This is a genomic window from Microtetraspora niveoalba, from assembly GCF_001570405.1.
GTDB lineage: Bacteria > Actinomycetota > Actinomycetes > Streptosporangiales > Streptosporangiaceae > Microtetraspora > Microtetraspora niveoalba.
In genome coordinates, this window is the sequence record NZ_BBYM01000019.1 from 177,640 (window position 1) to 235,310 (window position 57,671).

Here is a 57,671-nt window from a genome sequence, read left to right on the forward strand (position 1 = left end):
CGCTTCTGCGGCGCCGTGGTGGCCTGTGACAAGGAGGCCGTCACCCTGGAGGACCGGTTCGGCAGGCGGCGGGTCTTCCCGCTCGCGCCCGCCGGGTTCCTCCTGGAGGGCAGGCCGGTGACCCTCGTGCGGCCGTCCGAGGACGCGGGCGGGCCGCGGCGCAGCGCCTCCGGGTCGATCGCGGTCGAGGGCCTGCGCGCCCGCGTGGCCAGGGAGAGCCGCATCTACGTGGAGGGCGTCCACGACGCCTCCCTCGTGGAGAAGATCTGGGGACACGACCTGCGGGTCGAGGGAGTGGTCGTCGAGTTCCTCGAAGGCGTCGACGACCTGCCCGCGATCGTGGAGGAGTTCGCCCCCGGCCCCGGGCGGCGGCTCGGCGTGCTGGTCGACCACCTCGTCCCCGGGTCCAAGGAGAGCCGCATCGCCTCCCAGGTGTCCGGTTCGGACGTGCTGATCGTGGGCCACCCGTACGTGGACATCTGGCAGGCGGTCAAACCGTCCGTCCTCGGCATACCGTCGTGGCCCGCGGTGCCGCGCGGCGTCCCGTGGAAGGAGGGGGTGATCGCGGCGCTCGGCTGGCGGATGGACCCCTCCGAGGCCTGGCGGCACATCCTGGGCCGCGTGACGGCGTACACGGACCTGGAGCCGGAGCTTCTCGGCCGGGTCGAGGAGCTGATCGACTTCGTCACGGAGCCCTGCGAGGACGGCTGACCGGCCCCGGGGAGAACCGGCGCGGCCGTCATGCGGGACATGAAACATGATCCACCCGGCCGCGTCCGCGGCCGTTATCTTGAGTCAAGACGACGTAAAGGAGAGGTCGCATGGCTGGCGATCCACGGGGACCGTACGAAGGCGACGCCGGGTACGGAACACCCGGTCAGGGGGATCCGGGCTACGGCGGACACGGGTACGCGGGGCCGGGCCACGGGGCCCCGGGCCACGGCTCACAGGGGTACGGGTCACAGGGCTACGGGTCACAGGGCTACGGCTCACAGGGGCACGGGTCACAGGGGTACGGCACCTCGGGGCACAGCGCCCCCGGCTATGGGACACCGGGCTACGGCACCCCCGGCTACGGACCGGATCAGGGCGCGCCCGGCTACGGGCAGCCGGGGTATGCCCAGGGCTACGGCGCCGGTGGTCACGGCACTCCCGGCTACGGCCTGGCGGCGCCGCACGTGCCGGGGCAGTACGGCCCCCGGCCCGGCACCGACGACACCAACATGGCGATGCTCTCCCACCTGTCCGGCCTGGCGAACCTCATCGCCTGGCCGCTCGGCTCGGTCGGCTCGCTCGTGATCTACATGACGCGCAAGGACCGCTCGCCGTACGTGCGGGACCAGGCGGCGGAGGCGCTGAACTTCTGGATCACCAACACGATCGCCTTCATCACGGTGATCGTGCTTTCGACCATCCTGTCCTTCGTCCTGGTCGGGATCATCGGGTTCCTGCTGCTGCCGGTCATCTGGCTGTACACGCTCGTGGTGGGGATCATGGGCACGATGGCCGCCAACCGCGGGGAGAGCTACCGCTATCCGATGACCATCCGGATGATCACCTGATCACCGCCCCCTGGTGACCGGCTCCCGCCCGATCAGGCGTCACCGCCCTCGGGCCGGGTCGCGTGGTCAGGCCAGGTCGCGGATCAGGGCGTCCGCGAGGAGCCGGCCGCGCAGCGTCAGCACGGCGCGGCCGCTCTTGAACGGCTCGACCTCCAGCAGCCCGTCGGCCAGCGCCTTGGCGCAGGCCGGACGCGCGGACGGCCGCACGTCGGCGAGCGGGAACCCGGTCGCGAGCCGGAGCTCCAGCATCAGGCGCTCGACCGCCCGGTCGTCCGCCGTCAGCACCTCGCGCGCGTGGCCGGGCGACTCGCCCGACGCGAGACGCGCGGCGTACGGCGCCGGGTGCTTGACGTTCCACCAGCGTGTGCCGCCGACGTGGCTGTGCGCGCCCGGACCGACCCCCCACCAGTCGCCGCCGGTCCAGTAGAGGAGGTTGTGGCGGCACCGCGCCTCGTCGGAGACCGCCCAGTTGGAGACCTCGTACCAGCGGAACCCGGCGGAGGCGAGCATCTCCTCCGCGATGAGGTAGCGGTCGGCGGCCACGTCGTCGTCCGGCATCGGCAGCTCGCCGCGCCGGATCCTGGCCGCCAGGCGGGTGCCCTCCTCGACGATCAGCGAGTACGCCGAGACGTGGTCGGGACCGGCGGCCAGCGCGGCGTCGAGCGATGCCCTCCAGTCGTCGTCGGTCTCACCCGGCGTCGAATAGATCAGGTCCAGGTTGACGTGGTCGAACCCGGCCTTCCTGGCCTCCTGTACGGCCGTGCCGGCCCGGCCCGGGGTGTGACGGCGGTCGAGCACGGTGAGGACGTGCTCGCTGGCGCTCTGCATGCCGAAACTCACCCGGGTGAACCCGCCGTCGCGCAGGACCTCCAGGGAGTGCTGGGTGACGGACTCGGGATTGGCCTCCGTGGTGACCTCGGCTCCGGGCGCCAGTCCGAACTCCTCGTCCACGGCGCCGAGGATGCGGACCAGGTCCTCGGGCGGGAGCAGGGTCGGCGTCCCCCCGCCGAAGAACACGGTCTCCACGGGCGGCGCGGCGTCGCCGAGGACGCGCCGGGCGAGCCGCACCTCCTCGATCGCCGTCGAGGCGTAGTCCCGCTGGGAGGCACCCGGCCCGAGCTCGGCCGCCGTGTACGTGTTGAAGTCGCAGTATCCGCACCGGGTGAGGCAGAACGGCACATGTACGTAGAAGCCGAACGGGCGGGAGCCGAGGCCGTCGAGAGCGCTGGGGGGCAACTCGCCGGACGCGGGAACCGGGTCGCCGTCGGGAAGAACGGAAGGCACCCCTCCAGTCTGCCGGTACCCGCCCGGTGCCCTTGACCGTCCTCCACAACCACCGCCTCCCGGCCCGGTTCCTGTCCCGCATGAACCGGGCCCGGCCGTCGAGCGGTGCCCTTGACCGCCCTCCACAACCACCGCCTCCCGGCCCGGCTCCCGCTGCCGCATGAACCGGGCCCGGCCGTCGTGCGGTGCCCTTGACCGCCCTCCACAACCGAGGCCGCTCGGGGTCGTCCGCTTCGGGGCCCAGGTTCGGGCCGCGTACCGGCCGGGCCACGAGGGGCGAGGAGCGCGGATCCGGGCGGGTTCCGAGCATTGACCGCCGCGTTCCCCGGAGCTACGATCCAGCAAACTTTAAGGAAACTTTCCTAAGAGTAGGGGATAGCGTGCGTCGACTCCTTCTCGCCGTGGCTCTGGCCACGGGAATCGCGGCCGCGGCCGCCTCCTCGCCCGCGCAGGCCGCGCAGGCCCGATCAGCACTCGACGAACCGGCGGCAGAGGTCACGGCGGGAGCGTCCGCGGACGCGGCGCGGAGCGGCGCGCAGGCCGAGGCGGCGCGCGGCCGGACCGGCGGGCACGACCGCTACAAGCGCGTCGGCTACTTCATCCAATGGGGCGTCTACGGCCGGAACTTCCACGTCAAGGATCTGGAGACCAGCGGCGCCGCCGCGAAACTGACCCACATCAACTACGCCTTCGGCTTCGTCGGCGCCGAGGGGACGTGTTACTCGGCGGACCCGTGGGCCGACTGGCAGCGCGGCGTGCCCGCCGAACAGAGCGTGGACGGGATCGCGGACGGCGACGACCAGGCGCTCAAGGGAAACCTCAACCAGCTCAGGAAGCTCAAGGCCAAGCACCCGAACCTGAAGGTGCTGATCTCGCTCGGCGGATGGTCCGGCTCCACGTACTTCTCCGACGCGGTGCTCACCCCGGAGTCGCGGGCGAAGCTGGCCGCGTCCTGCGTGGACCTGTGGCTCAAGGGCAACCTGCCGGACCTCCCGCAGGGCGCGGCGGCCGGGATCTTCGACGGCATCGATCTCGACTGGGAATGGCCCGGCTCCGCCGGGAACGACGGGAACGTCATCCGGCCGGAGGACAAGCAGAACTTCACGCTGTTCCTGGCAGAGCTCCGGCGGCAGATGACGGCGGCCGACCGGCACTCCGAGCTCACCGCCTTCCTGCCCGCGGCGGCGGCGAAGATCGACGCCGGGTTCGAGGTCGCCCCGGTCTTCCGCCTGCTCGACTTCGCCACGGTCCAGGGCTATGACCTGCACGGCTCCTGGGAGCTCAGGACCGGCCACAACGGCAACCTGCTGTCCGACCGCAAGGACCCGAACCCGGTGCGGTTCAGCGTGGACCAGACCGTCAAGGACTACGTGTCGCGCGGCGCGCCCAAGAGCAAGATCGTCGTGGGCGTCCCGGCGTACGGGCAGGGCTGGACCGGCGTGCGGTCCGGCGGCAACGGGCTGTACGCGCCGGCGACCGGTCCCGCCCCGGGTACCTTCGCCGCGGGCACCGAGGACTACAAGATCCTCGCCGGCAAGCCGGGCAAGCGGTACCGGGACCTGCTGACCGGCACCATGTGGCTCTACGACGGCAACGAGTTCTGGTCGTACGACGACCCCGCGGTCCTGGTACAGAAGGCGGCCTACATCCGCCTCAAGGGCCTCGGCGGCTCGATGATGTGGTCACTCGATCAGGACGACGCCAAGGCGTCGCTGACCTCGGCACTCTATTCCGTGCTGCGCTGACCGCCCCCGCGCGGCGGGGGCCGGTGTGCCTGGGTTCACATCGGCCCCCGCTCTCCCCCGGCGACGATCCGATGCCGGGACGCACCACCTCGGGGACACCGCTCCTACGCCACCGTCCCCAGGGAACCTCGTCACACGCACCGCATCGCGGACAGGACTCTCCCGCCGGCCCGGCTCAGGCGGGCGGGCCGGGAGACTTCGCGAGGGTCGCCAGTTCGAGCAGCGGAGCGAGAACCGCCTGCCGGGGATCCTCCGCCGGGTCGCCCGGCGGCTGGAAACAGCCGGCGGCCGCGTCGAGCACCGCCGTGATCACGGTCGAGTCCGGAAAGGGGATCTCGACCCCGACGGTGCCGTCCCGGTCGGGCGGGGAGTCTCCGGCATGGAGCCGAAGTATCCGTTGCGTCTCCACGGCCATGGCCACGCCGAGCATCGCGGCGCGCATGAACCGCTCGGCGGCGCGGGCGTCTGCGATCATTTCCGACCTCCGAATCGCACAGGCGTTCGATCCGAAGGTATGCCAGAGGACCGACATTTTCCGGGCTATCGAGGTTTCCGCCGGCCCGCCCCTCGCGTAACCGCCGTTCGATGCGCGTCCGGGCGAGCGCCCCCACGTGCCCGGCACATCGGCCGCCGGGTCCCGGGGGGCGGCGCGGCCGGGAAAAGCCGCCACCGAACGCTGACGCGGCGCGGAACACGCCGCATCAGCGTCAGCGGCTCACTTCTTCGGCTTGTCGGCCGAGGACGTCTCGGTGGAGAGGGCGGCCACGAACGCCTCCTGCGGAACCTCGACGCGGCCGACCATCTTCATCCGCTTCTTGCCTTCCTTCTGCTTCTCCAGCAGCTTGCGCTTACGGCTGATGTCGCCGCCGTAGCACTTGGCGAGGACGTCCTTGCGGATGGCGCGGATGTTCTCACGGGCGATGACGCGGGCCCCGATGGCCGCCTGGATGGGCACCTCGAACTGCTGCCTCGGGATGAGGTCCTTGAGCTTCTTGGCCATCTCGACGCCGTACGCGTACGCCTTCTCGCGGTGGACGATCGCGCTGAAGGCGTCGACGGCCTCGCCCTGCAGGAGGATGTCGACCTTGACGAGGTCGGCGGACTGCTCGCCGGAGGGCTCGTAGTCGAGCGAGGCGTAGCCGCGCGTCTTCGACTTGAGCTGGTCGAAGAAGTCGAAGATGATCTCGCCGAGCGGCAGGGTGTAGCGGATCTCGACCCGGTCCTCCGACAGGTAGTCCATGCCCTCGAGGCTGCCGCGCCGTCCCTGGCAGAGCTCCATGATGGCGCCGATGAACTCGGCGGGGGCGAGCAGCGTGGCCTTGACCATCGGCTCGTAGATCTCGGCGATCTTGCCTTCGGGGAACTCGGACGGGTTGGTGACGATCAGCTCGCGGCCGTCCTCCATGATCACCCGGTAGATCACGTTGGGCGCGGTGGAGATGAGCGAGAGGTTGAACTCGCGCTCCAGCCGCTCCCGCACGATCTCCATGTGGAGCAGGCCGAGGAAGCCGCAGCGGAAGCCGAAGCCGAGCGCGGCCGAGGTCTCGGGCTCGTAGACGAGCGCGGCGTCGTTGAGCCGCAGCTTGTCGAGGGCCTCGCGCAGCTCGGGGTAGTCGTCGCCGTCGATCGGATAGAGCCCGGAGTAGACCATGGGCTTGGGGTGCTCGTACCCGCCGAGCGGGTCCTGCGCCGACCGGGACGCGCTGGTGACCGTGTCGCCGACCCGCGACTGGCGGACGTCCTTCACGCCGGTGATGAGGTAGCCCACCTCGCCGACGCCGAGTCCGGCGGACGGCATGGGCTCGGGCGAGATGACGCCGATCTCCAGGAGCTCGTGCTGCGCGCCGGTGGACATCATGAGCAGCCGCTCGCGCTTGGAGAGCTGCCCGTCCACGACCCGGACGTACGTGACGACGCCCCGGTAGGTGTCGTAGACCGAGTCGAAGATCAGCGCGCGGGCGGGCGCGTCCGCGTCGCCGACGGGCGCGGGGATGGTCGCGACCACGTGGTCGAGCAGCTCCGTGACGCCGACGCCGGTCTTGCCGGAGACGCGCAGCACGTCGGACGGGTCGCACCCGATGAGCCCGGCCAGCTCCTCGGCGTACTTCTCGGGCTGGGCCGCGGGCAGGTCGATCTTGTTGAGGACCGGGATGATGTGCAGGTCGGCGCTCATGGCCAGATAGAGGTTGGCCAGCGTCTGGGCCTCGATGCCCTGGGCCGCGTCGACGAGCAGGATCGCACCCTCGCACGCCTCGAGCGAGCGGGACACCTCGTAGGAGAAGTCCACGTGACCGGGCGTGTCGATCATGTTGAGCACGTGGCCGTTCCACGGGAGCCGCACGGCCTGCGACTTGATCGTGATGCCGCGCTCTCGCTCGATGTCCATGCGGTCGAGGTACTGCGCGCGCATGGAGCGGTCGTCGACCACACCGGTGAGCTGCAGCATCCGGTCGGCGAGAGTTGACTTGCCATGGTCGATATGCGCGATGATGCAGAAGTTGCGGATCAACGCGGGGTCGGTCTGGCCAGGCTGAGTGCGCACCGAGGTCCGTTTCAACAGGGTTTGTGACTGCGAGCGACGGATCGGGCCGTGCCGTCTCCGGAGCGGCCCTCTCTCCCGTCGTCGGCTGGCGAACCAGCCAACCTCCATGGTGGCATGTCCGGATGCTTGCCTTGACCATCACCAAGCGGGTGATCAGGTGGAGCGCGATCGTCCTGGCCGTGCTGCTCGCCGCCGGACTGATCGCGCTCGCGGCGTTGCGCCTCCAGTTCACCGGCTCCCCGGCCGCCTGGGCGAGGAGCACGGGCCACGACGCGCTGTGGATGGGACACGCGTGGGTCGACGGCCGCCGCACAGCCGCCGACGTCGACGCCCTCGCCGCACGGCTGGGCTCCGTCAGGGACGTGTACGTGCACAGCGGCCCCTACTCGTACGACGGCACACTTCCCCCCGACAAATATCCCAATGCCAAAAATTTTTTGAAATGGTGGAAGGAGCGGCTTCCCGGGGTGCGGGTGTCCGCGTGGCTGGGGCAGCGCCTCGATCCGGGATTTCTCGACCTGAGCGACCCCGCGACCAGGAAACGCGTCGTCGCCGGCGCCAAGGCCCTCGTCGATCTCGGCTACGACGGCATCCATTACGACTTCGAACCGGTGCCCGACGGCGACCCCGACTTCCTGGACGTGCTCCGCGAGACCCGGCGGGTCATCGGCTCGCGCCCCTTGTCCGTCGCCACCCAGCAGATCGAGCCGCTGCCCGGCGCCGCCCTCCCCGCCCGGCTCGTCATCGGCCACGAGAAGTACTGGAGCCGCGGCTACTTCCGCGAGGTGACCGGCCTCACCGACCAGGTCGCGATCATGACGTACGACTCCTGGACCTTCCTCCCCTCGCTCTACGGCGGCCACGTCGTACGGCAGGCGGACATCGCGTTGGACCTCGTACCCGAGGACAAGACCCTGCTCATCGGGGCCCCGGCGTACCACGACCACGTCGGGGACCACGCGGAGAGCGTGGCGACGGCGGCGGAGGGCGCCCGCCTGGCCCTGACCGGCCGCGGCCGCCGCGCCAACGTGGGCCTCGCGATGTACGTCGACTTCGCGGCGACGGAGGACGACTGGCGGGAGTACGAGGATTCCTGGGTCAGGCCGCACCCCTGACGGCGTCCGTCCGGGTTAGGATTGCGACGCAGGTGACCACCCGTTCGCTCGATTTGAGCGACATCGCGGGCTGTTGGTACCCTGTTCAACTGCGTGTGGCGCGCCCTCTCTCGAGCCCGCGCGCCCCATCCGACCAAGACTCACACCGAGGCTTTCTTCGTGGCGAACATCAAGTCCCAGATCAAGCGCAACCGGCAGAACGAGAAGGCCCGGGTGCGCAACAAGGCCGTCAAGTCCTCCCTGAAGACGGCGGTCCGCAAGTTCCGCGAGGTCGCCGACCAGGGCGACGTCGAGGCGACCCTGGCCGCCCTGCGCTCCGCGAGCCGTCAGCTCGACAAGGCCGTCAGCAAGGGCGTCATCCACAAGAACCAGGCCGCCAACCGCAAGTCGGCGATCGCCAAGCGCGCCGCCGCCCTGCAGGCCGCCAAGTAGTCCCCGCTGTCGCCCGCCTCGGCGCGGGCCGCGGAGGTACGCCACGCCGCATCCCCCCGGGGGTGCGGCGTTTCGGCGTTCTCCTCCCGTTTTCGGCCTGTTTCCGGGCTGTCCCCCAGGTCCCCGCTTTTCCCGGGATCCCGCCTGCCGAGCGGTTCCCCGGCGCGCGATCCGCGGAGCGGCCGCGGTTTCGCCGACGCTGGACACCGGCTTTATTGTGATTTAGCGGATTCGATTACAGGGACCGTGCCGGGAATTCAATCCCGATCAAGTCAGAAAATGTCACGGTTTCGATATCACGTCCGGGTCGCCGCCCCGCATCGACTCCGTCACCTAACTACCTGACCGATCGTCAAGCGTCTTATGGTGAGGCGATCGAGAGGTCAATCGGGCGAACACGAGGACGGCACATGCGGGGGCGGGCACCGCTGGTATTCCGGCGCGCGTTGAGCGAGCCGCTCCTCCTGGCGGCGGCGTTCGGATCCATTCTTCTGGCCACGACCACACTGGTCGCACTCATGACGTACGCCGCCTCGGTCACCGATCGGGGCGTGCGGCAGGCGGTGGAGACCGCGTCGCTCACCGTCACCTCCACCACCGTCACCTCCTCGGTCCGGGCGAACGACTACGCCCGCATCGACACGATGGTCCGCGACGAGATCGACCGCGGGTACGCCTCGGTCCCCCACCGCGTGGTGAGCGGCGCCAAGTCCGACTCGTACGCGATGCCCGGCCAGGAGGGGCGCGAGCGGCCCGACCTGACCCGGTTCGCCACGTACGACGACCTCCAGGAGCACGCCGACCTGGTCGCCGGCGCGTGGCCGTCCGAGAGCGCCGCGAGCACGGGCACGGGTGACGGCGCCACGGTGAAGGCCGCCCTCTCGGAGCCCGCCGCCGAGGCCATGCGGGTCGCGGCGGGCGGCGCCTTCGAGGTCGTCGGACGGCTGGACGGCCGCACGGTCAAGGTCGAGGTCACCGGCGTCTTCCGGCTGCGCGCCTCGGACCGCGACCGGTGGGCGGGTGACGAACTGCTCCGCGACGGGACCCAGGTCGGCGACTACACGACGTACGGGCCGCTCGTGGTCCCCGCGAAGACGTTCCTCGGCCGGTTCGCCACCGGCGTCTCGGCGAGCTGGATGGCCGTGCCCGACCTGGGCGGTCTGACCCGTGAGGACCTGCGTCCCCTGGCCGCGTCGGTCACCGGCATCGCGGGCGCGCTCAAGGGCGGATGCACGGGATGCACGGTCTCCACCGGGCTCCCCGGAATGCTCACCCAGCTCGACCGGGCCGCGCTCGTCGCCCGCTCGACGATGCTGATCCCGGTGCTCCAGCTCCTGGTGCTCGCCGCGTACGCGCTGACCCTGACCGCCCGGCTGCTGACCGACCACCGCAGGATGGAGATCGCGCTGCTGCGCTCGCGCGGCGCGGGATCGGTCCGCCTGGCCGCCCTCGCGGGCGGCGAGGCGCTGCTGGTCGCGCTGCCCTGCGCGATCGCCGCGCCGTACCTGGCGCCGCTCCTGCTCGCGCTCATCGGCGGGTCCGGGACGCCGCTGTGGCAGGCGCCCGGCGTTGCCACCTTCGCCGTCGCGGTCGGCGTGGCGCTCGCCTGCGCCGTGCTCCTCGCGCTTCCCGCCGTCCGCGGCGCCCGCAGGACGTACGTCGAGGAGCAGGGGGCGCGCGGGCGCGGCGAGCGGCAGGGCCTGATCCAGCGGGCCGGTGCCGACCTCGCGCTGCTCGTGGTGGCGGCGCTGGCGATCTGGCAGCTCCAGCGTTACGGCGCGCCGGTGACCGAGACGACGAGCGGCGATCTGGGCATCGACCCGCTCATCGTGACGGGGCCGGCGCTCGCGCTGCTGTGCGGCGGCCTGCTGGGCCTGCGGCTGGTCCCCCTCATCTCCCGGCTCCTGGAGCGGGTGACGGCGCGGCGGCCCGGGTTCGCCGCCGCCGTCGGAGTGCGGCAGGTGAGCAGGCGGTCCGCCCGCTATTCGGGCCCGGCGCTGCTGCTGACCATGGCCGTCGCGATCGGCGCGCTGTCCCTCGCCACCACGGCCACCTGGCGGCAGTCGCAGGACGACCAGGCCAGGCATCTCTCCGGTGCCGACCTGCGGGTGACCGCCGCGCAGGGCGACACGGCGGACGGCTACGCGTCGCTGCCCGGGGTCACCTCGATCATGCCGGTCCACCGGGTGCGGGCGGCCATGGGAGGCGGCGACGTCGACCTCGTCGCGGCGGACGCGGCCAAGCTGCCCGAGGTCATGCTGATGCGTCCGGATCTGTCCGACCTGCCGCTCGCCACGCTGGCCGCCCGTCTCGTCCCGAACGGCCCGGCGCTGCCGGTCGTGGTCACCGACGACCTGGCCAAGGAGCGCACGCTGACCGTCGGCACGTCGCCCGTCCCGATCGAGGTGGTGGGCACCGTACGGGCCATGCCGGGCACGCCCGCGGGTTCCTCGGCGGTCCTCGCCGACCTGTCCGCGCTGCGTACGGCGGGCAAGGTCCCGGCCGCGGCGACGGAGTGGTGGCTGGCCGTCTCCGGCGACGACACCTCTGCCGCGGCGGCGGCCCTGGCGAAGCGGGACACGGACGTGATCGAGATCGGCGCCCTGACCCGGCAGCTCAGGGACGACCCGCTGGCGGGCGGCCTGCGGGGGGCGCTGCTTCTCGGGTTCGTCGCCGCGCTCGCGTTCGCCGTGCTGGGCTTCCTGGTGAACGCGGCCGTGTCCGCGAGGGAGCGGCGGTCGGAGTTCGCGCTGCTCGGGGCGCTCGGCGTCGGTTTCCGGCAGATGCTCGGCCTGCTCGCCGTCGAGCAGTCGTTCGTCATCGCGCTGTCGCTGGTCGCCGGAGTGCTGCTCGCGGTGATCGTGGCCATGGCGGTGGTGCCGTCCATCGTGCTGACCGGGCAGGCGACGGCGGTGACGCCGTCGGTGATGCTGGACATCCCGTGGCCGGGCATCGCCGCGCTCGGCCTCGCGGTCGCGGCGGTGCTCGTGGTGGTCGTGTACGGGCTGGCCCGCTCGCTGCACCGGCGCGGGCCGGGCGGCGTGCTGCGTTCGGGGGAGGACCGATGATCCGGCTGCTCGCGGCCCACAGAGGCACGGCGGCCCTGCTCGCGCTGCTCACGCTGGCCGGGTCGCTGCTGCTGGCCGGGCTCCCCCGGGCCCTGGAGACGTCCCTGGACGAGAGCGCGGCAACCACGCTGCGCACCTCGCCTCCGCTGACGACCGCGCTGACCGTCAACTTGAACGGCTCCTACAGCTTCACCCCGCCGAAGAGCATCGATGAGATTGCGCGGGCGAACGAGTCCTGGCGGTCCTCGATGCCGCCGACCATACGCGGCGTCCTGGACGGCGTCCCCAGGTTCGGCCACGTCATAGAGCACAAGATGCAGATCGGGCGGCACCGCTACCTGCTCCTCGGCTGGGCCAACGACATGGCCTCCCGGATCAGGTACGTCGCGGGCGAGGCCCCCGGGCCGGGTGACGGGCCCAAGCGGCTCGAGATCTCCCTCCCGGCCAAGCCCGCCGCCGAGTTCGGGATCAAGCTCGGCGACACGATCTCGTTCGAGGGCTACCAGGCCGTCGTCACCGGCATCTGGGAGCCGCTGGCCCCTGAGGACCCGTACTGGAGCACCTACCAGAACGGGAGGACGGAGGTCGTCAAGACCCGTCCGCCGCTCGCCGACGAGGACGACCTGCAGATCTTCGGCCTGGCCAACGGAGACGCGCTGGCGAGCGGGGCCCTCCGGGTGCTCTATAGCTGGACGTTCCAGGTGAACCCGGCGGCCGTCACCGCCCGCAACGCGCGGGACGTGCTCGACGCGGTGGCCGAGGCGGACCGCATGGTGACGTCCGGCCCGCAGACCGTCTCCGTCACCACGGGAATCCCCGTCCAAGGAGGGGGCAGCACCCTCTTCACCGGGCTCGACCGGATTCTCACGGAGTTCCTCGACCGGCTCGCCACCACACGCGCGCTGATGGTGGTCCTCCTCGGCGGGTTCGCCGTGGCCTGCCTCGGCACGATCGCCCTCACCGTACGGCTCCTCGGCGCGCGGATGCACGGCAGCCTCTCGCTGATGCGGGCGCGCGGCGCGGCATTGCCGAAGGTCACGACCGTGGGCGGCGGGGTCGTCGCGCTCGCCGTCGCGCCCGCGGCCCTGGTCGGCGCCGCGCTCTCCCTGCTGGTGCCCGGGCCGTCCCTGCCGATCCTGCTGCTCGGCCCCGTGGCGCTGGCCGCCGCCGCCATCGCGTACGCGTGCGGGGCGACGGCGCACACCCACCGGCAGCCCCTCAACGAGCGCAGGGACGACGTGGTGGCGCGCCGGCCGTCCCCCCGGCGGATCGCCCTGGAGGTCCTGGTCGTCCTGCTCGGGGCCGGAGGCGTCCAGCTCCTGCGCAGCCGCGGCCTCGGCGACGACCCGTTCATGATGGCGGTGCCCGCGCTGCTCACGGTGGCCGCCGCGCTGGTCGCGCTGCGCGTCTACCCGTTCCCGCTCCGGCTGCTGCTGCGCCTCGCCGCCCGCCGCCGGGACGCCGCGCCGTACCTGGGGCTGGCCATGGCGGCGCGGGCCGCGACCGGCGCGACCCTGCCGGTGCTGACGTTGCTGCCCGCGCTCGCGATCTGCGCGTACGGCGCGGTGACCGCCGACGGCCTCGCCACGGCGCAGCGTCTGGCCGCCTGGCAGCGGGTCGGCGCCGAGGTCCGGGTCGAGCGGTCGGAGGGCATCCCGGCGGACCTCGTCGAGCGGATCAGGAAGACGCCCGGGGTGGACCAGGTCGTGCCCGCCGCGGTCGGCCGGACCCACGCCGAGGTGGGGTGGCAGGGCCGTGACACCGCCGTCGTGGCGGTCGACCTGAACGCCTACCGGAAGCTGGTGGCGGGCAGCCCGCTGGACATCCCCGCGGCGCCCGCGAGCGGGGCCCTCGTGTCGTCCGACATGGCCGCGATGGCGAGCTTCGACGTCACCTGGCCCGAGCGGCTGGCCGTACAGCCCAAGGGGAAGATCGCGTCGCTGCCGGGGGTGGACACCACCGGCCTGGGGCTCATCGTCCTCCCCGCCCTGCCGCAGCACACGAACACCCTGCTGATCAGCGGCGACGCCGAGGCCGTCAAGGCGGCCATGCCGGCCGGCACGGTGATCCGCACCGTGGACGGCACGCTCACGGAGATCACCTCGGTGCCGCTCACGTCCAGCCTGATGACCGGGCTGCGCGTCGTCACGCTGGCCCTGGCCGCGTACGCGCTGGCGGCGGTGGCGATCATGCTGGTGTCGGGGGCGGCGGAGCGGTCCCGCGCCCTGACCCTGCTGCACGCGATCGGCCTGACCCGCCGCCAGGCGAAGGGCATGACGGTGCTCGAAGTCGGCCCGGTGCTCGTTCTCGCCGTTCTCGCCGGGCTCGCGCTCGGGCTCGGCCTGCCCACGCTGCTCGGGAAGGGCATCGACCTGTCCGCGTACGCCGGGCTGCGGTTCGGCGACTATCCGATCGACCCGGTCATGCCCGCCCTGCTGGCCGGCGGCGTGGCCGTCGTCGCCCTGGCGGGCGTCTACCTTGGAGGCAGCCGTGCAAAGTCTCGCTGATCTGGAGGCGCGGGCCGGAGCGGCGAAGCCCGCGTTCGGCGCGGCCGCCCACATCCTGTGCGACAACCTCGTCCGCATCTACAAGACCGAGGGCGTCGAGGTGGTCGCCCTGCAGGGACTCGACCTGCTGATCGACAAGGGCGAGCTGATCGCCATCGTCGGCGCGTCCGGGTCGGGCAAGTCGACGCTGCTCAACGTGCTGTCCGGGCTCGACGTGCCGACCGCCGGGCTCGCCCGGGTCGCCGGCATGGACCTGCTGTCGATGACCGCCAAGGACCGGCTGCGGTTCCGCCGCTTCGTCGTCGGGTTCATCTGGCAGCAGACGGCCCGCAACCTGCTGCCCTATCTCACCGCGCAGGAGAACGTGCTGCTGCCGATGCGGCTGGCCGCCGGGAAGGCGGACCGAGTGCGGGCGGCCGAGCTGCTCGACCTGCTCGGCGTGGCCGACTGCTCCGGACGGCGTCCCGGCGAGATGTCGGGCGGCCAGCAGCAGCGCGTCGCCATCGCGGTGGCGCTGGCCAACTCGCCCGAGGTGATCCTCGCGGACGAGCCGACCGGCGAGCTCGACAGCGACACCTCCGAGGAGGTGTTCGGCGCGCTGCGCCGGGCCAACCGGGAGCTCGGCGTCACCACCGTCATCGTGACGCACGACCCCATGGTCGCCGACCAGGTGGACCGTACGATCGGCATCCGGGACGGCCGCACCTCCAGCGAGACGCTGCGCCGCACGTCCGAGGACGGCGGCCTGATCGCCGAGGAGTACGCCGTGCTCGACCGGGCCGGCCGGCTGCAGCTCCCGCGCGACTTCATGACCGCGCTGGACATGGAACGCCGGGTGCGGCTGGAGCTCGAACGCGACCACATCGGGGTGTGGCCCGCCAACCAGGGAGACGAGCAGTCATGACGGATCCGACACAGCCGCTGGTCGTCGTCGAGGGTGTGCGCAAGGTGTACCCCAAGGGGGTCGAGGCCCTGCGCGGGGTGTCGTTCGAGGCGTACCCGGGCGAACTGGTCGCGATCCGCGGCCGGTCCGGGTCGGGCAAGACGACGTTGCTCAACATGGTCGGCGGCCTGGACCGGCCGGACGAGGGCCGGGTCGAGGTCGCCGGGCGGCCCGTGACCGAGCTGCCCGAGGCCGCCCTGCTGGAGCTGCGCCGGGACGTGATCGGGTTCGTGTTCCAGACGTTCGGGCTGATCCCGGTGTTGTCCGCGGCCGAGAACGTCGGGGTGCCGCTCCGCCTGGCCCGCGCCGCGGTCGCCGAGCGGGACGAGCGGGTCAGGGTGCTGCTCACCCTGGTCGGGCTCGGGGATCACATGAACCAGCGGCCGTACGAGTTGTCCGGCGGGCAGCAGCAGCGGGTGGCCATCGCCCGGTCGCTGGCGAACCGGCCGCGCCTGCTCATCGCGGACGAGCCGACCGGGCAGCTCGACTCGCACACCGCGCTCCAGATCATGCAGCTCATCCAGACGCTCGTCCGCAGCGAAGGGGTGACGGCGCTGGTCGCCACCCACGATCCCAAGCTGATCACGCTCGCCGACCGCGTGCTGGAGCTGCGCGACGGCGCCATCCTGCAGGAAGCCGCCGCCTGAGCCGCCCCCGCCCGGCGACCGTGACACCGGAGAAGCCCGGCTGAACGCCGCTGCCGGTTCGCCGGCTCGGACAGGCAGGGGCCGTACAGCGCGGCGGACGACCCCGAACCGAGATCGGCTGAAGACCGAGTCGGGGTCGAGGGCGGGTACGGATCAGCGACCGGTGCGGCTCGCGACGATGACCTGCACCGCCCGCTCCAGCGCGTACGCCGGGTCGGTGCCCCCTCCCTTCACCTGCTCGTCGGCGACGGCGACGGCCTGCATGGCTCGGGAGATGCCGTCCTGGCCCCACCCCGTGAGCTGGCGCTTCACCCGGTCGATCTTCCAGGGAGGCATGCCGACATGGCTTGCGAGCTGGCCGCCCCGGAGGTTGCGGGGGGCGCCCCCGATCTTGGCGAGCGATCGGAGGCCACCCGCGAGGGCGCTGACGATCAGTACGGGCGCCACGCCGGTCGCCAGCGCCCACCGGAGCTGTTCGAGCGCCTCGCCGAGCTTGCCCTCGATCGCCAGGTCCGCGATGGTGAAGCCGCTGACCTCGGCCCGGCCGCGGTGATACCTGGCCACCGCGGCCTCGTCGATGCCCTTGCCGGGGGTGTCGAAGGCGAGCTGACCGCAGGCGGCCGCGAGCTCGCGTAGATCGCTCCCCACCGCGTCGAGAAGCGCCTGCGCGGCGGACGGCGTGATCGACCGGCCGGCTCGCTTGATCTCCCCCTTGATGAAGTCCAACCGCTCGGCCGGCTTCGTGAGTTTGGAGACGGTGACGACGTCCGCCCCGGCCTTCTTCACGCCGTCGACGAGCGCCTTGCCCTTCACACCACCCGGATGCGCGAGCACGAGGACCGTGTCCTCCGCCGGATGCGCCGTGTACTTGACGATCTCGGCGATGACGTCCTTGGAGAGGTCCTGGGCGGACCGGATCACGATCACCGACCTGTCGCCGAAGAGCGAGGGGGAGGCCAGGCCGGTGAGTTCGCCCGGCTCGACCTTCCCGCCCACGAGGTCGTGGACCTCCGCACCGGCATCGTCGGCGCGCACGGCCGCCACGACGGACGAGACCGCCCGGTCGGCCAGGAGCTCCTCGTCGCCGACGACCAGGGTCACGGGTGCTGGATTGGCCATGTCTGGCAGCATGCCACGCCCGGCCCCGACTCCGGGAATCGGATCGAAGCCCCCTTCCCTCCGTGTTGCCGTTCGATGCGAAGGGGACTTAGGGTTTCGATCTGTGACTGCCGGGTCGGCCATGGGCCAAGAGCGAGTGAGGCACCCGGCCACGGCGTGATCGGCCGGCGGGCGAGAGGCCCGCCTTGCGCACTGCCACGGATCGCACGGTCGTTTCCCCTGTTCGCGGGCTGTCCGCCGGTCGCCGGGTTCCCGTTCCGGGTGTCCCCCGTTTCCGACGCCCCGGGCCGGTTCGTTCAGGCTCCCGGGTCCGCGGCCCATCCGTTCCCTGCTGCGGTACGCCCAGCCGTCCCGGTGCGAGAGGCCGAGCCACGTGCGCCCGGTCACCTCGATCACAGCCGGAGAACGTGGGCAGTCCGGAAACGCCTGTATACGAGCGAACGACTTGTGCGTGGTACGTCGGCGCAGCCGGGAAAACCAGCCCGGCCGGAGACGACGGCGTATGAGCGAAGAGCCCGTGTGCGGTCACGTCGGCGCAGACCGGTAAACACGGCACAGCCCGACGACGCCCGCGTACGGGTGAATGGTCCGAGCGAGGTCGCTTCGGCCGGAGCGGGGACGCGTGGAATTCCCACGCACAGACGATGGCCGCATCAGGATGCCCGCAGACGCATGGTGACGCCTTGTGCGTATTCCCATCACCCATTGAGCAGCCTTCGCCATTTCGGTGAAAGGCAAATGAATTCGGAGAGGAAAGCGGAGAATGCCCAACGATTTCAACCAGAAGATCATCGAGGAGTTTCGCGCCAACGGCGGCCGGGTCGGCGGCCCGTTCGAAGGGGGCCGGTTACTCCTGTTGACCACGACGGGAGCACGATCCGGTGTTCCTCACACGACGCCGGTCGGTTACCTGCATGACGGCGGCGACCGACTTCTCGTGATCGCGTCCGCCGGCGGCGGGCCGAAGCACCCGGACTGGTTCCACAACCTGGTCGCCAACCAGCGGGTGACCGTCGAGGACGGCGTGTTCACCTATGAGGCGGAGGCCGTCGTGTTGGACGGCCCCGAACGCGACGAGGTCTTCGCGCGCGCCGTCGAGGCCGATCCGGGCTGGGGCGACTACCAGGCCAAGACGGCGCGTGTCATCCCCGTGGTCGCCCTCACGCCCGTCACCGTCGGACCGCCGCAGGCGTCGTCACCGGGTGCGGCGCTCAAGGCGGTCCACGACGCCTTCCGACGGGAACTCGCTCTGATCCGCAAGGAGGTCACCCGGTCCGGGGTCGGCATCGGCGCCCAGCTCCGGGTGAACTGCCTGACCCTCTGCCAGGGGCTGCACGTCCATCACACCCATGAGGACGAGGGGATGTTCCCCTTCTTCGCCGAGCACAACCCCGAGCTGCGCCCCGCCCTGGACCGGATGCGGCAGGAACACGAGAGGGTGGCGGTCCTTCTCGACGCCTTGCGGAATGTCGTGTCGGCCGAAGGCGGAGATCCCCTGTCGGTGCTCCGTGAGGTCGAGCGGCTCACGGACGAACTCGAAAGCCACCTGGCCTACGAGGAAGAGCAACTGATCCCCCTCCTCGACGCCTCGGCCCACTGACACGGTCGAGGTCCGCATCCCGGTTGACGTGAACGGCCGGCCGCCCCACCTCCGAGATGCGAACCCGCCGGGCAGGGAGTCGGCTGGTATGTACACGCGGTGTCGGCCTGGAACAGGCTCCAGGCCGACACCGCGACTGCCGGCGCCGATCATCCGGCGGCCCGCCACGTGACCGGACCGGTGGTTCACGGCTTCCGGCCGGCAGCCCCGGGAACGAGTCCGGGGCGAGACGCGGACACGCCCCACCAGCGCGGCGACGGTCATCTGCCGCGCGGGACGACGGCGAGGCGACCCCCACGTTCGACAACGGCGATATCTCCGGACACGTCCGTGCGATAAGTGCGCATTCCGAGCAGGTGCAGGCGGGTCATCGTCAGCGGGGCGGGATGGCCGTAGTCGTTGCCGGCGCCGACGCTGATCAGCGCAGCACCCGCTCTCGTGTCGGCCAGGAAAGCCGGATCCTGTCGCAGAGACCCATGATGCGGCACCTTCAGCAGATCGACCCGCGGGATGCCCTGACGCCGCAGCCTGGCCTGCGCCTCGGTCTCCAGGTCGCCCGCGAGCAACGCCGACCCCATCGGCGAACCCCTCGGGTCGAGCCACCGCACCAGCAGCACCACGCTCGCGTTGTTCGCGATCGCCCCCTCCCCAGAGCCTTCCCCGGGAGTGTCGGGATCGGGAGCGATCACGGTGAGCTCGACCGGTCCGAACCGCCACCGGCCACCGGGGGGCACCACCCATTCGGGGATCCGCCGGGCCCGAAGCTCCGCCGACACACGCGCGCTCTCACTCGCGGGGACCCGTCCCGGGCTGACCACGGCGGCGCCCACGCTCCGCCCACGCAGCACACCTGTCAGTCCACCGACGTGATCGAGATGTGGATGGCTGAGGAACAGGAGCGGGACCCGCGTGACGCCGAGATCACGCAGGCATCGGTTCGCCAGCCCCGGTTTCGGCCCAGTGTCGATCACCACGGCGCTGCCGGGGCCGGTGGAAAGGGCCAGCCCGTCCCCCTGCCCCACGTCACACGCGACGAGCAACCATCCCGGGGGCGGCCACGGCGACGTCGCCGGGCCGATGACCAGGACGACGACGAGGGCTCCGGCGAGCAGCACCGCGAGGACGTACCGGCGAAGCCTGCGCCACAGGAGCAGCCGGCCCACTACGACCGCCACCGCCAGAAGCGCGAGCCCGGGCACACCGCCGGGCCAGTCGATCGTCGCCGCCGGTAGCGCCGCCGCGCGTTCCGCGACCGCGATGATCCAATCGGCGGCGAGCCCCGCCGGACGGACGAGGAGCTGGGCGGCCGCCATGCTGACGGGGGCGACGATCGCCGCGCCGAACCCCAGCAGGGTCGCCGGGGCCACCGCCGGGCCGGCCAGCAGGTTCGCGGGGATCGCCACCAGGCCGAGTTGACCCGACATCAGCACCAGGAGCGGTGTGACGGCGACCTGCGCCGCCGCCGGTACGGCTATCGCCTCGGCCATCCATCGGGGCATGCGCGACGCCATCCGGTCCCGCCATCGGGGAGCCAGGACGAGGATGCCGCCGGTGGCGAAGACCGACAGCGCGAAGCCGTACTGCCTGGCGAGACCCGGGTTGAAGAGGATGAGGCCGAGCACCGTCGCGGAGAGCGCGGCCACGCCGTCACGGGTCCGCCCCGTCCCCAGGGCGAGTGCCGCCACGATGCCCATGGCGAGCGCTCGGATAACGCTGGGCGAGGGCCGGGCGACGACGGCGAACCCCGCCATGGCGACGACCGCGACGATCGCCCGCACGGGGAGTGGCAGCCCCAGAAGCCGCGCGATCATCAGGGCGGCACCTGCGATGAATGCCAGGTTGGCACCGGAAACCGCCGTCAGGTGGCTGAGACCGGCGGCGACGAAGTTCTCCTTGATCTCCTCGTCCAGTCGCGAGACGTCCCCGATGACCAGGCCGGGCAGCAGACCACGCGCGCCCTCCGAAAGCACGTCGCTCGCCTCTCGCAGGCCCGCGCGCAACTCTCCGGCGACCCGCTGCGGCGCGGACGGACCGGACAGCACCTCCGGCGGCTCCCGGACCAGCAGGACGGCGGCGGTCAGGTCCCCTCGGTCGGACGTCCCCAGCCGCCCGCGCACACGGATCCGCTGGCTGGGCAGCAACGCCCGCCACCCGTCACCCGAAGCGAGGAGGACCACCGGTACATCGACACGGACCCGCCCGCCCGTCTCCACCGCGTGGCCGTCCCCGGGCGGCCGTGGACCAGAGGAAGGCGGCGCGCCGGCGGCTCCGGTCACGGGCTGGACGGCGAGCATCCGCGCTTCCACCACGAAACTCTCTCGTCGCGTCAGGCCACCGCGCTGCGGTCTCGCCCGCGGGTCGTCGCCGATCTCGACCTCGGCGACGACGGTCGCGTGCCGTGCGGCCAGCTCCGCCACAGGACCGGTGCCGACCGTGTGCACCTTGACGGCCACGACCGCCGCGGTGGCCGCCCCGCAGGCCAGCGCCGCGAGAGCCGTACCGGCGACAGGCCCTCGTGGGACCCGGCCGACGCGGTCGGCGCCGCCCACGCGGATCCCTCCTCTGGCCACGCGGCCCCCGTGATGGCCGGAGGCCGTCGCACGCCGCCGAGGGTCGGTCCCGTCGCCGCCGGGACCTGGGCCGGGAGTCCCGCGAACCGCCCCGCGACGTCGGGGCGCGGCTTTCCGGAGCAGGGAGCGACCGCATCCGGTTGTTGCCCAGAGCAGCAGCGCGCCGGACGCCAGGCCGACGGCCACGACCGCGCCCGCCGTGGCGGAACAACCGAGGAGCACCAGCGCGACCAGCCATGACACGGTCGCGGGACACACCAGGCGTAGAGAATGGGCCGAGGCCGACGCGACGCCACCTGGAGGAACGGAGCGGCCGGACTCCTCGGTGGCGCAGCCGAGACCGAGGCGCCGACCCACACGGCTCACGGCGTGACCCTGTCTTTCAGATCGGCGAACTTCTGAGGTCCGATGCCTGAGACGTCCTGGAGTTGATCGACGTTCTGGAAGCCCCCGTGGGCGTCGCGGTACTCGATGATCCGCTGCGCCAGCACCTCGCCCACGCCGGGCAGCTCCTGCAACTGCGCGTAGGTGGCGGAGGTGAGGCTGATCGTCGTAGGTACGCCGGTGCCGGCCGAGGCCGCTGCCCCTGTCGGGGCGGCGGAGGCTCCCACCACGATCTGCTCGCCGTCCACCAGGCGTCGGGCGAGGTTCAGACCGTTCGGCGAGACGCCCGGGCGGGCTCCACCGGCCGCCTGGATGGCGTCGACGACTCGGGATCCCGATGGGAGCGTGAGCACGCCCGGCTTGCGCACCTTGCCCGTGACGTGCACCGTCACCCCCGGCGTCGGTGGGGGTGAGGCGACCTCGGAAGCACCGGCGGCAGCGGGAGCGGCGCCCGGCGGCAGGACGACCGTCCCCCCTTCGGCTGTGCCGGCGCTGACGGCGATCGTTCCCGAGGGGGCCTGCGGCACGACAGGGTCGGCGACCGGCTGCGACCGCCACGCGTAGATCCCGGCCACCACCGCCGCGAGCAGCCCGAGCAGCACCAGGACGCGCAGGCCGGGGCGTCCGGGGTCGAGCAGCGGAGCGGCCTCCTTGATCATCCGGCTTCCCTCGGCGAGCGCTCGCCATCTCGCGCGCCCCTCCTCCTGAAACGGCTCCGGCCGCGGCGACTCCGGCTCGGGCCGCTCCGGGTCCTCGTCGAGGACCACGGCGGAGGCGCGCTCGCCCTGCCCACCCCGGTGGACCCGGCCGCCCCGGACAGCACGCACCGTGCCCGCTTCCACACCTGCGCGTACGGCGGCTCTCGCCGCCTGCACCTCTGCGCGTACGGCGGCCGCCGCGCCCGCATTCGCGCCCACGTCCGGTGCGGCGACCGCGCCCGAATTCGCGCCCGCGTCTACGGCGGCGACCGCGCCGGCATGAGCGGGGCGCCCGAACGACGGCGGGAGCCGCTCCAGGCCGTCCTGACGCGCCGGGCTTCCCTCCGCAGGAGACGGACCGGCCACGGAAGCACCCAGCGGTGTCTCTCCCGAGACGGCGGATCGCGGCGGCCACGTCTCCAGCAGGAGGCGGAGACGGGCCTCGGCCGCGCGGCGATGATCCGGCTGCTCCCTGGTTCGCACGCAGGTGACGTTAGGCGCGGCCGCGCCCTCGCCGGAGTCCGGTGCGGCGGCCTGTGGAAATCAGCCCGCCTGTGGATGGGCCGGGGACACCGTCACCGCGAGCAGCCCGGGGCCGACATGGGCGCCGATCACCGCTCCCACTTCCACCACGAGCGGCGGCGCCGCGGCCGGGATGCGGGACGCGAGGGCGTCCGCGAGTGTCCGGGCCCGCTCCGCCGCTCCGAGGTGCTGTACGGCGACGCGGACGGCTCCGCCGCCGGCCGCCTCGACGGCGAGGTCTTCCAGCCTGGCGATCGCGCGGTGCGCCGTCCGGACCTTCTCCAGCACGGTGATCGTCCCGTCCTCGAGGTTGAGCAGCGGCTTGATCGCGAGAGCGGAGCCGAGCAGAGTGGCCGCCGCGCCGATCCGGCCGCCCCGCCGCAGGTATTCGAGGGTGTCGACGTAGAAGATGCTGCGGGTGGCCGCGGCGGACGCCTTCGCCGTGGACGCCACGTCCGCGAGGGAGGCACCCCGGCGGGCGGTCTCGGCGGCGGCGAGAACCGGGAATCCGAGCCCCATGCCGACGGATCCGCTGTCGACGACCTCTACGGGGACGGGGGACTCCTTGGCGGCCAGTCTGGCGGCCTCTGCCGTACCGGACAGGGCGCCGGAGAGGTGGACCGAGACGACGCCGTCGGCTCCCCGGGCCGCCGCCTCGGCGTAGGCGGCGGCGAAGCGCTGGGGTGCGGGCTGGGAGGTGGTGACGGGCGCGTGGTCGCGAAGGGCCTCCGCCACCCCGACGCGCGCCGGGTCCTCCGTGTCGTCGAACTCGCGCCCGCCGATGGCCACGTGCAGCGGGACGACGGTGATGCCGTGCCGCGCGATCTCCGGCTCGTCCAGGTAGGCAGTGGAGTCCGTGACAACGGCGACCGGCATGGCAGAAGCGTACTCGCCGGACATTTTCTCCCTCTATGAGTGCGACCGCCGACGTTCGCCGTCTTCTGGCGATCGCGCGGTGCTCCCCCGGCGGCCTCCCCGTCACCGGACGGAGGTGCCGCCTCACGGCAGCCGTGTCGTACTCCCCGCAGCCTTCACGGCACTGGACCGGAGTGCGCTCTGTGGCAGCGGCACGCCACGCCACTGCCCTCCGCGTCACCGGACGGAGGGGCCGCCGTGTGACAACCGTGCGGCATGCTCCCGGCGGCGCCGGGTCACTGGATGGGTTGGCCACCGCGCCACACCCGGCGCGGCTTGAGGCCGAACGACCAGGCGAAGGCGCCCTCGTGGTCGGCGTCCCATTGCACGATGTCGGCGAGCCGCCCCGGGGCGAGGACGCCGCGGTCGGGGGCTCCGAGCACCTGCGCCCCGCCGAGCGTCGCGGCGCGCAGCGCGTCTCCCACGCTCATCCCGAACGCGGCCACCGCGAGGCTGATCACGAGCGACATCGAGGTGATGCCGCAGTGGCCGGGGTTGTGGTCGCTGCCGAGCGCGATGGGAACGCCCTGGGCGAGCATCCGGCGCACCGCCGGGAGCCGGCCGTGCTGGAGGGCGGTGCCGGGGCACACGACGGCGGGCACGCCGTACCGCGCCATGAGCGCGATGTCCTCGTCGGAGGTGTGGTGCAGGATGTCGGCCGACGCGCAGCCCATCTCGGCGGCGAGCTGGACGGCGCCGCGCCTGCTGTACGCGCCCGCGTGGATGCGGGGCAGCAGGCCGACGTTGCGGCCGGAGGCGAGGACCCACCGGGCCTCGTCGGTGCCGAAGTGTCCCTCGTCGCAGTAGACGTCGACGCTGTCGGCTCCGGCGGCGGCGGCGTCCGCGCACCAGGCCGCGGCCGCCTCGACGTAGTCGCGCTGGCGGCCGAAGTACTCCGGCGGGACCACGTGGGCGGCCATGAACGTGACGTGCACCCGCGGCATCATCGGCTCTTTCTCGAGCTCGCGGAGCAGCCGCACGTCGGCCAGTTCGCCGTCGCGGGTGAGGTGGTAGCCCGTCTTCGCCTCCACCGTGGTGGTGCCGCCGAGCAGCCACTCGCGAAGCCGCTCGCGTACGCCGTTGCACAGTGTCCAGGGGTCGGTGCCCCGCGTAACCGTGATGGTGGAGAGGATGCCGCCGCCGGCGGCGGTGATCGCCGAGGCCGTCGACCCGCCGGACCGCATCGCCATCTCGGCGTACCGGTTCCCGGCGTAGACGGGGTGCGTGTGCGCGTCGATCAGCCCGGGGGTGACGAGCGCGCCGCCGAGGTTCTCGACGTGGTCGACGTCGACGATGTCGTCGACGACGCCGGGCACGCTCTGCGGCAGGTCCGCGGCACGGCCGACCCAGGCGATGCGGTCGCCGTGCACCAGGATGGCCGCGTTGCTGCACACGTCGTGGCCGGTCCAGAGCCGGCCGATGTTGGTCAGGAGGCGAACGGTCATCCGACCACCTGCTTTGCGGCCGGGGACAGCGAGCAGTCACCGGTCGCGGGCGAAGGGCCCGCCGGGTCCGCTCGGTGTCCGGAGGTCATCGGGGGGTCTCCTGCCTCATCGCGCACTTCGTGCGATGACCCTGTCGCCAGGATCATGGACCCAGGCGATTTCAGTCCAGTCACGTTATTTCACAGGTCGGCTTGCTGTACAGGGTTATTGGGAAGAACGCCGCTTGGACGCGGCGGCTTCGGGGAGGCCGCAGCGCCCACCCCTCATATCGGGTCCTGTCTTCGCAGTTCAGGGACGGTTGTCGCGCCGGCTCCCACGCGTGACCGCATTCGACGGTGTCACCATGCTATCCGCACGGATTGTCGCGTAAGACTTGCCAAATGATAGCAAGGTCAACGGGAATGGACTACCATTTCCGGCTTTTGTCCTTTAAGTTCCGTTTTATCGCTGAACACCCGAAAAGTCATGAAATGTCGCGCTCGTGACGGCGGTGAGTGGAGTGACGCGGCGCGAAACGACGACGCCGCTCCCCGCGTTCATCGGGTGAATCACGCGGGAAGCGGCGTCGCGGTGAAACGTGGGGTCAGACCGTCTCGACCGGCTTGGCCACCCGGTCGAGCTCGGCGTAGAGGTCGCCGGGGACGCGGGCGTACAGGACGGTCCCGTCTCCGGTGTGCTCCACGGAGAGCACCTCGCCCTCCTCGTGCGCCCGCGCGATCAGGTCGCCCCGCTCGTACGGCACCAGCATGCGCACCTCGTGGTCGAGCCGCGGCAGCTCGCGCTCGATCAGCTCCATGAGCTCGCGCATGCCGGCGCCGGTCCGGGCGGAGACGACGACGCTGTGCCGTTCCCTCATGGTCAGCCGGGCGAGCACGACGGGGTCGGCCGCGTCGGCCTTGTTGACGACCACGACCTCGGGCACGTCGAGGGCGCCGTCGATCTCGGACAGGACCTCGCGCACCGCGGCGAGCTGCGACTCGGGATCGGGGTGCGAACCGTCCACGACGTGCAGGATCAGATCGGCGTCGGCGACCTCCTCCAGCGTCGAGCGGAACGCCTCGACGAGCTGGTGCGGCAGGTGCCGGACGAAACCGACCGTGTCCGCCAGCGTGAAGAGCCGCCCGTCGGGCGTACGCGCCCTGCGCACGGTCGGGTCGAGGGTCGCGAACAGCGCGTCCTCGACCAGGACGCCCGCGCCGGTGAGCCGGTTGAGAAGCGACGACTTGCCGGCGTTGGTGTAACCGGCGATCGCCACGGCGGGAACCTGCCGGCTGCTGCGGCGGGAGCGCTTGGTCTCGCGGGCGGTGGACATCTCCTTGATCTGCCGGCGCAGCTTGGCCATCCGCTCGCGGATGCGCCGCCGGTCCAGCTCGATCTTGGTCTCACCGGGGCCGCGGCCGCCGATGCCGACACCGCCGGCGGCGCGGCCGCCGACCTGGCGGGACAGGTTGCCGCCCCAGCCGCGCAGGCGGGGCATGAGGTACTGGAGCTGCGCCAGCTCGACCTGGGCCTTGCCCTCGCGGCTCTTGGCGTGCTGGGCGAAGATGTCGAGGATGAGCGCGGTCCGGTCGATGACCTTGACCTTGACGACGTCCTCGAGCTGCCGGAGCTGGCCGGGGGTGAGCTCGCCGTCGCAGATCACGGTGTCGGCGCCGGACGCGGACACGATGTCACGCAGCTCCACGGCCTTGCCGGAGCCGATGTAGGTGGCGGGGTCGGGCCGGTCGCGTCGCTGGATCAGACCCTCCAGCACCTGGGACCCGGCGGTCTCGGCGAGGAGCTTCAGCTCCTGGAGGGAGTTCTCCGCGTCGAAGGCGCTGCCGCCTGTCCACACGCCGACCAGGACGACCCGCTCCAGCCTCAGCTGGCGGTATTCGACTTCGGTGATGTCTTCGAGCTCTGTCGAAAGGCCCGCCACGCGCCGGAGCGCCTGGCGCTCTTCGAGTTCGTAATCACCGATGGCGAGGTCTTCGGGCTCGTTGCGCATATATGTCATCTCTACTAGACCAACACGTCGACACCCCTGGTGTCTTCCCCACGATGGTGACACGGGGCCGCCCATGGCGCATCCCTTTATCCGCCCAGGATCGCCCTTATCCGCCCAGGTCAGCGAGGAGCCTCCGGCTCTCCTCCGACCAGTGCCGCAGGCGCAGCCGTTCGTGCGCCTCCAGCGCGCGCCGGGCGTGGCGCAGGGCCGCGTCGCGGTCGCCCGTCGCCGCGGCCAGCCGGGCCAGTGCCTGGTGGATGGACCCCCAGCCCGCGGTCCCGCTGCCGTTCACCGCCAGCCGGTCCGCGTACGGCAGCAGCAGACCGTACAGCCACGCCGGGTCCGGGACGCCCAGCTCCACACTCACGTACGACCAGACGACGGCGGCGAACTCGCCCGACCAGTCGTCGGGGACGGGGGTCCCCCACCGCGTGATCAGGCTCGCGGCGAGGTCGCGGTCGCCCGCGTCGAGTGCCGCGAGAACGGCCATGGGGCGCAGCGGCTCCATGTGCGGCTCCGCCGCCCCATTGATCATGTCGTCGAGGATCTCGGCGACCCGCCCCTGACCCCGTCGACAGGTGTAGAGCACGGACAGCCGCACGTAGTTCAGTCCCCAGATCGTGCCGGCGCCGAAGATCCGGTGCATCTCGTCGACCAGGCGCTCGGCCTCGCTCCACCGGCCCTCCAGGGTCAGCCGCGCCGCCTCGGCGACCCGCACCATCGCGGTCAGCTCGGAGCTGCGGACCTCGCGCAGCAGGCGTTCGGCGCGCGCCAGGTCGCGATCCCATTCGGCCAGCTCGCCCATCCTGAACATGCAGTGCAGCCGCTGGATCCGGGCGACGAGCTCGGCGCTGGCGGGGAGCCGGGGCACCGCGAGCATCTCCTCGACGGCGCGCAGGCGCTCGTGCTCGCGCGCGGGCACCCAGGCCGCGATCAGGTAGTTGTTGAGGACCTGGAGGAGCAGCGCGGGGTCCCCCACCCGCCGGGCGATCTCCACGGCCTCCGCGGCCATCGCCTCGCCCTCGGCCCGCCGGGGCCCGTAGTTCAGCTCGATGCCGAGCGTGCCGAGCAGCGCGGCCCGGTGCGCGTCGTCCAGCGGGCCGGCCAGCAGGTCCTCGAGCAGGGCGACCGCCCGTTCGTCGACCACGCCGTACGGGCGCCAGTTCCAGACGCTGAGCGTGCCGAACACCGTCACGGCGTCCACCAGCACGGCCCGGTCCCCCTGGCCCGCCGCCACCTCCACGGCCTCCTCTATGGCGGCGCGGGCGCGTACGGTGTCGCCGATGTCCCGGCGCGCGCGGCCCAGCTCGACCAGCAGCCGGCATCGCCGGCCCGGGTCCCCCTGCCCGAGCGCGAGCAGCGCCTTCTCCCAGAGCTCGACCGCCTCGTCGTAGGCGCGCTGCGCGGTCGCCTGCCGGGCGGCGGCCGCGGCGTACTCCACGGCCTTGCCGGCTCCGCCGATCCGCGCGGCCATGGCGAAATGGTGGGCGAGGATCGGCAGGCGGGCCGCGCCGCCCCCGACCGGCAGGGATTCCAGCGCCTCGCCGGCCCGCAGGTGGAGGCGGGCCTTCTCCAGGCGGCCCAGCCCCGCGTAGAGGGCGTCCCTGACCAGTACGTGGGAGAAGCGGTAGTCGACCCCGTCCGGGGTCTCCGCCAGCAGCCCGGTGGCCACGGCGGGTTCGAGCCGGGCCATCACCTCCTCGGCGGGGACGCCGGTGAACGCCTCGAGCACGTCGAGGGTGACGTCACGGCCGAGGACGGCGGCGGAGCCGAGCAGTTCCCGCGTGGAGTCCGGCAGCCGGGCGACCCTCCGGCCGATCACCTCGCGGACGCCCTCGGGCACGCCGAGCGCCGCCGCGTCGATCCGGTGTTCGCTGCCCAGCAGCCGGATCAGCTCCCGTAGATAGAACGGGTTGCCGCCGGTGCGCCGGTAGAGGACGCGCGCGAACGCGGGGTCCACGAGGTCGTCGCGGCTCGCCAGGAACGCCTGGACGTCCTCCTGGGTGAACGGGGGAAGCGTCATGCGTTCGGTCCCGGGGTCGCGGGCCAGCGCGGCGAGCGTCTCGCTGAGCTGCTCCGGGTCGGCGCCCGGCTCCGGCCGGAGCGTGGCCAGGACGAGCGCGGCCCCGCGGCCCAGCCGGCCCGCCATGTAGCCGAGCAGCCGCAGCGACGAGGTGTCCGCCGCGTGCAGGTCGTCGAGCACGACGAGGGTGGGGCCGTCCGCCGCGGTGAGCGCCGCGACCACCTGCTCGTACAGCTCGAAGAGGGCGGCGCCCGGATCGGCGGGGCCGTCCGTCCTCTCTCCCGCCAGGATCCCGGCGGCCCGCTCTCCCCTCTCGCCGAGCGCGCGCAGCGCCTGCAGCCAGGGCCAGAACGGCAGCGCGACGTGGTCCTCGACGCAGCGCCCCCAGACGACGGAGATCCCCCGGGCCTCGGCCTCCTCCGCGGCGGACTGCGCGAAGCGGGTCTTGCCGATGCCCGCCTCGCCGGTCACCAGGACGACCCCGCCCCGGCCGCGCCGTACGTCCGCGAGACGGTCGGCGACGCGGCCCAGGTGGCTCGCCCGCGCGATGAGCGGCTCCGGCCGCGGGCGCGGTGTCCGGGACGCGGCGGCCGGGGCCGGGGCGTGCGGGAGCGGCGGGTCGAGCGGCGCGGACTCCCCGGGGACCGAGCCCTCGCCGGGCGGCGCGGGCAGGTGTGGCGTCGGGGAGTGGTCGAGGGACGCGGACTGGTCGAACACCGCCCGTTCGATCCGCCGCAGCTCCGGGCCGGGTTCGATGCCCAGCTCGCCGGAGAGCCGCGCGCGGACCCGCCGGAGCGCGCCCAGGGCGTCGGCCTGCCGTCCCGATCGGTAGAGGGCGAGGACGAGAAGCCCCCAGGATCGTTCGCGGTACGGGTGGGCCTCCACCATGCGTTCGAGGTCGGCGACGCATGATCCGCTGTCGCCCAGGGCGAGCCTGGCCTCGAACCGGTCCTCCGCGGCCAGGGCCCGCTGCTCGGCGAGGGCGGCGATCACCGGCTGGGCGAACCCCTGGTCCGCGAACTCCGCCAGCGGCTCACCCCGCCAGATGCCGAGCGCCCGGTCCAGCGTCTCGAGTGCCGCGGCGTACCGGCGCTCGGCGGTCGCCCGGCGGCCTTCCTCGGCCCACGAGGTGAAGCAGGAGAGGTCGACCTGCCGGGGCGCGACGGCCAGCATGTAGCCGGGCTCGCGCGTCAGCAGGACCGTGGGCGGCGTCCGGGGCGCGCGACCGGGTTCGAGGATCCGCCGGAGATGCGAGATGTACGCCTGGAGCGTTCCCGTGGCACTCGACGGCGCCTCATCGGCCCAGATCTCATCGATCAGCCGGTCGAGCGAGACGATCCGCCCGGGTTCGAGCGCGAGCAGGGCGAGGACGGCGCGCTGTTTTCGCGACCCCAGATCCAAGCGCCCGCCGTCTTCGGAGACCACCTCCAAGTGCCCGAAAAGCCGGAAGAACAAGCTGTTCATGACGTTCCCATCTCATTCGGCCACGCAAGCGTAAAGCCTCGCCGGTGAAGGCGCACAACCCCTTGTTTGAAGGTGACTTGCGGAGTCTGTAATTCGCGTCCAGGAATGCCGCAAAGGCCGGGCCGCACCCTCGATCAGGACATCCCCACATGGCATGAGAGAGGGCAGCAGACGACATGAGCGACATGCGTAAGCACACGGACGGCGGGGCGACCGCCCTGGGACACGACCTCCGGCGTTCGGTGCGCGGCCGGGTTCTGGTCAGGGGCGACGAGGGCTTCGACGCCGCGCGCGCTCCGTGGGACCCCGCCGTCGAGCAGAACGTGCTCGCCGTGGTGGAGGCCGAGGACGCCGCGGACGTCGCCGCCGTCACGGCCGTCGCGCGGCTCGCCGGCGTCGGCGTGGCCGCCCAGGCGTACGGCCACGGGCCCGCCGCGTTCGAGGGGGCGATCCTGCTCAGGACGGGCCGGATGCGCGGCGTCCAGGTGGACGCCGGGGCGGGGACGGCCCTCGTCGAGGCGGGCGCCCGGTGGGCCGACGTCCTGCCGGTCGCCGGCAAGCACGGGCTCACCGGCATGGCGGGCAGCTCCCCCGTCGTGAGCGCGACCGGCTTCACGCTCGGCGGAGGGCTGAGCTGGTTCGGCCGCGCGTACGGCTTCGCGGCCGACGCCGTACGGGCCTTCGAGGTGGTGGACGCCGACGGCGGACGCGGCCGGGTGACGGCGGCCTCCGACCCGGACCTGTTCTGGGCGCTGCGCGGCGGGGGCGGCGACTTCGCGCTGGTGACCGCCATGGAGATCGACCTGCGCCCCGCGCCCTCCCTGTACGGCGGGCGCCTCGTGTGGCCCGCGTCCTGTGCCCGGGAGGTGCTGGACGCCTACCGCTCGGTCACCGCGAAGGCCCCGGACGAGCTGAGCGTGTGGTTCCACCTGCTGCAGTTCCCGCCCTTCCCGGGCGTGCCCGAGCCGCTGCGCGGGCTCTCGGCGGTGACCGTGGAGGCGGCCTTCCTCGGCGAGCCCGAGGAGGGACGCGCGCTGCTGCGCGAGTTCGAGACCGTCTCCGGCGCGATCCTCGACACCCGGGGCCGCCTGGAGGTGGCCGATCTCGGCACGATCTGCGCCGAGCCGACGGACCCCACCCCGTCCCTGCTCCGCGCCGAGCTGCTGACGGCGCTCGACGACGACGCGGCCGCGGCGCTGCTGGCGTCGTCGGGTCCGGGCACGGTCGCCCCGCTGGCGTACGTGCAGCTCCGGCATCTCGGCGGCGCGCTGGCGCGGCCGGCGGAGAACGGCGGGGCCTGCGGCCACATCGAGGAGCCGTACCTGCTCGGGATGCTGGGCGTGCCCGGCTCCCCCGAGGAGACGGCGGCGATCGCGGACCGGCAGGCGTCGATCGCGCGGGCGCTGACCCCGTACACGAGCGGGCGCAAGCCGTTCACGTTCCTGGGACATGGGGAGGGCGCGGCGGCCGCGTTCCCCGGCGACGTGCTGGCGAGGCTGCGGGACCTCAAGCGCGACCGCGACCCGATGGGCGTGATCCGGGCCAACCATCCCGTCCTGGGCTGAGGTCCCCGCGTGTGTCCGGCCGTGTCCCCCTCCGCACGGCCGGACGGTCAGAGCTTGAGCACGTTGACGGCGCCCACGCCGCTCGTGAGGCGGACCTTCCGGGACGCGGAGGGGTCGTGGTCGACGTCGATCTTCCGTTCGCCGAGGGCGGTCTCCGCGGTCACGTCGTAGCTCTCGGCCGGGAGCCAGACCGTGGTCCCGCCGGTGCCGGCCTCCGCTCTGACGTCGTCGGGCGCCGTGGCGAACTTCAGCTTCACCTCACCCGTGCCGGTCTCCACCGAGACCTTCCGGCTGGCGAGACCGGTCGCGTCGACGTCGCCCGTTCCGGTGGAGAGATCCAGCGGGCCGCCGAGCGAGCGGAGCGTGATGTCGCCCGCGCCTGTGTCGATCTTCACGTCCAGCCCGCGCGGCACCTCGACGCGGTAGTCGATCCCGCACCTGTTGCAGTCGTATTCGAGGGTCAGCGTGTCGCCGTTCACCCGGTGCCCGTCGCGGGGCTTGTCGCCCTTCCAGCCCAGCGTCTCGGTGACGCGGATGCCGGGTGTGTCGGACGCGTTCACCGTCACATCGCCGACCCCGGTCCGCACGATCAGTGCGGCGACTTTCTCGCCGACCTCGTACGTCAGGACGTCGCGCTCGCCGCCGGTGAAGCGTATGTCACAGGCGGCGACGGTGAGGCCGAGACCGAGCGCGAGTCCCAGGACGGCGAAGCTCTTCCTTCTCATGCCCACGATTTTGCCGGGAGCGGGGCGGCCGCCCATCGGGGAATCCCCCTGCCCGCCCCTGAGAGCACCCCCGACATTGACCTTGCTCGCCCCCGGAGAGTACGGTTTCAATTCCACAATCCAGAACTTGTTTTCCGCATCATGGAAGTAAACCGCGTGGAAAGGGAGCCCGATGGAAGGCGTTGAGATCAGGGGTCCGCTGCTGGACCGGTTCGACGAGATCCTCACGACCGAGGCCCTCGGCTTCGTCGCTACCCTCCAGCGGGAGTTCGACGCCCGCCGCCGGGAGCTGCTCGACGCGCGGCGAGCCCGCCAGGCGGAGCTGTCCGCCGGGGGGACGCTCGGCTTCCTCCCCGAGACCCGGGACGTCCGCGAGTCGGAGTGGCGGGTCGCGCCCCCGGCCCCCGGCCTGGAGGACCGCCGGGTCGAGATCACCGGACCGGTCGACCGCAAGATGACGATCAACGCGCTGAACTCGGGGGCCAAGGTGTGGCTCGCCGACTTCGAGGACGCCAACGCCCCGACCTGGGAGAACACCGTCAACGGGCAGCTCAACCTGCGGGCCGCCCTCGACCGCGAGATCGACTTCTCCACCGGAGGCAAGACGTACGCGCTGCGACCGGACGCGGAGCTGGCCACGATCGTGGTCCGCCCGCGCGGCTGGCACCTGCCCGAGAAGCACGTCCTGGTGGACGGCGAGGAGGTGTCGGCGTCGCTCCTCGACTTCGGCCTGTACTTCTTCCACTGCGCCGAGCGGCAGATCGCCAAGGGGCGTGGGCCGTACTTCTACCTGCCGAAGATGGAGTCGCACCTGGAGGCCCGGCTCTGGAACGACGTGTTCGTCCGGGCCCAGGAGCTGCGCGGCATCCCGCGCGGGACGATCCGGGCGACCGTGCTGATCGAGACCTATCCGGCGGCGTTCGAGATGGAGGAGATCCTCTACGAGCTGCGCGAGCACTCCGCCGGCCTGAACGCGGGCCGGTGGGACTACCTGTTCAGCGTCATCAAGAAGTTCCGGACGCGGGGCCGGGAGTTCCTGCTCCCCGAGCGCAACGCGGTCACGATGACGGCGCCGTTCATGCGCGCCTACACCGAGTTGCTGGTCCGCACCTGCCACAAGCGGGGGGCGCACGCCATCGGCGGCATGGCCGCGTTCATCCCGTCGCGTCGCGACCCCGAGGTGAACAAGGTGGCACTGGAGAAGGTGCGCGCCGACAAGACCCGCGAGTCCGGTGACGGCTTCGACGGGTCCTGGGTCGCCCACCCCGACCTGGTGCCGGTCTGCCGGGAGGTCTTCGACGGCGTGCTCGGCGACCGCCCGAACCAGCTCGACCGGCTGCGCGAGGACGTGCGGGTCACCGCCGACGACCTGCTGTCGGTCTCCAAGACGCCGGGCGAGATCACCGAGGCGGGGCTGCGCAACAACGTGGACGTCGCCCTGCGGTACCTGGCCGCCTGGATGGGCGGGCTCGGCGCGGTCGCGATCCACAACCTGATGGAGGACGCCGCGACCGCCGAGATCTCCCGCTCGCAGATCTGGCAGTGGATCCACAACCACATCGAGCTCGCCGACACCGGCGCCGTCGTGACGCGCGAGCTGGTCGAGCGCATCATCGGCGAGGAGCTGGACAAGATCGCCGCCGAGCCCGGATACGACGAGAAGCTGTACGCCGAGGCGACCGCCCTGTTCAAGGAGGTCGCGCTCGACGACGACTTCGCCGAGTTCCTCACCCTGCCCGCGTACGCGCGGCTGCCGTGACATCCGGACGCCGGGCGTCCACCGGGTGACGCGCGGCCCTCGTTCCGGCGTCCGACGTGGAGCGGTCGCACGCCGGAACGAGGGCCGCTCGCCCCTGGCGGTGTCCGGTTCGCGGTGATGGGATGGATTGCTGACACCCTCCCCTCCCCTCGTGGGAGGGGCCGCTCCCCCGAAGGCGCACGTCTCGACGCCCAAGGAGTTCCGATGAGCGATGCCGTCCTCGACCGGCTGGCGGTCCTGTTCGGGGAGCTGCTGCCCGCCGGCGCGGTGATCACCGATCCCGTACGGCTGCGGACCTACGAATGCGACGGATTGACCTACCACCGGGCGATGCCGGGGATCGTCGTCATCCCCGACACCGCCGAGCAGATCTCCGCCGTGGTCCGGCTGTGCGGCGAGTACGGCGTGCCGTTCGTGGCGCGCGGGTCGGGCACCGGGCTGTCGGGAGGCGCGCTCCCCCGCACCGACGGCGTCCTGATCGTCACGTCCCGGATGCGGCGCGTCCTGGAGATCGACCTGCCGAACCGGCGGGCCGTCGTCGAGCCGGGGGTGACCAACCTGGCGATCACCGAGGCGGTCCGCGACCGGGGCTACTACTACGCGCCCGACCCGTCCAGCCAGCAGGTCTGCTCGATCGGCGGCAACGTCGCCGAGAACTCGGGCGGCGCCCACTGCCTGAAGTACGGCTTCACCGTCAACCACGTCCTCGGCCTGGAGGTCGTCACCCCGGACGGCGAGATCGTCGAGCTGTCGGCGCACGACCCGGGTTATGACCTGCTCGGCGCCTTCGTCGGCTCCGAGGGCACGCTCGGCATCGCCACCAAGATCACCGTACGGCTGTCGCGGGCGCCGGAGGCGGTCACCACCCTGCTCGCGGCCTTCGGGAGCATCGAGGGAGGCGGCGAGGCGGTGTCCGCGATCATCGCGGCGGGCATCGTCCCTGCGGCCATCGAGATGATGGACGCGCTGGCGATCGAGGCGGCCGAGGCCGCGGTCGGCTGCGCGTACCCGGCGGGCGCCGGGGCGGTGCTCATCGTGGAGCTGGACGGGCCGCGGGCCGAGGTGGCGCGGCAGTTCTCCGAGGTGGAGCGGATCTGCCGGGAGACCGGCGCGTTCGAGATCAGGGTCGCCGCGTCGGCCGAGGAGCGGGCCGCGATCTGGAAGGGACGCAAGTCCGCGTTCGCGGCGGTCGGCCGGATCAGCCCGGCGTACATCGTGCAGGACGGGGTGGTCCCGCGTACGGCGCTGCCGGAGGTGCTCGCGGGGATCGACCGGCTCCAGGAGGAGTACGGCATCCGCGTGGCCAACGTCTTCCACGCGGGCGACGGGAACCTGCACCCGCTGGTGCTGTTCGACGACGGGGTGCCCGGCCAGGGCGAGCGCGCCGAGGCGGTCAGCGGGCGGATCCTCGACCTCTGCATCGAGCACGGCGGATCGATCACCGGCGAGCACGGCGTCGGCATCGACAAGTCCCGATATATGCCGAAAATGTTCACGGAGGAGGACCTGGACACGATGCAGCTCGTCCGCTGTGCCTTCGACCCCCGCGGCCTGTCCAATCCGGGCAAGGTCTTCCCGACCCCGCGACTGTGCGGAGAGGTGCCGGGCGTCCGCAAGGGAGTCCACCCCCTGGTCGAGTCGGGCCGGGCGGAGCAGTTCTGATGAACGGCGAGACCGCCGCGGCGCGGGCCCTCGCCGCGACCGGCGTGACGATCCGCCCCGCCGGCCCGGACGACGCGGTCGCCGGCGTACGGCCGCGCTGGGTCGCGCTGCCCGAGACCCCGGATGAGATCGCGGCGGTGCTGCGGGCGAGCGCCGCCCACGACCTCGCCGTCGTCGCGGCCGGCGGCGGGACCAAGCTCCACTGGGGCGCCCCGCCCGAGCGGTGCGACGTGCTGGTCGACACCTGCTGCCTGAACGAGATCCTCGAACACGAGGCCGGTGACCTGGTGGTCCACGTCCAGGCGGGGGTGCCGGTCGAGACGCTGGCCCGGACGCTGGCCGGGAAAGGACAGGAGCTGGCCCTCGACCCGCCGCCGGACGGGGGCACCATCGGCGGGCTGCTCGCCACCGCGATCGCCGGCCCCCGCGCCTTCCGGTACGGCACCGCGCGCGACCTGCTCATCGGGATCACCGTCGTCCTCGCGGACGGCACGGTCGCCAAGGCGGGCGGCAAGGTCGTCAAGAACGTCGCGGGCTATGACCTGGGCAAGCTGTTCACCGGCTCGTACGGCACCCTCGGGGTGATCGCGGACGCGACGTTCCGGCTGCACCCCCTCCCGGCCGCCCGCGCGTGGGTGACCGCCGCCGGGACCGGGGAGATGTGGTCCGCCGGCATGGCGGACGAGATCGGCGCGATGGGCGCGGCCGTCGCCGGCTCGCAGGCCGAGCCGAGCGCGATCGAGCTCGACTGGCCCGACGTGAACGGCCCCTGCTCGGTCGCGGTCCTCGTCGAGGGGACGGCCGCCACGGAACGCGCCCAGGCCGTACGCGACCTGATGGGAGAGAAGGCGCAGGTCACGGACGACCCGCCGGAGTGGTGGGGGCGGCTCCCCCGGCCCGCCGAGGGTGTCCTGCTGGAGATCGGGACCGTGCCGTCGCGGCTTCCCGCCGTCTGCGCGCGCGCCTTCGTCGCGGCCGGCGCGACCGGCGCCCGCCCCGCCGTACGCGGGTCCCTGGGCTCGGGGGTGCTCCGCGTCGCGCTCCCCCGCGAGATCGGACCGGACGCGCTGGCGGCCTTCGTCGGCGCGCTCCGCGCCGAGGTCGGGGACGCGGGCCGGGTCGTCGTGCTCTCCGCGCCCGAGGACGTCGCGCGGGGCGTGGACCGGTGGGGGCACGTCGGCGCGCTCGCCCTCATGCGCCGGATCAAGGACCGTTTCGACCCCGATCGCCGGATGTCCCCCGGCCGGTTCGTGGGAGGGATCTGACCGTGGACCCCGAGCTGATCAAGGATTGCGTGCACTGCGGGTTCTGCCTGCCCACCTGCCCGACGTACGTGCTCTGGGGCGAGGAGATGGACTCGCCGCGGGGCCGGATCCACCTCATGGCGCAGCATGTCGAGGGCACGCCGGTCACCCCGGAGATGGCGGGCCACTTCGACGCGTGCCTCGGCTGCATGGCATGCGTGACCGCCTGCCCGTCCGGCGTCCGTTACGACCGGCTCATCGAGCGGACCAGGGTCGTGGTGGAGCGGGAGCACGTCCGCGCCCCCGAGGACCGGGCGATCAGGGAGCTGGTCTTCGCGCTGTTCCCCTACCGGCGGCGGCTGCGGGCGATGCGCCTGCCGATGCGGCTGGCCGCGCGGCTGGAGCCGTTCCTCGACCGGGTGAACCCGTCCCTGGGCGCCATGGCCGAGCTCGTCCCCCCGCCCGCCCGGCCGGTACGGCTGCCGCCGCGCGTCCACGCGATCGGACGGCGCAGGGCGACGGTGGGGATGCTCACCGGATGCGTGCAGAGCCAGTTCTTCCCGCACGTCAACGCGGCGACGGCGCGCGTGCTCGCGATGGAGGGCTGCGACGTCGTGATCCCGCCGCGGCAGGGATGTTGCGGCGCGTTGTCGCTGCACTCGGGCCGGGACGCGCGGCGGTTCGCCAGGCGCACCATCGCGACGTTCGAGCGGGCCGGCGTGGACACGGTCGTCGTGAACGTTGCCGGCTGCGGGTCGAGCATGAAGGAGTACGCCGACGTGCTCAGGGACGAGCCCGGGGACTGGGTGGAGCGCGCCGAGGCGCTGCGGGTGCGCGACCTCGCCGAATACCTGGTCGAGCTGGGGCCGGTGGCCGCGCGCCATCCGCTTCCGGTCACCGTGGCCTACCACGACGCCTGCCACCTGGCGCACGCGCAGGGGGTGCGGTCCCAGCCCCGGGAGCTGCTGCGCGCGATCCCCGGCCTGGAACTCCGGGAAATAGCGGAGTCGTCCGTATGCTGCGGGTCTGCGGGGACCTATAACCTTTTCCAGCCGGGGCCCGCCCGCGAGCTGGGCGACCGCAAGGCCGCGCACGTCACGGCGACCGGCGCCGACGTGCTGGTCTCCGCGAACCCCGGCTGTTCCATGCAGATCGCGGCCGCCATGCGCAGGTCGGGGAAGGGCGAGACGAGGGTGGCGCACACCGCCGAGGTGCTCGACGCCAGCCTGCGCGGGCTCGGCGCCGGAGCGCTGGGACGCCGATGAGCCGGCCGTCTCGCCGCTCTCGCCTCCGTCCTCCGGTGGCCGCCCGACGAGGAGACGGCGTGAGTCTCTTGAGCATCGACACGAGGACGGTGCGCCGGTGAGCGTGCAGAGCGTCGACCGGGCGCTCGACGTGCTGGAGGCGCTGGCCGGCCACGGCGGCGCGGCCGGGCTGTCGGAGATCGCGGCCCGGACCGGCCTGCCGTACGGCACGATCCACCGGCTGCTGCAGACGCTGCTCGCCCGCGGCTACGTCCGGCAGGAGACCGACCGCAGATACGCCCTGGGCGGCGCGCTCGTGCGGATGGGCGGGGCGGCCGAGCGCATGGTCGCCACCTGGGCGGAGCCGTACCTCGCGAAGATGGTCGAGCTGTCCGGCGAGACCGCCAACATGGCGGTGCTGGAGGGCGACTTCGTGGTCTATGTCGCGCAGGTGCCGTCGCCGCGGCGGCTGCGGATGTTCGCCGAGGTCGGGCGGCGGGTGCTCCCGCACAGCACGGCGGTGGGCAAGGTGCTGCTGGCCGACCGGCCGGACGCGGCGGCCGTCCTCGGCCGCACCGGCCTGCCGCGCCGCACCGACCGGACGATCACCGTGGCGGACGAGCTGCTGGCCGAGATCGGCCGGGTGCGCGAGCGCGGATACGCCATGGACCTGGGCGAGGAGGAGAGCGGCGTGCACTGCCTCGCCGTGCCGGTGCGCGGCGGCGGCCGGGTGCTGGCGGCGATGTCGGTCTCCGGGCCGGCCGAGCGGATCGACGCGCACGACCGCGAGGAGCTGGCCGCCTCCCTGCGCGCCGTGGCGGACGACTTCGGCTCCTCGGTCTTCGGCGCCTGACCCATCCGGCCCCGTCCTCGGCGAGGATGGGCACATGTGCCGAAGCATCAAGACCCTGCGCCCGCCCTTCACCGACGAGGTCACCGACGACGACATCAGGGCCGCGGCGCTGCAGTACGTCAGGAAGATCTCGGGGTTCCGCGCCCCGGCCGCGCACAACGCCGCCGCGTTCGAGCAGGCCGTCGACGCGATCACCCGGGCCAGCGCCGACCTGCTCGCCTCGATCGAGGTGCGCGGCGCCCGGTCGTAGCCCGGCGGGGCCGGGCAGGTGACGTACAAGCGGGGCCCAAGTCACCCTGCCGACACTTGGTGGCATGGGATTCCTTTCCGATTTCTTCCTGGCGCGGCAGCTCCGCAAGGGGCCGACCCTGCTCCTGCCGTACATCCCCGACCCGGCAGCGGTGCTGGAGACCGTGCGGCTGCACGCCCCCGAGGCCGGGCCGTACGGCGACGGCCTGAAGGCCGGCGACAACGTGTGGCTGCGCGGGCCGATCGCGCTCACGCCGGAGCTGGCCGCCAAGGCGGGCATTCCGCTGGGGTGGCAGGCCGCCTATGTCGCGGGCAACATCGACGACGAGACGGGCGGCGGATACGACCTGCCCATGGCCCTGACGGCCGGCCTGGCCGAGCGGTTGAAGGGCCAGGTGCATCCGCGTGAGCCGGAGCCCCCGGCGGACCTGGCCGAGGTCACGGGCGGGCGGCCGGTCCCGGTCGCCGACCTCGTCGAGTCGCTCGCCGACGAGCTGCCCGGACTGACCGCCCGCGCCGTGGCCGAGGGCGTCACCCTGCTGACCTGCGAGGGGAGCCCCGTGGAGATCCTCGTCGAGGAGGACGAGGACGAGACCGGCTACACGATCTGCGTGGACGACGGCGTGACCGGCCCCGGCCTCATCGGTACGGCCCGCCGCGCGGCCCTGGTCATCGCCGGACGCGGCGGCGGGATCGCCAGGGACCACAACGGGTTCCTGATCCGGGAGACGGACTGACCTCCCGCCACCGCCGGAGGGGGTCCGGCGGCGGGTATTTTCGGGGGCGCGTCCACCGGCGGAACAGAAGGGGAACTCGATCCGCGCGGGCGGCGGAGAAGAGGTGAAGGGCGCGCGGGCGCCCGCCTATCGCTGGAAGGATCGATCCTCCCCATGCCCACCGACGCCGGGGGTCCACCCCCGACACTCCTCTCAGAAGCCGGCGCGAACGGTCGGAAAAGGTGGTGAGCTCGACGGCTCCGCGTCCCTGGGGGCCGGTGTCCGCTCCGCGCGCCCAGTACGTCGAGACGGACGACCGCAGCGACGCCGGGCTGATCCGCGCCTCGCTGGACAGGCCGGAGGAGTTCTCCGGAGTGTTCGACCGGCACGCGGACGAGATCCACGCCTATGTCTCCCGCCGTCTCGGGCCGGAGCTCGGCCAGGCCGACGACGTGACCGCGGAGGCGTTCCTCGTCGCGTTCCGCAAGCGACACAGGTACGACCTGAGCCGCCCGGACGCCCGGCCCTGGCTGTACGGCATCGCGGGCAAGCTGATCTCCGGGCATCGCCGCTCCGAGACGCGCCGGCTCAGGTCGCTGGCCAAGGCCGCGGGCGGCGCCGACGGATCCGGCGCCACGCTCCACGAGGAGGAGCGCAGCGCCGAACGGGCGAGTGCCGCCGCGATGCGTCCCGCGCTCGCCGCCGCCCTGGCGCGGCTGTCCGCGGCCGAGCGGGACCTGCTCCTGCTCGTCGCCTGGGCCGACCTCACCTACGAGGAGACGGCCGAAGCCCTCAAGATCCCGATCGGCACGGTCCGCTCCCGGTTGCACCGGGTCAGGGCGAAGCTCCGCCGCCACCTCCACATTTCCGAGGAGTCACCCGCATGAACGACGAGATCGGCATGATCCGGCAGGCCCGGCCGGAGGCGGCGCCGTACTCGCAGGAGGCCAAACTCGCCGCCCGGCGCGCCCTGACCGGCCCGGCCGCGCGGCGGCGCAGGCCGTACGGCATCGTGCTCGCCGGAGCGCTCGCGGTGGCGGCGGCGAGCGTCGTCGCGGTCGGCACGTTCGTCCCCGGCACGAGGGACGCCGGGACGGGCCCCGTGAGCACGGCGAGCGCCGGCGGGCCGGCCGCGGTCACCCTGCCGAAGATCGCGAAGATGTCGGCGGAGGAGGTGCTCGGCCGGGCCGCCGACGCGGTGACCGACCTGCGCCCGCGCGACGACCAGTTCATCAAGGTCACGTCCCAGACGATGTACGGGGCGTTCCACGTCGGTCTGGATCCTCGAAGCGGCGATCAGGTGGATGAGAACCGCTACCTCTACCGGACCAAGCGGACGATCTGGCTCTCGGCGGACGGGACGAAGGACGGCGCGCTCAAGATCGAGCGTCTGGCGCCGCGCGCCTACCCTGGTTGGCCGCTTCCCGAGGAGGCGAACAGGGAGAAGCCGGGCACCGAGTGGAACAGGTTGCCCACCTGCGGCCACGTCTCCGAGACGGCGTACACCAGCCTGAAGAAGCTGCCGGAGGACGCCGAGGGCATGCGGGCCTACCTGTACTCCAGGGAGCACGGCGACAGGCCGGCGGACGCCGCCGCCTGGACGGCCGTCGGCGACCTGCTCAGGGAGACGTACATGCCGGCCGCGCAGCGCGCCGCGCTGTTCAAGGCGGCGGCGACGATCCCCGGCGTCACCGTCACCGAGGACGCCGAGGACGCGGCCGGCCGCAAGGGCATCGGCGTCGGACGGGTGTCGCTCGGCGTCCGCGAGGACATCGTCTTCCACCCCGAGACGTACGAGCTGCTGGGCGAGCGCGGCATCGTGGTGGACGAGAAGGAGGCCAAGGCACCGCTCGGCAGCCTGGTCGCGTCCACGGCCCAGCTCACGATCGCGGTCGAGGACGAGGCGCCCGAGGTCGACGACCCGCACGTGGGCTGCGGCTGATCTCCGGCTTCCGGCCGCCCGCATGACCTGAGGGCCCGCTCCGCATGGCCATGGGAGCGGGCCCCCGGCATGTCCGTCCGCCCCGGCTCGGGTACGGGGGCCACCGGGAGCGTGGCGAGCGGATCCGGACGGGCACACCACCCTCGGCCGCGGTCCCTCGGAGCGGGTGGCACGGCCCGAGTGCGGGCCGGATGTGCGGGACGGAGCGGCCGCCGGTCGTCACCCGGGCCGGTTCAGGCGCACTGCTCCAGCATGATCTCCTTGTCCTCGGGGGTCACCGGCAGGTCGTACTTGAGGGCGACCTGGGCGAACCTCACCGCGTACGAGCAGCGGATCTCGGGGATCGGCGGGAGCCAGTCGGCGGGGCCCGAGTCGCTCTTGGACGAGTTCATCGATCCGTCGACGGGCAGGAGGTTGAGCGGGTCGTTGGCGATCTGCTTCCGCTTGACGTCGCTCCACCGGGACGCGCCCATCTGCCAGTCGTACGAGAGCGGCATGACGTGGTCGATCTGGACCTCGGCGGCCTTCTCCTTGCGCCAGTCGATCGTCTTGCCGGTGTAGGGGTCGTCCAGGGTCATGGAGACCAGGATGCAGGTGGATCCTTCGCGATACTTCAGCTTCTGACCGTCCCGGCGGAGCAGGTCGTTACGGGTGTCGCAGCCGTTCCGGCCGAACGGCACGTCGTCCACGCTGTCGGCCCACGCGTACCCGAACTTGTTCCGGTCGTATCCATCCTTGCTGCCGCGCTTCTTGGTCGCGACCTTCTCGATGACCTCGCGGGCCTTCGCCTTCTCCTTCGCCGCCGTGATGGGCGCGAGTCCCGGTCTGGTCCCGTCGGGGTTGTCCAGCGGGCTGGCCCCCCGCCCGCTCCCGCCGGCCTTCGGCGGGGCGCTCTTGGCGAGGTGATCGACTCCGATGTCCTCTGTGTCCAGCGGCCCGCATCCCGCGAGTACGGCCGCCACCATCGAGAAACCGAGGATCGCCCTGGATCCACGTGCCCGCATTGCCACCCCTAGGTCAAGAAATTTCCTACCTAGGTATAGCAAAGGGTCAAGAAATAGTAATTATCGGCAAATGTCAGGTTTTGTAGTCAAGCTGGACATCGACCTCACTGAGGCGCGGAAGCCCCGGGAGCAGCTCCCGCGGAAGCCGGGGCCGCGGAAGGGGACTCCGGGGAATCGGGCGCCGCGGAGGCCGATGCCGTGGGAGCGGATGCCGCGGAAGCCGATGCCGTAGGGGACGCCGCGGGAGCGGACGCCTGGGCGGGCGTGGAGCCGCGACGCCACCCGCCGAGCAGGGCGCGGAAGGCCAGCCCGGCCGCGAGCCCCCAGAACGCGGCACCGATGCCGAACGGAGCGATCCCCGACGCGGTGACCACGAACGTGACCACGGCCGCGTCGCGTTCCCTCGCGTCCGCCACGGCGGCCTGGACCGCCGACCCGAGGGTGGCGAGCAGCGCCAGCCCCGCCACCGTCTCGATCAGCAGCGGCGGCGACGCGGCGATCAGTGAGACGGTCAGCCCGATGGACAGGCCGAGCACGATGTAGACGACGCCCCCCGTCACGGAGGCGATCCAGCGCCGATCGCGGTCGGGGTGGGCGTCCGGTCCCGCGGCCAGCGCCGTGGTGATCGCCGCGAGGTTGACGGCGTGCCCGCCGAAGGGGGCCACGGCCATCGTGGCGAGCCCCGTCGTCGTCAGGATCGGCCGCAGGCTCGGGTGATAGCCGTACGTCGCGAGCATGCTCATCCCGGCCACGTTCTGGGACGCCATCGTGACGATGAACAGCGGGATCGCGATGCCGACCAGGGCCCCGACGGAGAACGAGGGCGCCTCGACGGTGACAGCGGGCCAGAGTCCTCCGGCGTTCCCGGCCCTGGGCTGGGTGAGCAGGATGACGGCGACGGCGACGAGCAGCGCGCCCGGCACCGCCCATCTCCTGGCGAAGCGGAACAGCACCGCCCAGGCGACGACGATCGGGATCGCCGGCCCCGGGAACCGTACGACCGCCTGGACGGGGGCCAGGCACAGCGGCAGCAGGACCCCGGCGAGCATGGCACCGGCCAGCGGGGCGGGGATGGCGTGCAGCAGGCGGCTGAACCGGTCGGACAGCCCGGCCAGGACGAACAGCAGGCCGGTGACGGCGAAGGCGCCCAGGGCGGTGCGATAGTCGGCCCGGTGGTCCGCCCCGTCCGCCCCGACCGACACCAGCAGGGCGGCCCCCGGCGTCGACCAGGCGACGCTCATCGGCATCCGGTAACGCAGCCCGAGCCCGATCCCGAGAAGGCCCATCGCGAGGCACAACACGAGCAGCCCGGACGCGGCCTGTGCCTGGTCGGCCCCGACGGCGCGCAGCCCGGCCAGCACCACGGCGAACGAGCTGGCGAAGCCCACGATCGCGAGGACCACCCCGGCCAGGATCGGCTGTAGCACGCGCCCCATGACAGAACTCCGTTCGTTCCGTATACGGAACGAAGCTTACGCCCCCGCGTTCCGCATACGGAACGGCCCCCGGCGGCCTCGATACTGGGCTCATGAGGGAGAACTCCGCGGCCTTCGCCGCCGAGGTCGGCCGGCGCGTCCGGCGGTTGCGGGCCGAACGCGGCCTTTCACTGTCGGAACTGGCGCTGCGGGCCGGGGTCGGCAAGGCCACGCTGTCCGGGCTGGAGGCCGGCACCCGCAACCCGACGGTCGAGACCCTCTACGCGATCACCGCCCAGCTCGACGTCCCGCTCGCCGCCGTCCTCACCGACCAGAGCACGCCGTCGTCCGGGCCCGCGCGCGGGGCGGTCCTCCCGGAGGTCCTCCACGGGGACGCGGTCTCGGCCGCGCTGCTGGAGACCTTCGTGGACGGCCGTGTCACGACCGAGCTCTACCGGCTGCGGATCAGGCCGGGCCGGGTGCAGATCTCCCCCGCCCACCCGCTGGGCGCCGTCGAGTTCCTCACCGTCTTCGCCGGGACCGCCCGGGTGGGCCCGCTCGATCGCCCCATCGTCATCCCGTCCGGAGGCCACGCGAGCTGGGTGTCCGACGTGCCCCACATGTACGCCGCGGAGACCGGCGAGGACGTGCACGCCTCCCTCGTCATCCGCCACACCGCGCCCGCGCCCCGCGATTCGTGAGCATCCGGCCTCCGGAACGCGAAGGGCGCCCACACCGCCCGCCCCGCGAGCCGTCGCGCCCCAAGCCGTTCGCGGGGCACCGCAGGAACGCCGACCTTGAGAGCCTCCGCACCCGTCCCAGCCCTTCCGAAGCCGGAGAACGCCGAAGGGGCGTCCGTTCCGGTCGGATGGGACCGGGGCGGACGCCCCTTTCAGGAGCGGAAGCTCAGAGGCCGTACTCCTTGGAGATGCGCTCGTGCCGCTCCACCTCGACCCCGACCTCGCGGGCGAGGTCGAGCCAGGCGAGCGGGTGCACCCACTGCTCGGTCGCGTCGTCGAGCACCGCGTCCAGCTCGGCCGCGCTGACCGTGGGCGGCGTCGCGATCCAGCCGAAGACACCGGGCAGCCGCTCGCCGGTCGCGGGGTGCGTCACCTGGTAGTTCTCGTCGCTGTAGACCCACATGGGCCAGCCGCGCTCGGCGAGCAGCTCGTTGAACTCGGTCCACTCGTCCTCGGAGGGGGCCGCGCCGTCGAAGAACCAGCTCGTGTACCCGCCGGGACGCAGCATCGACACGCCCGCGAAGGGGATGACGAAGCTCTCGCGCTCCTGCGGGTCCTCCGGCACCGGCTCCAGCGGACGCGGGTCGATCACGATCACGTCGCCCGCGTTGTACTCCATGCCGCGCGGCTGCGGGATCGCCAGGCGCGCCGTCGCCGGACCGGTCCGTACGGCGAGCACCTCGCGCTGGCTGCCGTCGGGCGCGGGCAGGATGGCGCGGACGAGGTGCCACTCCTCCTCGATCGGCCCTTCCTCGGACTGGATCGGCATGCCCAGCTTGGCGGCGGCGGTGCGGACGGCGGGCCAGTTCTCGGCGGCCGTGGCCAGGACGATGATCCGCCAGATGTCCTCCTCCTCCGCGTCACCGGAGTCGAGGAGCGGCAGCATGATCTCGGCGCCCTTGGCGTTGTCGCCGAGCTGCTGCACGGCGCCCGACCAGAGGCGGCGGCCCTCGACCGCCGCCCCGGCGGCGACGGCCTTCTCCGCCTCGGCCGCGGTCTCCTCCCAGCGCTCGCGGGCGCGGTGCAGCCGGGCGAGGGCGAGGTGGGAGTGCCGCTCGGGCAGGCGGGCGGCGAGTTGCTCGACCCGCTCGTCCTGGTTCGCCTCGATCAGCAGGCCGGTCAGGTACGCGATGTCCTCGTCCCCGGCGGTGGCGGGGTCGCCGTCCTCGACGATCAGCTTCCAGTAGATGTCCGCCCCCGTCTGGGCGTATCCCAGGAAGCCGAGCGTGGTGGCGTGCCGGCGGGTGGCCTCCAGGTCGCGGCCGGACAGCGGCCAGAGCCAGCCCACCCACCGCTCCGGGTCGGCGGTGCGGCCGTCGGCGGCGTCGAAGTAGCCGACCAGCTCGTCCTGCGGCCCGGGGGCCGGGAGGAGGGGGGCCGCGTCGACGGCGGCGCGCAGCGCGGCGATCCGCTCGGGGAGACCCTCCGTGCTCCTGAGGTCGGCCAGCGCCGCCTCGGCCACATCGGCGAGCAGGCGGGCCTGCCACAGGCCCTGGCGGGCGACGGCCAGGTCACCGGCGGCCAGCGCCAGCTCGACCCGGGCCCGGTGCCCGCCCATCGTCTCGAAGTACGCGAGCCACTGGCGCAGCACCCGTCCGAGCTGCCAGCTGTTGGAGATGGAGCCGCCGCGGGCCAGCTTGGCGACGGTCCGCGCCCACTCCACCCACTCGCGGGGGTGCTCGCCGACCACGTCGAGGTCGGGCAGCGCCTCGACGGCCTCGTCCATGCGGCCCAGTTCGAGCAGGATGACGGTGCGCAGCAGCGCCTCGCGCCGTGCCTTGGCGACGGGGTCGTCCGGCTTGAAACCGGTCGCCGCGTCGAGCGCGGTCAGGGCGGCCTCGGCGCGCCCGTCGGCGAGCAGCGCGCGGGCGGAGACCGCGCCGAGCTCCCAGCTCGCCTCACGGCCGGCGGCCCGCAGCCGTTCGACCGCGGCCTCGGCGTAGGCGACCGCCTCTCCGGCCTTGCCCGCGTCGAGCAGCGCGGCGACGTACTGGGTGGTGAGCCCGGGGAAGGCGAGCGAGTCCGGCTCGACGCCGTCGAGGGCGGAGCCGATGGAGGCCAGCCGCTCGTCGGCGTACCCGGGGCCGTCCGTGTTCGCCTGGGCGATCGCCAGGGCCTCGGCCGCGGCGGACGCGGCGGGGCAGTCCCGCACGTCGTCACGCTGGGCGAACTCGACGAGCTGCCGCGCGTCGTCGAGCGCGACCGCGCCGTTGGCCCGGTCGCCCACACGCCCGATCATGTGCCAGTAGCGGGCGAAGAGCTCAAGCCACGGCCGGCCGAGCACCTCCGCCTGCTGGGCGATGGCCGGGGCGACGACGTCGAGCTGCCCGTACCGCCCTTCGAGGGCCTGCGCGGGGACGTCACCCAGCGCCACGGCCAGACCGGCGTTGCCGGCTTCGTGCAGTTCCCGCTGGGTGCCGCCGACCCAGGCCCAGATGTCCACGTCCATGAGGTGTCAGTCTGCCAGCTCACCGGGCATGCCCCAAACGCCGCGAGCCATGTGTTAACCGGGCGTTGGGGAAACCGGTCGATCAGGCGTGCGGGGCCGCGGGCCAGTCCCCCGAGGCGACCAGGACGGCCGGACCGGAGAGATGGCTGGTCTCCTCGTCGAGGGTGACGGTCACGGTGCCGCCGAGAACGCGGACCGTCCACGTGCCGGTGGTGCGCCCCGAGGCGTGCGCCGCGGCCACTGCGGTCGCGACCGCCCCGGTGCCGCAGGAGCGGGTCTCCCCCGACCCGCGCTCGTGCACCCGCATCGAGACGGTGTGGTCGTCCACCCGGTTGATCAGCTCGATGTTGACCCCGTCGGGATAGACCTCGCGGTCGAACCCGGGCTGCGCCGTGAGGTCGAGCCCGGCCACCGGGTCGTCGATGAGGCAGGCCAGATGCGGGTTCCCCATGTTCACGTTCAGGCCGCGGTACTCCCGGCCGTCCACGGTCGTACGGCTCTCGCCGAGCACGCGGGGCCTGCCCATGTCCACGGTGACGTCGCCCTCGGCGGCCAGCCGTACCCGCTTGACGCCGGCCCGGGTGGCGACGCCGAACTCGCCGGGCGCGGCCAGCCCGGACGCGACGAGATAGCGGGCGAAGACCCGGACGCCGTTGCCGCACATCTCGGCCAGGCTGCCGTCGGCGTTGCGGTAGTCCATGAACCACTCGGCGAGGCCCGCCTGGTCGGCCACCTCGGGGCACAGCTTGGTGCGTACGACGCGCAGAACGCCGTCGCCGCCGATGCCCGCGCGCCGGTCGCACAGCGCGGCGACGGTCTCAGGTGTGAGATCGAGCCCCGCGTCCGGATCCGGGAGGATGACGAAGTCGTTCTCGGTGCCGTGTCCCTTGACGAACCGCATGGAAGCGAATTTTAGTCGCCGCCCCCACCCCGGACTCCGGCGCCTGTGGAAACCCCGCCCCGTCGGCGAGCGCGGGCCGCCCGGACCAGGCGAAGCGCCGCTTCCCCGGTTCGACCGGTGGCTCCCCGGGCCGGGGAGCGCGTCACGGCCTGATCAGGGCGAGCGCCCGGTCGGCCAGGTCGGGGGCGTCGAACGGCAGCCACACGACCCGGGGGTCACGGCGGAACCACGACTCCTGCCGGCGGGCGAACCGGCGGGTCGCCCGGACCGTCTCGTCCCTGGCCTGCTCCTCGGTCCACTCCCCGCCGAGGAAGCGCAGCACCTGCGCGTAGCCGAGCGCGCGGCTCGCCGTCCGCCCCTCCGCCAGGCCGTGCTCCGCGAGCCGGCGCACCTCGTCGACGAGGCCCGCGCTCCACATGCGGTCCACCCGCAGGGCGATCCGCTCGTCGAGGATCGGCCGCGGCACCTCGACGCCGATCTGCACGCTGTCGTAGACCGAGTCGTACGAGGGCATGGTGGCCGAGAACGGCCGCCCGGACAGCTCGATCACCTCCAGCGCGCGCACGATCCGGCGGCCGTTGCTCGGCAGGATCTGGGCCGCCGCGACCGGGTCCTCCCTCGTGAGCCTCGCGTGGAGCGGGGCCGGTCCCGTCTCCGCCAGCTCCTTCTCCAGCCGCTCCCGGATCGCGGGGTCGGTCCCCGGGAACTCCAGATCGTCGAGAGCGGCGCGGACATAGAGCCCGGAGCCTCCGGCGAGGATCGACACCCGGTCCGCCGACCTGAGCCGGTCGATCAACGGCCGGACCAGCCCCTGGTACTCCGCGACGCTCGCGGTGCGGGTCACCGGCCAGATGTCCAGCAGGTGGTGGGGAACGCCCTTCCGCTCCGACACGGTCAGTTTCGCCGTCCCGATGTCCATGCCTCGGTAAAGCTGCATGGAGTCGGTGTTGATCACTTCGCCGCCCAGCCGCAGCGCCAGATCCACGGCCAGGTCGGATTTTCCGGCCGCCGTGGCACCCACGACGGCGATTACAGGTAGTCGCCCCACAACGGTAAGTCTCTCAACTCCTGGGTAAGGGGGAGCCGTACGGCCCGGTCGCATCGAATCGGGGTGAATGTCACGATGTCGATCATCGACAAGGTCAAGGAGATGCTCAGCAACACGGCCGAGAGGCTGCAGAGCATTCCGAAGCAGCGTCACGCGAAGACCCACAAGACCATGGGCGACGTGACGGACAGGGGACGCGAGACGTTCGAGGGCACCGAGGGCAGGCTGGGCGAGGGCCGACTCGGCGAAGGCAGGTTCGGCGAGGAGACCGGCAGGAGGCCGGAAGGGCCGGACGACATCACCGGCGGCACCGGCGGGGCCGGACCCCGCTGACCTTCGCCCGCGCCACGCGAGCCGCTGAGGGCGGGCGTCCGGGCAGGCGGCGTCTGAGGTGGCGTCCGAGGTACGGTGCCGCTCCGCGAGCCGCGGAGCGGCACCGCCTCAGAGGTCCCAGTCCAGGGTGGGCTGCAGGTAGCCCTCATGGGTGAGCAGCCAGCGCTTGGACTCCACGCCCTCGCCGCCGCTGAACCCGCCCAGGCCGTTGCCCGCGACGACGCGGTGACAGGGCACGATGATCGGTATGGGGTTGCTCCCCATGATCGATCCGATCCCGCGCGCCGGGACTCCCGTCCCGCTCCGGGCGGCCAGGTCGCCATATGTCACGACCTGTCCCCACGGGACCGTGGCGAAGAGGGTGCCCAGCACCCGGCGCTGCGTCGAGGACGTGAGCCGCCAGTCCAGCGCCACGCCGAACTCGCGCAGCTCGCCGGCGAAGTACGCCGCGAGTTCTTCGCGGGCGGGCGCCGTACGGGCCGGGTCGTCGACGGCGGCCATGCGCAGTCGCTCGCCGATGCGGGCGCGCGCGGCGGGGCTGTCCTGGAACACCGTGGCGGCGACGCCGTCCTCCGTCACGGCCGCGAGGACGTCGCCGACTTTCGTCGGAACGCTGGCGAAGGCGACTGTCTCCATGTGCTCCATTCTTCCGGTCCGTGCCGGTTCCCGGGACCTTTCGCTTCCGGTGAAGAGTCCGGCCCGTGCCTCCCGGCGTTCGGCGTCCACAGGAAAACCGCCGTCGCGGGGAGGGGTCGGCGCGCCGCGATAGTTTTCAGACGTGCTTCGCGAACTCGTCGTCCTCGGGACCGCCAGCGCCGTGCCGACCCGGCAGCGCAACCACAACGGCTATCTCCTGCGCTGGGACGGCGAGGGATTCCTGTTCGATCCCGGCGAGGGCACGCAGCGGCAGATGGTGCACGCCGGGGTGAGCGCGCACGACATCACCTGGATCTGCGTCACGCACTTCCACGGCGACCACTGCCTCGGGGTCCCCGGCGTCGTCCAGCGGATCGCCAGAGACCGCGTCACCCACACGGTCCAGGCGGCGTACCCGGCCGCCGGCGAGACGTACTGGGAGCGGCTGCGCCACGCCTCCGCCTTCGCCGACACCACGGTCGTCAAGGCGCGTCCCGTTTCCGGCGAGGTCACGCACCTTCCGGCGGGCCCGGTCACGCTCACCGCGCGTCCGCTCTCCCATCCCGTCGTGTCGTACGGCTACCGCGTCGACGAGCCCGCCGGGCGGCGGATGTTGCCCGCCGAGCTGGCCGGGCGCGGAGTGACCGGCCCCCTGATCGGCGAGTTGCAGCGGAACGGCACGGTGACCGCCCCCGACGGCTCCACCGTCCATCTCGCCGACTGCAGCGTGCCGCGCCCCGGCCAGAGCGCGGCCTTCGTGATGGACACCCGGCTCTGCGACGGCGTGTTCGCGCTCGCCGAGGGGGTCGATCTGCTCGTCATCGAGTCCACGTTCCTGTCCGCCGAGTCGGCCCTGGCCTCCGAGTACGGGCATCTCACCGCGGCCCAGGCGGGGAAGGCGGCGGCCGAGTGCGGAGTGCGGCGCCTCGTCCTGACCCACTTCTCGGAGAGGTATTCGGCGGACGACGAGCAGCGCTTCCTCGACGAGGCGGGTGAATCGTTCACCGGGGAGATCGTCCTCGCCCGTGACCTGATGCGGGTTCCCGTGCCGAAACGGCAGAGCTGACCGCCTCCCGCGCGTGCCCGCCCGGCCGCCTAAACGGGCTCAGCCGGCGACCACCGGGCGACGAAGTAGCCGACGCCATAGGGCGCGTCCTTGTAGAGCAGTTCGCCGCGCAGCCCGCCACCCGGGCGTGCTCCCGCGTCGTCGCCGCGTACGCCCCCGGGTGGCGGAGCCGACGGGGAGCCGAGCCGCTCCTGGGGTGCTCCGGCGCCCTGGGCGGCGGCGGCGAGCACCTGGAACGCGGCCCGCCCGGCCACCCACAGGTCCGCGGCCTCGTCCGGGTCCAGGGCGGCGAGCCGGTCCGTCCGGACGTTCCCGAGCGCCTCGGCCACCATCTCGTCGTACGGCGCCGCCGCCGGACGCAGATATCCCGGGGACTTCTCCGTCAGCCGCGCCGACCCGTCCCCCATCGCGAGGACGGCCACCCTGCCGCCCGCCCGTGAGATCCTCCCGCCGATCGCCGCGCACTCGCCGGGCGACGCGTCGAAGGCGACGGCCTCGAACCGGACGGCCGGCACGGGCTCGGGCGGCTCAGCATGGTCGAGCAGCCAGCGGCCCACCGTGAGCGACAGGGGAAGCACGGGCGCGCCCCGGCCCACGCGGACGTCCGCGCCCCACGGCCGCAGCGTCCCCGCCGCGTCGCCGGGAAAGGAGGCGCTCCGCTCCGCCCCGCCGAGCACGACGATCAGGTCCGGCTCGGACCGGACGAGGGACCGTACCGCGTCCACGCATGCCGTACGGAGTGGGTCGAGCTCGGAAGCGGCCGCTCCGGCGAGCTCGGGGACGATCAGTGGCGGATGCGGGCATACCGCGGCGGCGACGAGCACCGCCCCAGGCTATCCGTCACGATGTCGGCCGCGGCTCTCCTCCGGAGCGCACGGGCCCGGGCATCGGTCCGCTGAAGGACGGATCAGTTACCGGCCGCCGGCTCTCCGGGTTCGACGACACCGGCGCCTCCGGTGCGGTCGACCGCGTCCGGGTCGCTCCCGTCGGAGGCGGGCGGCTTGGTGGGCGACTTCCCGGTGGTCGACGTCTTCGCGTCGTTCGTGCTGGGCGCCCTGCCGCCGTTCGTGCCCGCCGTGCCCGATCCGGAGCCGCCGCCCGTCGGGGACGTGCCGCCGCCACCGCCGCCGGCCGAGTCGCCGCCCGCGTCCGTGTCATCGGAGGCGGCGGCGTCCCCGCCCGCGTCGCTCGGCGCGGAGTCGTCCGGCGCGCCCTCGTCGCCCGCCCCCGTCTCGCTGTCGGCGGTGGGGCGGCTGTCGGCGGTCTCGCCGCTTGGGACGGACCCGCTCTTTCCCTCCGGGTCGCCGGCGACCGCGTAGACGATGCCACCGCCGGCCAGGACCGTGACGAGCGCGGCCACCGCGATGACCCTCTTGTCCGGGCCCGTCCTACGGCGGGCGCGTCCACCCGAGGCGGCGGCTCTCGGCGGAGCGGGGGTGGGCCGGGTCGGCTCCTCCTCGTTGTACGGCGGTCGATCGTGCCTGTCCAAGATGACAACTCCCTGCGGCTGGTCGGGGAAACCTCCAGGCTCCCGAAGGGTCCGGCCAGCCTAGCCAGCGAAGCCACCTTTCGCACATTAATCACTCAAATAGCATCACTTCACATGTAATGATCTTAAATCGCCCAGGTCACATCCGATCGGCCCGCCCCCGACGCCTGGCGGGCCCCGCGCAAGATCGCCCGATCGAAGCGGAGATCGCGGAATCGGTGTCGTACCCGCGACGGGTGGACCACACTGGTCCCGCCTCCCCGTAACGGAACGGCACCGGCCGATCACGAAAGAGTCATGCTTTGCCAGGCTTGCGCGATTTTGCGGACTTCAGTGGGGACCTTCCATCGCGGCGACGGCGCCCATGGCGTACGGGCGTCGCCCTGGCAGGAGCGGGCGGCGTCGTCGCGCTCGCCGGGTTCGGCATCGTCCTCGGCGTCCTCGGCGGCACGGCGGGAAGTGGCGACGAGCGCCATGCCCCGAAGGACGGCGCACATCTCGGCGCGCTCGGCTCGGGACACGGCGCGGACGCCCTCGGCCGCGTACGCGGAGACCGAGGGACGGAGCGCGACGGCACGCCGGGGGGCGCTCCGTTGGCGGGCGACGGCTCCGGCGTGACCGGAGGGGCCGGCGCGACCGGCGACGTGGACAGCGGCGGAGCCGTGACGGGCAGCCCCGCGGCTACCCCGTCCGCCGTCACTCCCTCGGGGGCCGGCGCCGCCGGAACGGGCGGCCTCGGCGTGAGCGTCCTTGGCCCCTCCGCCTCCGGTGGAACAGGACGCGCAGGAGCAGGACGTCTGGACACGGGTCCCCTGGAGACGGGCGACCTCGGAACCGGCCACTCGGGATCCGCGGGATCGCGGATGGACACCCTCGCAAGAGAGGGCCGCGGTTCGGACGGCCGTGGTTCGGGCGGCCGCGGTTCGGGCGGCCGCGGTTCAGACGGGCGTTCAGACGCGCAAAGAACAGGCGGGCAGGGAACAGGCGCGCGCGGAATCGGCGGTCTGGTGTCGGACGGTCTCGGAGCGGAGGCGCGGATGGCGCCGGTGCCGTTCCCCCCTCCGCCGCCGGTCCGGGACTCCCGGGGCGGTGCGGGGCGGACGTCCCCCGGCACGGGAGGAGCGGCCCCGGAACGGACTCCCGCTCCTCCGAGGCCGACGGCGCCCACGAAGACGGCGGGCGCGGGAAGCGCCTCGAACACCGGAAAGCCGGAGACCGCACGGCGGACGCCCGCCCCCAAGCCGTCCCAGCGCACGGGACCGCGCGACCGCGCCGTCCCCGACCCCTGCGCCACGTTCCACGACCTGCGCCGGGACTACTGCTACCAGTTCCTCGACAGCCTCACCCTGCCCCGCCGCTGACCGGTCCCGTCACTCATACGGCGATCACTCCGGAGTCGGGCAGGACACGGCGGATCCGGCGGCCCCCCACCATGGCCCCCGGCCACGGCCGGGCGGACACCTCGGCCCGGGTCGGCGCCGCGGCCGGACCTGGGAGGAAGCGCTGCGACGCGGTTACGGGCGGGTGGAGCAGGCCGAGGAGGACTCGGGAGCGGCCGGGGGGCGGCCGATGGTCGGCATGCCCAGGCTGACCGCGCGTCCGGTGTCCGGCGCGGCCTGCCGCGCCTCCCACGCGTCCCCCGCGCGCGTACGCCGTACCGAGACGACCTTGTCGGCGACGAGGTGGTGCGGGGCGGCGTAGGTGACCTCGGCGGTCACCATGTCGCCGGGGCGGGCGTCCACGGCCGCGAGGTGCACGAGGCGGTTGTCGGCGGCGCGGCCCGACAGGCGGCGGGTGGCGTCGTCCTTGCGGCCCTCGCCCTCGGCGATCAGCACTTCGAGGGTGCGGCCGACCTGCTTCTTGTTCTCCTCCCAGGAGATCTCCTCCTGGAGGGCCACCAGCCGCTCGTAACGCTCCTGGACGACGGCCTTGGGCACCTGGTCCTCCATCGTCGCCGCCGGAGTGCCCGGACGGATGGAGTACTGGAACGTGAAGGCGTTGGCGAACCGGGACGCGCGCACGACGTCGAGGGTCTGCTGGAAGTCCTCCTCGGTCTCGCCGGGGAAGCCCACGATGATGTCGGTCGAGATGGCGGCGTCGGGCATGGCGGCCCTGACCCGGTCGATGATGCCGAGGTAGCGCTCGGCCCGGTACGACCGGCGCATGGCCTTCAGCACCCGGTCGGACCCCGACTGCAGGGGCATGTGGAGCTGGTGCATCACGTTCGGCGTCTCGGCCATCGCGTGGATGACGTCGTCGGTGAACGCCGCCGGGTGGGGCGAGGTGAAGCGGACCCGCTCCAGCCCGTCGATCTCGCCGCAGGCGCGCAGCAGCTTGCCGAACGCGAGCCGGTCGCCGAACTCGACCCCGTAGGTGTTGACGTTCTGTCCCAGGAGCGTGATCTCCAGGACGCCCTGGTCGACGAGGGTGCGGACCTCGTTCAGGATGTCACCGGGCCTGCGGTCCTTCTCCTTGCCGCGCAGCGACGGCACGATGCAGAACGTGCAGGTGTTGTTGCAGCCGACGGAGATGGCGACCCAGGCCGCGTAGGGCGACTCGCGCCTGGTCGGCAGCGTCGAGGGGAAGGTCTCCAGCGAGTCCTTGATCTCGACCTGCGCCTCGTGGGCGACGCGGGCGCGCTCCAGCAGCACCGGGAGCGAGCCGATGTTGTGCGTGCCGAAGACGACGTCCACCCACGGGGCCTTGCGGACGATCTCGCCCTGGTCCTTCTGGGCGAGGCAGCCGCCGACGGCGATCTGCATGCCCTCCCGGGCCATCTTGATCGGCCGCAGGTGCCCGAGGTTGCCGTAGAGCCGGTTGTCCGCGTTCTCCCGCACGGCGCAGGTGTTGAACACGACGACGTCCGCCGTCTCCCCCTCGGGGGCGCGGACGTATCCGGCGTCCTCCAGCAGCCCGGACAGGCGCTCGGAGTCGTGCACGTTCATCTGGCACCCATAGGTCCGTACCTCGTACGTGCGGGCGCCTGCTTCGGTGACAGTCATCTCAACCAACAAGGGTAGGCGCTTCGGCGACCCCGGAACGCCTCCACCGGCCCGTCCCGGACGGGACGACGGCGCTCCAATCCGCGCGGCCCGACGGCGGCCCGACAATGGCCGGAAACAGGCGGTCAAAGGATCATGTGCGGCCCGTTTCCGGCCCCTCCCCCTTTGCGCGACTCCCGCCCGCCGGGCCCGCGTCCCGGCGGCGCCCCAAGCGAGCCCGGGTGAACGGCGAAGCGCGCCTCATTCCCCTCGATTCGCGCGGCGTGTAACCGGGTCGCATTCACCCCGGTCGCGCGGCGCGGCATCCGGCCGCATTGACCGCAGTCACGGGCGCGCCGCCCGATTCGGGATCTTGGTCACCTGCCCCTTGCGACCGGTCATGGCGCTACGAGAAGATCTCCGAACGACTTTGGGCCAGAAGATGACACCCATTACGGGTTGGCACCATTTTGGTCACATTTCCCTCACGCATTGAGAAATGACGATATGAGGAGGCTGTGGTGCAGCCCCAGGAGAATGTCGAGCAGTTCGGATACCGGCAGGAATTACGCCGCCGCATCGGGCTGAGCGACCTGGTGTTCTACGGTCTGATCTTCATGGTGCCGATCGCGCCGTTCGCGATTTTCGGCAACGTATTCCACATCTCCAAGGGGATGCCCGCCCTCACGTACGCCATCGGGATGGTCGCGCTGCTGTTCACGGCGGCCTCCTACGCGCAGATGGTCAAGGCGTTCCCGCTGTCCGGATCGGTCTACAACTACGCCGGTCGCGGCATCGCCGCCCCCATCGGTTTCATGACGGGATGGGCGATCCTGCTCGACTACATCCTCGCCCCGGGCCTGCTTTACCTGGTGGCGTCGATCGCCATGAACGCCTCCGTTCCGGCGGTGCCGGTCGCGGTGTGGCTGGTCTTCTTCGTGGTGGTCAACACGGTCATCAACATGCGCGGCATCCGGATGACCATCTCGCTCACCAAGGCGCTGATCACGGTCGAACTGGTCGTGCTGGGCCTGTTCCTCGCGGCGGGCGTCTGGGCGCTCATGCAGGGCAAGGGCCG

46 protein-coding genes (2 of these 46 only partly in view) are annotated in these 57,671 nt (G+C 72.6%); 25 read left to right on the plus strand and 21 right to left on the minus strand.

Annotated features, from left to right (window positions below; genetic code table 11):
- Both AWQ70_RS20190 and AWQ70_RS42050 read left to right on the plus strand, forming a co-directional pair.
- Positions 1-711: the 3' portion of a DUF3097 domain-containing protein gene (locus AWQ70_RS20190; RefSeq protein WP_067178289.1), read on the plus strand. The gene continues 105 nt to the left of window position 1, outside the view; the window shows 711 of its 816 coding nt (coding positions 106-816); its start codon lies beyond the left edge, outside the window; its stop codon occupies positions 709-711.
- Positions 712-821: 110 nt separating this feature from the next.
- The gene (locus tag AWQ70_RS42050; protein ID WP_157530201.1) at positions 822-1,562 is read left to right on the plus strand and encodes a DUF4870 domain-containing protein; all 741 of its coding nucleotides are present in this window, start codon (positions 822-824) and stop codon (positions 1,560-1,562) included.
- A gap of 66 nt (positions 1,563-1,628) precedes the next feature.
- Here the strand turns inward: AWQ70_RS42050 and hemW are convergent, their stop codons facing one another.
- Positions 1,629-2,846 carry a radical SAM family heme chaperone HemW gene (hemW, locus tag AWQ70_RS20200; protein WP_067178291.1) on the minus strand — a complete coding sequence of 406 codons (1,218 nt, stop codon included), beginning with the start codon at positions 2,844-2,846 and terminating at the stop codon, positions 1,629-1,631.
- A 380-nt stretch (positions 2,847-3,226) separates the two neighbouring features.
- Here hemW and AWQ70_RS20205 point away from each other — a divergent pair, with 380 nt between their 5' ends.
- The gene (locus tag AWQ70_RS20205) at positions 3,227-4,591 is read left to right on the plus strand and encodes a glycoside hydrolase family 18 protein (protein ID WP_084517468.1); all 1,365 of its coding nucleotides are present in this window, start codon (positions 3,227-3,229) and stop codon (positions 4,589-4,591) included.
- A gap of 175 nt (positions 4,592-4,766) precedes the next feature.
- On the opposite strand, the gene AWQ70_RS20210 is transcribed toward AWQ70_RS20205, so the two are convergent.
- Positions 4,767-5,066: a hypothetical protein gene (locus tag AWQ70_RS20210; protein WP_067178293.1), complete on the minus strand. Its 300-nt coding sequence runs from the start codon at positions 5,064-5,066 to the stop codon at positions 4,767-4,769.
- Positions 5,067-5,306: 240 nt separating this feature from the next.
- Positions 5,307-7,133, minus strand: a complete 1,827-nt coding sequence (gene lepA / locus AWQ70_RS20215; protein ID WP_067178296.1) for a translation elongation factor 4 — start codon at positions 7,131-7,133, stop codon at positions 5,307-5,309.
- Between the two features lie 122 nt (positions 7,134-7,255).
- On the opposite strand from lepA, the gene AWQ70_RS20220 reads away from it, so the two are divergent.
- From AWQ70_RS20220 to AWQ70_RS20245, 6 genes are all read left to right on the plus strand, one after another.
- Complete coding sequence (locus AWQ70_RS20220) at positions 7,256-8,248, plus strand: glycoside hydrolase family 18 protein (protein WP_067178298.1); 993 nt, start codon at positions 7,256-7,258, stop codon at positions 8,246-8,248.
- 159 nt (positions 8,249-8,407) lie between these two features.
- On the plus strand, positions 8,408-8,680 hold the full coding sequence (gene rpsT, locus AWQ70_RS20225; protein WP_067178300.1) for a 30S ribosomal protein S20: 273 nt from the start codon (positions 8,408-8,410) through the stop codon (positions 8,678-8,680).
- A gap of 446 nt (positions 8,681-9,126) precedes the next feature.
- On the plus strand, positions 9,127-11,748 hold the full coding sequence (locus AWQ70_RS20230; protein ID WP_169808710.1) for an ABC transporter permease: 2,622 nt from the start codon (positions 9,127-9,129) through the stop codon (positions 11,746-11,748).
- A complete protein-coding gene (locus tag AWQ70_RS20235) occupies positions 11,745-14,255 on the plus strand; it encodes an FtsX-like permease family protein (RefSeq protein ID WP_067178305.1) in 2,511 nt (836 codons plus the stop codon). Before AWQ70_RS20230 ends, AWQ70_RS20235 begins: the two co-directional genes overlap by 4 nt.
- On the plus strand, positions 14,239-15,159 hold the full coding sequence (locus AWQ70_RS20240) for an ABC transporter ATP-binding protein (RefSeq protein ID WP_174552404.1): 921 nt from the start codon (positions 14,239-14,241) through the stop codon (positions 15,157-15,159). The genes AWQ70_RS20235 and AWQ70_RS20240 overlap by 17 nt, the downstream gene beginning before the upstream one ends.
- Entirely contained in the window at positions 15,156-15,845 is a 690-nt protein-coding gene (locus AWQ70_RS20245) for an ABC transporter ATP-binding protein (RefSeq protein WP_067178542.1), read from the plus strand. The genes AWQ70_RS20240 and AWQ70_RS20245 overlap by 4 nt, the downstream gene beginning before the upstream one ends.
- Positions 15,846-15,998: 153 nt before the next feature.
- Here the strand turns inward: AWQ70_RS20245 and holA are convergent, their stop codons facing one another.
- A complete protein-coding gene (gene holA / locus AWQ70_RS20250) occupies positions 15,999-16,964 on the minus strand; it encodes a DNA polymerase III subunit delta (protein WP_218004604.1) in 966 nt (321 codons plus the stop codon).
- Positions 16,965-17,727: 763 nt separating this feature from the next.
- Between holA and AWQ70_RS20255 the strand changes: the two genes are divergently transcribed.
- A complete protein-coding gene (locus AWQ70_RS20255) occupies positions 17,728-18,564 on the plus strand; it encodes a nitroreductase/quinone reductase family protein (protein ID WP_067178544.1) in 837 nt (278 codons plus the stop codon).
- Between the two features lie 260 nt (positions 18,565-18,824).
- On the opposite strand, the gene AWQ70_RS20260 is transcribed toward AWQ70_RS20255, so the two are convergent.
- The 6 genes from AWQ70_RS20260 to AWQ70_RS20285 all read right to left on the minus strand — a co-directional run bounded on the left by AWQ70_RS20260 (position 18,825) and on the right by AWQ70_RS20285 (position 30,572).
- The gene (locus AWQ70_RS20260) at positions 18,825-21,113 is read right to left on the minus strand and encodes a ComEC/Rec2 family competence protein (protein ID WP_245647056.1); all 2,289 of its coding nucleotides are present in this window, start codon (positions 21,111-21,113) and stop codon (positions 18,825-18,827) included.
- 383 nt (positions 21,114-21,496) lie between these two features.
- Positions 21,497-22,699, minus strand: a complete 1,203-nt coding sequence (locus AWQ70_RS41345; protein WP_245647057.1) for a ComEA family DNA-binding protein — start codon at positions 22,697-22,699, stop codon at positions 21,497-21,499.
- Between the two features lie 60 nt (positions 22,700-22,759).
- Positions 22,760-23,614 (minus strand): DegV family protein, encoded by an 855-nt coding sequence (locus AWQ70_RS20270; RefSeq protein ID WP_067178546.1) that lies wholly within the window; start codon positions 23,612-23,614, stop codon positions 22,760-22,762.
- Positions 23,615-23,889: 275 nt separating this feature from the next.
- The gene (gene hutI, locus AWQ70_RS20275; RefSeq protein WP_067178547.1) at positions 23,890-25,098 is read right to left on the minus strand and encodes an imidazolonepropionase; all 1,209 of its coding nucleotides are present in this window, start codon (positions 25,096-25,098) and stop codon (positions 23,890-23,892) included.
- A 583-nt stretch (positions 25,099-25,681) separates the two neighbouring features.
- Positions 25,682-27,085 carry a GTPase HflX gene (gene hflX, locus AWQ70_RS20280; RefSeq protein ID WP_245647058.1) on the minus strand — a complete coding sequence of 468 codons (1,404 nt, stop codon included), beginning with the start codon at positions 27,083-27,085 and terminating at the stop codon, positions 25,682-25,684.
- Between the two features lie 106 nt (positions 27,086-27,191).
- Complete coding sequence (locus tag AWQ70_RS20285; RefSeq protein WP_067178549.1) at positions 27,192-30,572, minus strand: ATP-binding protein; 3,381 nt, start codon at positions 30,570-30,572, stop codon at positions 27,192-27,194.
- A 176-nt stretch (positions 30,573-30,748) separates the two neighbouring features.
- On the opposite strand from AWQ70_RS20285, the gene AWQ70_RS20290 reads away from it, so the two are divergent.
- The gene (locus AWQ70_RS20290) at positions 30,749-32,137 is read left to right on the plus strand and encodes an FAD-binding oxidoreductase (protein ID WP_245647059.1); all 1,389 of its coding nucleotides are present in this window, start codon (positions 30,749-30,751) and stop codon (positions 32,135-32,137) included.
- A gap of 47 nt (positions 32,138-32,184) precedes the next feature.
- Here the strand turns inward: AWQ70_RS20290 and AWQ70_RS20295 are convergent, their stop codons facing one another.
- The gene (locus AWQ70_RS20295; RefSeq protein ID WP_157530202.1) at positions 32,185-32,862 is read right to left on the minus strand and encodes a DUF4097 family beta strand repeat-containing protein; all 678 of its coding nucleotides are present in this window, start codon (positions 32,860-32,862) and stop codon (positions 32,185-32,187) included.
- Between the two features lie 172 nt (positions 32,863-33,034).
- On the opposite strand from AWQ70_RS20295, the gene aceB reads away from it, so the two are divergent.
- The 9 genes from aceB to AWQ70_RS20340 all read left to right on the plus strand — a co-directional run bounded on the left by aceB (position 33,035) and on the right by AWQ70_RS20340 (position 42,531).
- On the plus strand, positions 33,035-34,621 hold the full coding sequence (aceB, locus tag AWQ70_RS20300; RefSeq protein WP_067178551.1) for a malate synthase A: 1,587 nt from the start codon (positions 33,035-33,037) through the stop codon (positions 34,619-34,621).
- A 204-nt stretch (positions 34,622-34,825) separates the two neighbouring features.
- Positions 34,826-36,283, plus strand: coding sequence for an FAD-binding oxidoreductase (locus AWQ70_RS20305; RefSeq protein ID WP_067178552.1), 1,458 nt, complete (start codon positions 34,826-34,828; stop codon positions 36,281-36,283).
- Positions 36,283-37,548: an FAD-binding oxidoreductase gene (locus tag AWQ70_RS20310; protein WP_067178553.1), complete on the plus strand. Its 1,266-nt coding sequence runs from the start codon at positions 36,283-36,285 to the stop codon at positions 37,546-37,548. The genes AWQ70_RS20305 and AWQ70_RS20310 overlap by 1 nt, the downstream gene beginning before the upstream one ends.
- Positions 37,549-37,550: 2 nt before the next feature.
- Positions 37,551-38,792, plus strand: a complete 1,242-nt coding sequence (locus tag AWQ70_RS20315; protein WP_067178554.1) for a (Fe-S)-binding protein — start codon at positions 37,551-37,553, stop codon at positions 38,790-38,792.
- Positions 38,793-38,889: 97 nt separating this feature from the next.
- A complete protein-coding gene (locus AWQ70_RS20320) occupies positions 38,890-39,624 on the plus strand; it encodes an IclR family transcriptional regulator (protein ID WP_067178555.1) in 735 nt (244 codons plus the stop codon).
- Between the two features lie 34 nt (positions 39,625-39,658).
- Positions 39,659-39,874, plus strand: coding sequence for a DUF2277 domain-containing protein (locus AWQ70_RS20325; RefSeq protein WP_067178556.1), 216 nt, complete (start codon positions 39,659-39,661; stop codon positions 39,872-39,874).
- Positions 39,875-39,938: 64 nt separating this feature from the next.
- Positions 39,939-40,610: a hypothetical protein gene (locus AWQ70_RS20330; RefSeq protein WP_067178557.1), complete on the plus strand. Its 672-nt coding sequence runs from the start codon at positions 39,939-39,941 to the stop codon at positions 40,608-40,610.
- Positions 40,611-40,834: 224 nt separating this feature from the next.
- The gene (locus tag AWQ70_RS20335) at positions 40,835-41,476 is read left to right on the plus strand and encodes an RNA polymerase sigma factor (protein ID WP_245647060.1); all 642 of its coding nucleotides are present in this window, start codon (positions 40,835-40,837) and stop codon (positions 41,474-41,476) included.
- Positions 41,473-42,531: a CU044_5270 family protein gene (locus AWQ70_RS20340; RefSeq protein WP_067178559.1), complete on the plus strand. Its 1,059-nt coding sequence runs from the start codon at positions 41,473-41,475 to the stop codon at positions 42,529-42,531. Before AWQ70_RS20335 ends, AWQ70_RS20340 begins: the two co-directional genes overlap by 4 nt.
- Positions 42,532-42,764: 233 nt before the next feature.
- On the opposite strand, the gene AWQ70_RS20345 is transcribed toward AWQ70_RS20340, so the two are convergent.
- The gene (locus tag AWQ70_RS20345; RefSeq protein ID WP_067178560.1) at positions 42,765-43,535 is read right to left on the minus strand and encodes an HNH endonuclease family protein; all 771 of its coding nucleotides are present in this window, start codon (positions 43,533-43,535) and stop codon (positions 42,765-42,767) included.
- A 104-nt stretch (positions 43,536-43,639) separates the two neighbouring features.
- Positions 43,640-44,971: a benzoate/H(+) symporter BenE family transporter gene (locus AWQ70_RS20350; protein ID WP_067178561.1), complete on the minus strand. Its 1,332-nt coding sequence runs from the start codon at positions 44,969-44,971 to the stop codon at positions 43,640-43,642.
- 92 nt (positions 44,972-45,063) lie between these two features.
- On the opposite strand from AWQ70_RS20350, the gene AWQ70_RS20355 reads away from it, so the two are divergent.
- Entirely contained in the window at positions 45,064-45,651 is a 588-nt protein-coding gene (locus tag AWQ70_RS20355; RefSeq protein ID WP_067178562.1) for a helix-turn-helix domain-containing protein, read from the plus strand.
- 205 nt (positions 45,652-45,856) lie between these two features.
- Here AWQ70_RS20355 and AWQ70_RS20360 read toward each other — a convergent pair whose 3' ends face one another.
- From AWQ70_RS20360 to miaA, 3 genes are all read right to left on the minus strand, one after another.
- Positions 45,857-48,139 (minus strand): hypothetical protein, encoded by a 2,283-nt coding sequence (locus AWQ70_RS20360; protein ID WP_067178563.1) that lies wholly within the window; start codon positions 48,137-48,139, stop codon positions 45,857-45,859.
- Positions 48,140-48,221: 82 nt separating this feature from the next.
- On the minus strand, positions 48,222-49,040 hold the full coding sequence (dapF, locus tag AWQ70_RS20365; RefSeq protein WP_067178564.1) for a diaminopimelate epimerase: 819 nt from the start codon (positions 49,038-49,040) through the stop codon (positions 48,222-48,224).
- 142 nt (positions 49,041-49,182) lie between these two features.
- Positions 49,183-50,088, minus strand: a complete 906-nt coding sequence (gene miaA, locus AWQ70_RS20370) for a tRNA (adenosine(37)-N6)-dimethylallyltransferase MiaA (protein ID WP_245647061.1) — start codon at positions 50,086-50,088, stop codon at positions 49,183-49,185.
- A gap of 75 nt (positions 50,089-50,163) precedes the next feature.
- Here miaA and AWQ70_RS20375 point away from each other — a divergent pair, with 75 nt between their 5' ends.
- Positions 50,164-50,421, plus strand: coding sequence for a hypothetical protein (locus AWQ70_RS20375; RefSeq protein ID WP_067178566.1), 258 nt, complete (start codon positions 50,164-50,166; stop codon positions 50,419-50,421).
- Between the two features lie 108 nt (positions 50,422-50,529).
- Here the strand turns inward: AWQ70_RS20375 and AWQ70_RS20380 are convergent, their stop codons facing one another.
- The gene (locus AWQ70_RS20380) at positions 50,530-51,057 is read right to left on the minus strand and encodes a methylated-DNA--[protein]-cysteine S-methyltransferase (protein ID WP_218004606.1); all 528 of its coding nucleotides are present in this window, start codon (positions 51,055-51,057) and stop codon (positions 50,530-50,532) included.
- Between the two features lie 142 nt (positions 51,058-51,199).
- Between AWQ70_RS20380 and AWQ70_RS20385 the strand changes: the two genes are divergently transcribed.
- Positions 51,200-52,123 (plus strand): ribonuclease Z, encoded by a 924-nt coding sequence (locus tag AWQ70_RS20385; protein ID WP_067178568.1) that lies wholly within the window; start codon positions 51,200-51,202, stop codon positions 52,121-52,123.
- Between the two features lie 29 nt (positions 52,124-52,152).
- On the opposite strand, the gene AWQ70_RS20390 is transcribed toward AWQ70_RS20385, so the two are convergent.
- The 3 genes from AWQ70_RS20390 to AWQ70_RS20400 all read right to left on the minus strand — a co-directional run bounded on the left by AWQ70_RS20390 (position 52,153) and on the right by AWQ70_RS20400 (position 54,088).
- The gene (locus AWQ70_RS20390; protein ID WP_067178569.1) at positions 52,153-52,947 is read right to left on the minus strand and encodes a class III extradiol ring-cleavage dioxygenase family protein; all 795 of its coding nucleotides are present in this window, start codon (positions 52,945-52,947) and stop codon (positions 52,153-52,155) included.
- Positions 52,948-53,030: 83 nt separating this feature from the next.
- Positions 53,031-53,612 carry a hypothetical protein gene (locus AWQ70_RS20395; RefSeq protein ID WP_157530203.1) on the minus strand — a complete coding sequence of 194 codons (582 nt, stop codon included), beginning with the start codon at positions 53,610-53,612 and terminating at the stop codon, positions 53,031-53,033.
- A gap of 284 nt (positions 53,613-53,896) precedes the next feature.
- Complete coding sequence (locus AWQ70_RS20400; RefSeq protein WP_157530204.1) at positions 53,897-54,088, minus strand: hypothetical protein; 192 nt, start codon at positions 54,086-54,088, stop codon at positions 53,897-53,899.
- Between the two features lie 531 nt (positions 54,089-54,619).
- Here AWQ70_RS20400 and AWQ70_RS20405 point away from each other — a divergent pair.
- On the plus strand, positions 54,620-54,973 hold the full coding sequence (locus AWQ70_RS20405; RefSeq protein ID WP_067178572.1) for a hypothetical protein: 354 nt from the start codon (positions 54,620-54,622) through the stop codon (positions 54,971-54,973).
- Between the two features lie 153 nt (positions 54,974-55,126).
- Here AWQ70_RS20405 and miaB read toward each other — a convergent pair whose 3' ends face one another.
- Complete coding sequence (gene miaB, locus AWQ70_RS20410; RefSeq protein ID WP_067178573.1) at positions 55,127-56,614, minus strand: tRNA (N6-isopentenyl adenosine(37)-C2)-methylthiotransferase MiaB; 1,488 nt, start codon at positions 56,612-56,614, stop codon at positions 55,127-55,129.
- Between the two features lie 500 nt (positions 56,615-57,114).
- Between miaB and AWQ70_RS20415 the strand changes: the two genes are divergently transcribed.
- Positions 57,115-57,671: the beginning of an APC family permease gene (locus AWQ70_RS20415; protein WP_067178670.1), read on the plus strand. The gene runs 850 nt beyond the window's last position; only the first 557 of its 1,407 coding nucleotides appear in the window; it begins with the start codon at positions 57,115-57,117; the stop codon falls past the right edge of the window.

Bases quoted from the DNA above. Each gene is read 5' to 3' on its own strand.
- AWQ70_RS20325 (WP_067178556.1), top strand. From the start codon at position 39,659: ATGTGCCGAAGCATCAAGACCCTGCGCCCGCCCTTCACCGACGAGGTC.
- hflX (WP_245647058.1), bottom strand. From the start codon at position 27,085: ATGCGCAACGAGCCCGAAGACCTCGCCATCGGTGATTACGAACTCGAA.
- AWQ70_RS20345 (WP_067178560.1), bottom strand. From the start codon at position 43,535: ATGCGGGCACGTGGATCCAGGGCGATCCTCGGTTTCTCGATGGTGGCG.
- dapF (WP_067178564.1), bottom strand. From the start codon at position 49,040: ATGCGGTTCGTCAAGGGACACGGCACCGAGAACGACTTCGTCATCCTC.
- AWQ70_RS42050 (WP_157530201.1), top strand. From the start codon at position 822: ATGGCTGGCGATCCACGGGGACCGTACGAAGGCGACGCCGGGTACGGA.
- AWQ70_RS20285 (WP_067178549.1), bottom strand. From the start codon at position 30,572: ATGAACAGCTTGTTCTTCCGGCTTTTCGGGCACTTGGAGGTGGTCTCC.
- AWQ70_RS20375 (WP_067178566.1), top strand. From the start codon at position 50,164: ATGTCGATCATCGACAAGGTCAAGGAGATGCTCAGCAACACGGCCGAG.
- AWQ70_RS20330 (WP_067178557.1), top strand. From the start codon at position 39,939: ATGGGATTCCTTTCCGATTTCTTCCTGGCGCGGCAGCTCCGCAAGGGG.
- AWQ70_RS20210 (WP_067178293.1), bottom strand. From the start codon at position 5,066: ATGATCGCAGACGCCCGCGCCGCCGAGCGGTTCATGCGCGCCGCGATG.
- AWQ70_RS20295 (WP_157530202.1), bottom strand. From the start codon at position 32,862: ATGAGAAGGAAGAGCTTCGCCGTCCTGGGACTCGCGCTCGGTCTCGGC.
- AWQ70_RS20290 (WP_245647059.1), top strand. From the start codon at position 30,749: ATGAGCGACATGCGTAAGCACACGGACGGCGGGGCGACCGCCCTGGGA.
- AWQ70_RS20380 (WP_218004606.1), bottom strand. From the start codon at position 51,057: ATGGAGACAGTCGCCTTCGCCAGCGTTCCGACGAAAGTCGGCGACGTC.
- hutI (WP_067178547.1), bottom strand. From the start codon at position 25,098: ATGACCGTTCGCCTCCTGACCAACATCGGCCGGCTCTGGACCGGCCAC.
- AWQ70_RS20360 (WP_067178563.1), bottom strand. From the start codon at position 48,139: ATGGACGTGGACATCTGGGCCTGGGTCGGCGGCACCCAGCGGGAACTG.
- AWQ70_RS20220 (WP_067178298.1), top strand. From the start codon at position 7,256: ATGCTTGCCTTGACCATCACCAAGCGGGTGATCAGGTGGAGCGCGATC.
- AWQ70_RS20255 (WP_067178544.1), top strand. From the start codon at position 17,728: ATGCCCAACGATTTCAACCAGAAGATCATCGAGGAGTTTCGCGCCAAC.
- AWQ70_RS20235 (WP_067178305.1), top strand. From the start codon at position 11,745: ATGATCCGGCTGCTCGCGGCCCACAGAGGCACGGCGGCCCTGCTCGCG.
- AWQ70_RS20270 (WP_067178546.1), bottom strand. From the start codon at position 23,614: ATGCCGGTCGCCGTTGTCACGGACTCCACTGCCTACCTGGACGAGCCG.
- AWQ70_RS20305 (WP_067178552.1), top strand. From the start codon at position 34,826: ATGAGCGATGCCGTCCTCGACCGGCTGGCGGTCCTGTTCGGGGAGCTG.
- AWQ70_RS20355 (WP_067178562.1), top strand. From the start codon at position 45,064: ATGAGGGAGAACTCCGCGGCCTTCGCCGCCGAGGTCGGCCGGCGCGTC.
- AWQ70_RS20340 (WP_067178559.1), top strand. From the start codon at position 41,473: ATGAACGACGAGATCGGCATGATCCGGCAGGCCCGGCCGGAGGCGGCG.
- miaB (WP_067178573.1), bottom strand. From the start codon at position 56,614: ATGACTGTCACCGAAGCAGGCGCCCGCACGTACGAGGTACGGACCTAT.
- AWQ70_RS20350 (WP_067178561.1), bottom strand. From the start codon at position 44,971: ATGGGGCGCGTGCTACAGCCGATCCTGGCCGGGGTGGTCCTCGCGATC.
- AWQ70_RS20310 (WP_067178553.1), top strand. From the start codon at position 36,283: ATGAACGGCGAGACCGCCGCGGCGCGGGCCCTCGCCGCGACCGGCGTG.
- AWQ70_RS20245 (WP_067178542.1), top strand. From the start codon at position 15,156: ATGACGGATCCGACACAGCCGCTGGTCGTCGTCGAGGGTGTGCGCAAG.
- AWQ70_RS20400 (WP_157530204.1), bottom strand. From the start codon at position 54,088: ATGGCGCTCGTCGCCACTTCCCGCCGTGCCGCCGAGGACGCCGAGGAC.
- holA (WP_218004604.1), bottom strand. From the start codon at position 16,964: ATGGCCAATCCAGCACCCGTGACCCTGGTCGTCGGCGACGAGGAGCTC.
- aceB (WP_067178551.1), top strand. From the start codon at position 33,035: ATGGAAGGCGTTGAGATCAGGGGTCCGCTGCTGGACCGGTTCGACGAG.